The following is a 57,671-nucleotide window of genomic DNA, read 5'->3' as shown; positions in this document are numbered from 1 at the left end:
TGTTTATGATATTTGCCTGGCGTCACCAGGCGCATACACCTGCTAAGGGCCGCGTGTCCTGGACTTTCGCCTTCGGTGAAGCCTTCAAGGTGTTAGCGATGCTGGTTTTACTGGTGGTGGCGTTGGCGGTTTTAAAGGCGGTGTTTTTGCCGCTGATCGTTACGTGGGTTTTGGTGCTGGTGGTTCAGATACTGGCGCCGGCTGTAATTAACAACAAAGGGTAAAAGGCATCATGGCTTCAGAAAATATGACGCCGCAGGAATACATAGGACACCATCTGAATAACCTTCAGCTGGACCTGCGTACTTTCTCGCTGGTGGATCCGCAGAACCCCCCAGCCACCTTCTGGACGCTCAATATTGACTCCATGTTCTTCTCGGTGGTGCTGGGTCTGTTGTTTCTGGTGATGTTCCGTAGCGTTGCTAAAAAAGCGACCAGCGGCGTGCCAGGCAAGTTTCAGACCGCGATTGAGCTGATAGTCGGCTTTGTGCATGGCAGCGTCAAAGACATGTACCATGGCAAAAGCAAGCTGATTGCGCCGCTGGCCCTGACGATTTTCGTCTGGGTATTCCTTATGAACCTGATGGACTTACTGCCTATCGACCTGCTGCCGTATATCGCTGAGCATTGGCTGGGTCTGCCGGCAACGCGCGTGGTGCCGTCTGCTGACGTCAACATCACCCTGTCGATGGCGCTGGGCGTATTCATCCTTATTCTGTTCTACAGCATCAAAATGAAAGGCATCGGCGGCTTCGCAAAAGAGTTGACGCTGCAGCCGTTCAATCACTGGGCGTTCATTCCTGTCAACTTAATCCTTGAAGGGGTAAGTCTGCTGTCCAAACCGGTTTCTCTCGGTCTGCGACTGTTCGGCAACATGTATGCCGGTGAGCTGATTTTCATTCTGATTGCTGGTCTGTTGCCGTGGTGGTCACAGTGGATTCTGAATGTGCCGTGGGCCATTTTCCACATCCTGATTATTACGCTGCAAGCCTTCATTTTCATGGTTCTGACGATTGTCTATCTGTCGATGGCGTCCGAAGAGCATTAATTTACCAACACTACTACGTTTTAACTGAAACAAACTGGAGACTGTCATGGAAAACCTGAATATGGATCTGCTGTACATGGCTGCCGCTGTGATGATGGGTCTGGCGGCAATCGGTGCTGCGATCGGTATCGGCATCCTCGGGGGTAAATTCCTGGAAGGCGCGGCGCGTCAACCTGATCTGATTCCTCTGCTGCGTACTCAGTTCTTTATCGTTATGGGTCTGGTGGATGCTATCCCGATGATCGCTGTAGGTCTGGGTCTGTACGTGATGTTCGCTGTCGCGTAGTAAGCGTTGCTTGAATTAAGAGCAATATCAGAAGGTTAACTAGATAGAGGCATTGTGCTGTGAATCTTAACGCAACAATCCTCGGCCAGGCCATCGCGTTTATTCTCTTTGTCTGGTTTTGCATGAAGTACGTATGGCCGCCGTTAATGGCAGCCATCGAGAAACGTCAGAAAGAAATTGCTGACGGTCTCGCTTCTGCTGAACGAGCACATAAGGATCTTGACCTTGCAAAGGCCAGCGCGACCGACCAGCTGAAAAAAGCGAAAGCGGAAGCTCAGGTAATCATCGAGCAGGCAAACAAACGCCGCGCTCAGATCCTGGACGAAGCCAAAACTGAAGCAGAGCAGGAACGTACTAAAATCGTGGCGCAGGCGCAGGCGGAAATTGAAGCCGAGCGTAAACGCGCCCGTGAAGAGCTGCGTAAGCAAGTTGCTATCCTGGCTGTTGCTGGCGCCGAGAAGATCATCGAACGTTCCGTGGATGAAGCTGCTAACAGCGACATCGTGGATAAACTTGTCGCTGAACTGTAAGGAGGGAGGGGCTGATGTCTGAATTTGTTACGGTAGCTCGCCCCTACGCCAAAGCAGCTTTTGACTTTGCCGTTGAACACCAAAGTGTAGAGCGCTGGCAGGATATGCTGGCGTTTGCCGCCGAGGTAACCAAGAACGAACAAATGGCAGAGCTTCTCTCTGGCGCGCTGGCGCCGGAAACGCTCGCTGAGTCGTTTATCGCAGTCTGCGGTGAGCAGTTAGACGAAAACGGTCAGAACCTGATTCGGGTGATGGCTGAAAATAATCGTCTGAACGCGCTCCCGGATGTTCTGGAGCAGTTTATTCATCTGCGTGCCGCCAGTGAAGCTACCTCCGAGGTAGAAGTTACGTCGGCAACCGCATTGAGTGAAGAGCAGCTTTCGAAAATCAGCGCCGCGATGGAAAAACGTCTGTCACGCAAAGTGAAGCTGAATTGCAAAATCGATAAGTCTGTAATGGCAGGCGTTATCATCCGGGCGGGTGATATGGTCATTGATGGCAGCGTACGCGGCCGTCTTGAGCGCCTTGCAGACGTCTTGCAGTCTTAAGGGGACTGGAGCATGCAACTGAATTCCACCGAAATCAGCGAACTGATCAAGCAGCGCATTGCTCAGTTCAATGTGGTGAGCGAAGCTCACAACGAAGGTACTATTGTTTCTGTCAGTGACGGTGTTATCCGCATTCACGGCCTGGCCGATTGTATGCAGGGTGAAATGATCTCCCTGCCGGGTAACCGTTACGCTATCGCACTGAACCTGGAGCGCGACTCCGTGGGTGCGGTAGTCATGGGTCCATACGCTGACCTTGCCGAAGGCATGAAGGTTAAATGTACGGGTCGTATCCTGGAAGTTCCGGTTGGCCGCGGCCTGCTGGGACGTGTGGTAAACACCCTGGGTGCGCCAATCGACGGTAAAGGTCCGGTTGATAATGACGGCTTCTCTGCCGTTGAAGCGATTGCGCCGGGCGTTATCGATCGTCAGTCTGTCGATCAGCCGGTGCAGACCGGCTATAAAGCCGTTGACTCCATGATCCCAATCGGTCGTGGTCAGCGTGAACTGATCATCGGTGACCGTCAGACCGGTAAAACCGCGCTGGCTATCGACGCCATCATCAACCAGCGCGACTCCGGCATCAAATGTATCTATGTCGCTATCGGCCAGAAAGCGTCCACCATCTCTAACGTGGTGCGTAAACTGGAAGAGCACGGCGCGCTGGCTAACACCATTGTTGTGGTGGCGACCGCGTCCGAATCCGCTGCGCTGCAATATCTGGCGCCGTATGCCGGTTGCGCAATGGGCGAATACTTCCGTGACCGCGGCGAAGATGCGCTGATCATTTACGATGACCTGTCTAAACAGGCTGTTGCTTACCGTCAGATCTCCCTGCTGCTCCGTCGTCCGCCAGGACGTGAAGCATTCCCGGGCGACGTATTCTACCTCCACTCTCGTCTGCTGGAGCGTGCTGCGCGTGTTAACGCCGACTACGTCGAAGCCTTCACTAAAGGTGAAGTGAAAGGGAAAACCGGTTCACTGACCGCGCTGCCGATTATCGAAACGCAGGCAGGCGACGTTTCCGCGTTCGTTCCGACCAACGTAATTTCCATTACCGATGGTCAGATCTTCCTGGAATCTAACCTGTTTAACGCCGGTATCCGTCCTGCGGTTAACCCGGGTATCTCGGTATCCCGTGTAGGTGGCGCAGCCCAGACCAAGATCATGAAAAAACTGTCCGGTGGTATTCGTACCGCGCTGGCGCAGTATCGTGAACTGGCGGCGTTCTCTCAGTTTGCATCCGACCTTGACGATGCCACCCGTAAACAGCTTGACCACGGTCAGAAAGTGACCGAACTGCTGAAACAGAAACAGTATGCGCCGATGTCCGTCGCGCAGCAGTCTCTGGTTCTGTTCGCAGCAGAACGTGGTTATCTGGCGGATGTCGAACTGGCGAAAATCGGTAGCTTCGAAGCCGCACTGCTGGCTTACGTCGACCGTGATCACGCTCCGCTGATGCAAGAGATCAACCAGTCCGGTGGCTATAACGACGAAATCGAAGGCAAGCTGAAAGGCATCCTCGATTCCTTCAAAGCAACCCAGTCCTGGTAACGTCTGGCGGCTTGCCTTAGGGCAGGCCGTAAGGCATTGAGGAGAAGCTCATGGCCGGCGCAAAAGAGATACGTAGTAAGATCGCAAGCGTCCAGAACACGCAAAAGATCACTAAAGCGATGGAGATGGTCGCCGCTTCCAAAATGCGTAAATCGCAGGATCGCATGGCGGCCAGCCGTCCTTATGCAGAGACCATGCGCAAAGTGATTGGTCACCTTGCGAACGGTAATCTGGAATATAAGCACCCCTACCTGGAAGAGCGCGACGTTAAACGCGTGGGCTACCTGGTAGTGTCGACCGACCGTGGTTTGTGCGGTGGCTTGAACATTAACCTGTTCAAAAAGCTGCTGGCGGATATGAAGGCATGGTCCGATAAAGGCGTTCAGTGCGAACTCGCAATGATCGGCTCTAAGGGCGTGTCATTCTTTAATTCCGTAGGCGGCAACGTTGTCGCTCAGGTGACAGGTATGGGGGATAACCCTTCTCTGTCCGAACTGATCGGTCCGGTTAAAGTGATGTTGCAGGCCTACGACGAAGGCCGTCTGGACAAGCTTTACATTGTCAGCAACAAATTTATTAACACCATGTCTCAGGTGCCGACGATCACTCAACTGCTGCCGCTGCCGGCGTCAGAAGATGATGATCTGAAGCGTAAAGCCTGGGATTACCTATATGAACCAGACCCGAAAGCGCTGCTGGATACTCTCCTGCGTCGTTATGTGGAGTCTCAGGTTTATCAGGGCGTGGTAGAAAACCTGGCCAGCGAGCAGGCCGCACGAATGGTGGCGATGAAAGCCGCAACCGATAATGGCGGCAGCCTGATTAAAGAGCTGCAGTTGGTATACAACAAAGCTCGTCAGGCCAGCATTACTCAGGAACTCACCGAGATCGTCTCGGGGGCCGCCGCGGTTTAACCAGGTTATTTCGTAGAGGATTTAAGATGGCTACTGGAAAGATTGTCCAGGTAATCGGCGCCGTGGTCGACGTCGAGTTCCCTCAGGATGCCGTACCACGCGTGTACGATGCCCTTGAGGTGCAGAATGGTAATGAGAAGCTGGTGCTGGAAGTTCAGCAGCAGCTTGGCGGCGGTATTGTGCGTACCATCGCGATGGGGTCTTCTGACGGTCTGCGTCGCGGTCTGGATGTAAAAGATCTCGAACACCCGATCGAAGTCCCGGTAGGTAAAGCCACGCTGGGTCGTATCATGAACGTCCTGGGCGAACCGGTCGACATGAAAGGCGAGATCGGCGAAGAAGAGCGTTGGGCGATTCACCGCGCAGCGCCTTCCTACGAAGAGTTGTCAAACTCTCAGGAACTGCTGGAAACCGGTATCAAAGTTATCGACCTGATGTGTCCGTTCGCGAAGGGCGGTAAAGTCGGTCTGTTCGGTGGTGCGGGTGTGGGTAAAACCGTAAACATGATGGAGCTTATCCGTAACATCGCGATCGAGCACTCCGGTTACTCTGTGTTTGCGGGCGTAGGTGAACGTACTCGTGAGGGTAACGACTTCTACCACGAAATGACCGACTCCAACGTTATCGATAAAGTATCCCTGGTGTATGGCCAGATGAACGAGCCGCCGGGAAACCGTCTGCGCGTTGCATTGACCGGTCTGACCATGGCGGAGAAATTCCGTGACGAAGGTCGTGACGTACTGCTGTTCGTCGATAACATCTATCGTTACACCCTGGCCGGTACGGAAGTATCCGCACTGCTGGGCCGTATGCCTTCCGCAGTAGGTTACCAGCCGACTCTGGCGGAAGAGATGGGCGTTCTGCAGGAACGTATCACCTCCACCAAAACCGGTTCTATCACCTCCGTACAGGCGGTATACGTACCGGCGGATGACTTGACTGACCCGTCTCCAGCCACCACCTTTGCGCACTTAGATGCAACCGTGGTACTGAGCCGTCAGATCGCATCCCTGGGTATCTACCCGGCCGTTGACCCGCTGGACTCCACCAGCCGTCAGCTGGATCCGCTGGTTGTTGGTCAGGAACACTACGACACCGCGCGTGGCGTTCAGTCCATCCTGCAGCGTTATCAGGAACTGAAAGACATCATCGCCATCCTCGGTATGGATGAACTGTCTGAAGAAGATAAACTGGTGGTAGCTCGCGCGCGTAAAATTCAGCGCTTCCTGTCCCAGCCGTTCTTCGTGGCGGAAGTATTTACCGGTTCTCCGGGCAAATACGTCTCCCTGAAAGACACCATCCGTGGCTTTAAAGGCATCATGGAAGGCGAATACGATCACCTGCCGGAGCAGGCGTTCTACATGGTCGGTTCCATCGACGAAGCCGTGGAAAAAGCCAAAAAACTTTAACGCCTTAATCGGAGGGTGATATGGCAATGACTTACCACCTGGATGTCGTCAGCGCGGAGCAACAAATGTTCTCCGGTCTGGTCGAGAAAATCCAGGTTACGGGTAGCGAAGGCGAACTGGGGATTTACCCGGGGCACGCGCCGCTACTCACCGCCATTAAGCCTGGTATGATTCGCATCGTTAAGCAGCACGGTCATGAAGAGTTTATCTATCTGTCCGGCGGCATTCTGGAAGTGCAGCCTGGCAGCGTGACCGTTCTGGCGGATACCGCGATTCGCGGTCAGGATCTCGACGAAGCGCGAGCCCTGGAAGCGAAGCGTAAAGCCGAAGAGCACATTAAGAGCTCGCACGGTGACGTGGATTACGCTCAGGCGTCTGCGGAACTGGCCAAAGCGATCGCTAAACTGCGCGTTATCGAGTTGACCAAAAAAGCGATGTAACACCGGCTTGAAAGCATAAAACCAGTCTGATTGCGGACTGGTTTTTTTTTATCCTCTCAATTTTTATTCGATAAACTAGCAACGACAAAAACAAGCGGCTGAAGGCGACGCGTTTTCAGCGACAGCGCTGTTTTCATTAAATCCTTCTTTCTGTCATTGGCATCTGCACATTGTGCGAAGAAGGGAGGAATGGATGCGTTTTTATTGCATAAAATGAGGGATTATTACTATGTCATTTCAGCCATCCTTTGCGGGTCCACAACCCGACTCAAGGATTGATCGTACTACCTTTATTCGTCGTGCTTATCTTCATCTCGCCGTCGCCATCGTCGGTTTTATCGTATTGAGCGCGGCGTGGAGTTTTATAGGGGTCGGGGAGTATGCGCTTGATGTGCTGCTGGCTGGTGGAAGATATAGCTGGTTGGTTGTTCTCGGCGCTTTTATGCTGGTGGGAATGCTGGCGACCCGTCTGGCGGATAATGCGGGGAATAATCAAACGCAACTTATCGGGCTGGGGATTTATGTGTTGGCAGAATCCCTGATTTTTGCCCCCCTGTTAACGGTGGCGGCGTATATTAACCCGTCGAGTATTGGCGCGGCGGCAATAACGACTCTGTTGCTGGTCGGCGGCCTGACGTTTACCGCTTTTTCTATAAAAAAAGACTTTTCTTTTCTGCGCTCGTTTCTGACTATGGCTGGGTTCATTGCTTTTGGCGCGATTATTGCCAGCGTCATCTGCGGCTTCTCGCTGGGCGTCTGGTTTTCTGCGCTGATGGTACTGCTGTGCGCCGGGTTTATACTTTACGATACTTCTAACATTATTCACCATTACCCTACCGATCGCCCTGCTGGCGCGGCATTACATCTGTTTGCTTCTATCGCGACCATGTTCTGGTATATTTTGCGGATTTTTATGTCGCGTAATTAAGTAAAAAATACGCGCAACGGAAAACCAGCGGCCTCTGTCGCTGGTTTTTGCTTTTCTGACTCCCCTGCGCTTTATTACGTTATCTTCTTTATTTATGGAGTAAAAAAACAGCAAAAACATCGGACTACGTTGCCAATACGCGGGTGTTTTTACTTTTCAGGAGACAAGAGGCGCGGTAATGAACGAAAATGATTCATTAGCAGGCGGGGATTTTATCCCGGTGAGCGTTTTATCCTTCTTCCATTTTACGATGAAAAAAATGTAGTATTTTCAACGTGAAACAGTATAAATTCGTTCTCAAATTACAGTCAGGACGCGTATGTTAAATAGTGCTATGAGCGTAGTGATCCTTGCCGCAGGTAAAGGCACGCGCATGTATTCCGATATTCCTAAAGTGCTGCACACGCTGGCGGGTAAACCCATGGTGCAGCATGTCATTGATGCAGCTACTAAATTAGGGGCCGCACAGGTTCATCTGGTCTATGGCCACGGTGGCGAGTTGTTAAAACAGACCCTGAAAGATGACAAGCTGAACTGGGTGCTTCAGGCGGAACAGTTGGGTACAGGTCACGCAATGCAGCAGGCCGCGCCCTTCTTTAGTGACGATGAAGATATTTTAATGCTTTACGGCGACGTGCCGCTGATTTCGGTTGAAACCTTACAGCGCCTGCGCGATGCCAAACCGCAGGGTGGTATTGGGTTATTAACCGTGAAGCTGGACGATCCGAGCGGCTATGGCCGTATTACGCGTGAAAACGGTAAAGTGACCGGCATCGTTGAACATAAAGACGCCACTGATGAACAGCGTCAGATTCAGGAAATTAACACCGGTATTCTGATCGCCAACGGCGCGGACATGAAACGTTGGTTGTCTAAGCTGACTAACAATAATGCGCAGGGTGAATATTACATCACTGATATCATTGCGCTGGCTTATCAGGAAGGACGAGAAATCGCCGCGGTGCATCCGGCTCGCATCAGCGAAACGGACGGCGTGAATAACCGTCTACAGCTTTCTCGTCTGGAGCGTATTTACCAGGCCGAACAGGCGGAGAAACTGCTGTTATCCGGTGTTATGTTGCGCGATCCGGCACGTTTTGATCTTCGCGGCACCCTTCATTGTGGAATGGATGTGGAAATTGACGCTAACGTTATCATCGAAGGTTATGTAACGCTCGGTCACCGCGTGAAGATCGGCGCGGGCTGCATTATTAAAAACAGCGTTATTGGCGATGACTGCGAAATTAGCCCATACAGCGTGGTGGAAGATGCGCATCTGGAAGCGGCCTGCACCATCGGTCCGTTTGCTCGCCTGCGTCCCGGCGCGGAGCTGTTAGCGGGCGCTCACGTCGGCAATTTCGTTGAAATGAAAAAAGCGCGTCTCGGTAAAGGTTCTAAAGCCGGCCATCTGACCTACCTGGGCGATGCGGAAATTGGCGACAACGTGAATATCGGCGCGGGGACCATCACCTGTAACTATGATGGCGCGAACAAATTCAAAACGGTTATTGGCGACGATGTGTTTGTCGGCTCCGATACCCAACTGGTGGCGCCGGTTACTGTTGGTAAAGGGGCCACCATCGCCGCAGGGACTACCGTCACCCGTAACGTAGCTGACAATGAACTGGTATTAAGCCGCGTGCCGCAGGTGCATAAGCAAGGCTGGCAGCGTCCGGTGAAGAAAAAGTGATTTTGTAAGCCGGATAAGCGTCAGCGCCATCCGGCAGACCGGAGATGAGAGGATAAAATAATCCTCCGCTCCATGAGCAGTACTTATAAAAATAACCCCACTCTCTACAAGGCTCGGGGCGCCCGCAACGACGGGCATACAGGTCAGCGACAACGCATGGCGTAATGCCATAATCAGGAAATAAAACTATGTGTGGAATTGTTGGCGCTATCGCGCAGCGTGATGTAGCTGAAATCCTTCTCGAAGGTTTACGTCGTCTGGAATACCGCGGATATGACTCTGCCGGTCTGGCCGTGGTGGATGCAGAAGGTCATATGACCCGCCTGCGTCGCCTCGGTAAAGTCCAGATGCTGGCTCAGGCAGCGGAAGAACATCCTCTGCATGGCGGCACTGGTATTGCTCACACTCGCTGGGCGACGCACGGTGAACCTTCAGAAGCTAACGCGCATCCGCATGTTTCTGAACACATTGTGGTGGTGCATAACGGCATCATCGAAAACCATGAACCGCTGCGTGAAGCGTTAAAAGCGCGTGGCTATACCTTCGTTTCTGAAACCGACACCGAAGTGATTGCACACCTGGTAAACTGGGAACTGAAACAGGGCGGTACTCTGCGTGAGGCTGTTCTGCGTGCTATCCCGCAACTGCGTGGTGCGTACGGTACAGTGATCATGGATACCCGTCACCCGGATACCCTACTGGCGGCACGTTCTGGTAGCCCGCTGGTGATTGGCCTGGGTATGGGCGAAAACTTTATCGCTTCTGACCAGCTGGCGCTGTTGCCAGTGACTCGTCGCTTTATCTTCCTTGAAGAGGGCGATATCGCTGAAATCACTCGCCGTTCGGTAAATATCTTCGATAACACCGGCGCGGAAGTAAAACGTCAGGATATCGAATCCAATCTGCAATATGACGCGGGCGATAAAGGTATTTACCGCCACTACATGCAGAAAGAGATCTACGAACAGCCGAACGCGATCAAAAACACCCTTACCGGGCGCATCAGCCACGGTCAGGTGGATTTAAGCGAGCTGGGACCGAACGCCGATGATCTGTTGTCGAAGGTTGAGCATATTCAGATCCTCGCCTGCGGTACGTCTTACAACTCCGGTATGGTTTCCCGTTACTGGTTTGAATCGCTGGCAGGTATTCCGTGCGACGTTGAAATCGCCTCTGAATTCCGTTATCGCAAATCTGCCGTGCGCCGTAACAGCCTGATGATCACCCTGTCACAGTCTGGCGAAACCGCAGATACCCTGGCTGGCCTGCGTCTGTCGAAAGAGCTGGGATATTTGGGCTCTCTGGCAATTTGTAACGTGCCGGGCTCTTCGCTGGTGCGTGAATCCGATCTGGCGCTGATGACCAACGCGGGTACGGAAATTGGCGTAGCATCTACCAAAGCCTTCACCACCCAGTTAACCGTGCTGTTGATGCTGGTGGCGAAACTGGCGCGTCTGAAAGGTCTGGATACGTCCATTGAGCATGATATCGTTCATGGCCTACAGGCGCTGCCGAGCCGTATTGAGCAGATGCTGTCGCAGGACAAACGTATCGAAGCCCTGGCGGAAGATTTCTCTGACAAACACCATGCGCTGTTCCTGGGGCGTGGCGATCAATATCCGATTGCACTCGAAGGCGCGCTGAAGCTGAAAGAGATCTCTTACATTCACGCGGAAGCCTATGCTGCAGGCGAGCTGAAACACGGGCCGTTGGCGCTGATTGACGCCGATATGCCGGTGATTGTGGTGGCGCCGAACAACGAACTGCTGGAGAAACTGAAATCCAACATCGAAGAAGTTCGCGCACGTGGCGGTCAGTTGTACGTCTTCGCCGATCAGGATGCGGGTTTCGTCAGCAACGACAACATGCACATCATCGAGATGCCGCATGTGGAAGAGGTCATTGCGCCTATCTTCTACACCGTTCCGCTGCAACTGCTGGCGTATCACGTGGCGCTGATTAAAGGCACCGACGTTGACCAGCCGCGTAACCTGGCGAAATCGGTGACGGTAGAGTAAGTACAAATGTTGCACTAGGCAGAAGGCCGTCGATAGACGGCCTTTTTTTGTGCGCCGTGACAGGCGCTGTTCTTTCTCTATGGTGGCTGAAGAGCGACTAAGAGGTGCTACGCCTGCCTGCGCTACGGGTACCCGGTCACATTCTCTTCTTTAAGGCCCTGGCTCAATCCAGGTGGATCGGAAATCAAACCATCCCAGGTTATTCAGGTGGATCCCCCTGGCCCGGTCGGGGCCTTTGAGTCGCATCCAGTGGTGAAAAAGCGGCTGTAGCCAGCCTGAACGGGTGGTTTCCCTGACCAGTTGTTCCGCGCTGATGGTTTCGGCATGCCACTGGGTTTCCCATTGGGCCAGCAGCGCATCATCCCCACCGCTGATGGCGTGGCGCAGTAAAGGGGAGCCCAGCAGCCATGTACCGACGTTCCACTCTTCGGGAATGGGGAAATTGACCGTCCCCAGCCAGAGATCCACATTGGCTTTGCCATTCGCCCAGTCATCATAATTCAGCTCCACGCCCTCAAGTAAAATGCCCTGCTGGCGCATGATCTCTTGCATGATATCCAGGAGCATCGGAAATTCAGGGTGCTGATCGTGATAGGCCAGACGCAGTTTTGCGTAGGGCGACGACGAGATAAAAGGTGAACAGGCCGGGCCCGCCTCAATAGTATGAAACCAGGAGGACAGCAGGCTGCCGCCCGGTACCCAGAAGGGGCGAATTGCCTCACTCAGATGCTGGAGTAAGGCGTAAGGGCTGAGAGTTTCCCGCAGCCAGCGGCGATGTTCGGCGGTATGCCAGTGCGGGGAGCGGCTGTCGCATAATAAAAAATAGCCTCCACGCTCAAGAAACATCTCGCGCAGGTTGTCAGAAGGTTTGCCTGATACCTGGCTAAGCCGTCCGGAAACGTAATCCTCATCGCTCAGGCTGGAACTGAGCCAGGCTGCCGTGTCGTTATCCGACAGCGATTCCGCCAGGTTGTCTGTCTCCGTTAAATTCGGCCAGATAAAGACCTCCACTTCATCCAGCAGCCCGCGCAAACCGAAATAGTGGTCAAAGGCCTTCATTTGCAGATGAAAGCCATTGTTTTCCACCACCTCATAAGGGCCAGTCCCCACAGGATGTGCCGGGAAATCAGCGCGTTGTGTATGGTCAGGCGGTAGGATCATGGCATCAATATGGCTGAGCAGCAGAGGCAGTCGGTTATCCGGGTGCGCCAGCGTAATTTCAAGGCTCAGCGGCCCGGTGGCCTGAATGGTCTGCAAGTGCGAGAACAACGGCAGCTTAGCGCTGCGGGTCAGTGAAGCGATAACCGCGTCGATCGTCAGCTCCTGACCATCATGCCAGAGGACGGCGGGGCGCAGATAAAAACGCCAGCGCAGTGGATCAATCTGCCGCCAGTGGTGGGCAAGATCGGCTTCGACTTCACCTTTTTCCTCATTTATGCGCGTCAGGCCGCTAAAAATCTGCCTGACCAGATGCTGCTCAGAGCGACGCAACGGTATGCCGGGGCACAGTGACGGCATTGTCCGGTAATAGGGGATGCACAGCCGCTGATAGTCTGCCCGCACGCTATAGCCCAGCTTTGAACGCAGCAGTTGCGCCACCTGGTGCTTATTTTTACCCAGCAGCTGAATGGCCTGATCAATATGACCAGACTCCAGTAACTGCTCCGCCTTTTCGCTTAACAGCTGTTCTGGTTTATAGCGCAGGTGAAGCCGGGCGCGATGCCCACGTCCGGCCTGTGATTGCCAGATGAGCCACTTTGCCTCCTGCATCTGAAGCAACAGATTACGCATATGTCGCCGGGTGCAGAACAACACATCCGCCAGCTCCTGTAGCGTCACGCTAACAGGCTTGTCGCCATAGTGCTGGAGTAGCTTTAAGTATTTTTGTTCAGTGTGCCGGGTTGTCATAAAAGGTGAAATTTCCCGAACGGGAATGAGCAATTTTTAATATCCCCTTTTTAGCCGATGATTTTCTCTATCGCAACTTCTATGAGGATTCATCATGACAAAGCGCATTAATAAAGATACTCAGGTCTGCATGTCCCTGGCGGCACGCCCAAGTAACTTCGGTACACGCTTTCACAACTATCTGTACGAAGCGCTGGATCTCAATTATCTCTACAAAGCCTTTTCGCCGACCGATCTTACGCAGGCCATTAGCGGCGTGCGTGGTCTGGGGATCCGCGGGTGCGCGATCTCTATGCCATTTAAGGAAGCCTGCATTCCGCTGGTGGATGAACTGGATGCTTCTGCTCAGGCCATTCACTCAGTTAATACCATTGTGAATACCAATGGCCATCTGAAGGCGTACAACACTGATTACATTGCAATAGCTCGCTTGCTGGCGAATTACAAGGTCTCTCCCGACCTGGTGTTTGCTTTGCGTGGCAGCGGTGGTATGGCAAAGGCGGTAGCCTGCGCGCTGAAGGATGCAGGGTTTACCCGTGGTTATATTGTTGCGATTGATGAAGCGTCAGGTAAACAACTGGCCGAACTCTATGGCTATGAATGGCGCCCGGATACCGACGGTATTGAAGCCGATTTGTTAATTAACGCCACGCCTATCGGAATGGCTGGCGGTAATGATGCCGACAAACTCTCTTATTCCGAACAGGAAGTGGATAAGGCGAGCGTTATCTTTGATGTGGTGGCGCTACCGCCCGTCACACCGCTGATCCGCTACGCCCGTGAACGCGGTAAAACCGTGATTACCGGTTCCGAAGTGTTTGCTATTCAGGCCGTGGAGCAATTTGTCCTTTATACCGGGATTCGCCCGGATGACGCGCTGTTCCAGAAAGCAGCGGCCTGGTCACGCCTGTAACATTTTTTCCCGCTTTTTCTTTAAATTAAAAGAACAGGGTACCCTACTATGACTAAAAAAATTGTTGCTGTGACGGCCTGTCCGACGGGCGTCGCCCATACCTTTATGGCGGCAGAAGCGTTGGAAATTGAAGCCCGCAAGCGTGGTGACTGGATCAAGGTTGAAACTCGCGGTTCCGTCGGGGCGAAGAACACGCTGACCGCGGAAGAGATAGCGCAAGCGGATGTGGTGATTATCGCGGCGGATATTGAGCTGGATCTGTCAGGCTTTGTTGGCAAAAGACTCTATCGCACCAGTACCGGCGCGGCGCTAAAAAAGAGTGCGCAGGAAATGGATAATGCTTTCAATAGCGCCGAGGTCTATCAGGGGAGTGCCGGGCGATCTTCTTCAGCTGGTAAAACAGAGCTACCTGGCGTTTATAAGCATTTAATGACCGGCGTATCCCATATGCTTCCTTTGGTGGTGGCGGGAGGGTTGTGTATCGCACTCTCTTTTGTCTTCGGTATCCAGGCCTTCAACGAGCCGGGCACGCTGGCGGCTGCGTTATTTCAAATTGGTGGTAAGGCGGCCTTTGCGCTGATGGTGCCGGTACTGGCTGGGTTTATTGCCTTCTCAATTGCCGATCGTCCGGGTCTGGCCCCGGGGCTTATTGGCGGGATGTTGGCCAGCCTGTGCGGTGCTGGTTTCCTGGGAGGGATTGTGGCCGGTTTTCTGGCCGGTTACAGCGTACGGTTTCTGGCGCAAAATATTAAGCTACCAGCGTCAATGGAAGCGCTTAAGCCTGTGCTGGTTCTGCCGCTACTGTCTACGCTGATTACCGGCCTAATCATGATTTACGTGGTGGGTGGCCCGGTGTCTGCGGTGATGGAAGGGCTGACGACGTTCCTGGGGAATATGACCTCTACGAATGCTATCTTGCTGGGAATGTTGCTGGGCGCAATGCAAGGTTTTGACCTTGGTGGGCCGGTGAATAAAGCTGCGTATACCTTCGGCGTCGGTTTACTGGCTTCTCATTCCTATATGCCGATGGCGGCCATTATGGCGGCAGGGATGGTACCGGCATTAGGGATGGGCGTCGCAACCTGGGCGGCCAGAGCGAAATTCACTGCTTCTGAGCATGAAGCGGGTAACGCATCCTTTATCCTGGGGCTGTGCTTTATCTCTGAAGGGGCGATTCCCTTCGCCGCGCGTGACCCGATGCGCGTCATCCCTTCTACGATGGTCGGTGGCGCAATCGCCGGGGGACTGTCCATGTATTTCGGTTGTACACTGATGGCGCCACACGGTGGTCTCTTTGTCCTGGCGATCCCGCATGCGGTAGAACATGTGATGCAGTACCTGCTCTCGATTGCCCTGGGCACGATTGTCTGCGGCCTGATGTACGCGCTGTTGAAACCGTCTGCGGTTGCGCAAACAGTTTAATTCATCTCCCCCTGCAGGCTGGTCTGGTGTCTCCCCGGGCCAGCTTTTTTATTTCCATTGTCATCAAACCGTCATAATCAAGACATATAACTGTCATCAATTTGTCCTATTTTGCTCATCGTAGCAACTCAAACAACGATTTACCGAAACCGTGCAGGAGACATTATGAAAGTTATGCGTACCACTGTCGCAACTGTTGTCGCCGCGACCTTATCGATGAGCGCGTTCTCTGCCTTTGCAGCAGCAAGCCTGACAGGTGCCGGTGCAACGTTTCCTGCGCCGGTGTATGCCAAATGGGCGGATACCTACCAGAAAGAAACCGGTAACAAAGTCAATTACCAGGGGATAGGCTCTTCCGGCGGCGTGAAACAAATCACCGCGAATACCGTTGATTTTGGCGCTTCCGATGCGCCGCTGTCTGACGAAAAACTGAATCAGGAAGGCCTGTTCCAGTTTCCGACGGTGATCGGCGGCGTGGTGCTGGCGGTGAATATTCCAGGCCTCAAATCCGGTGAACTGGTGCTGGATGGTAAAACGCTGGGTGACATCTACCTCGGTAAAATCAAGAAGTGGGATGATGAAGCCATCACCAAACTGAACCCAGGCGTGAAGCTGCCCTCACAGAATATCGCTGTGGTGCGTCGCGCTGACGGTTCCGGTACCTCCTTCGTGTTCACCAGTTACCTGGCGAAAGTCAACGACGAGTGGAAATCGAAAGTGGGCGCGGGTTCTACCGTGAACTGGCCAACCGGTCTGGGCGGTAAAGGTAACGACGGCATCGCAGCATTTGTACAGCGTCTGCCAGGCGCTATTGGCTACGTTGAATACGCTTACGCCAAGCAGAACAACCTGGCCTACACCAAATTGGTTTCTGCCGACGGCAAACCGGTAAGCCCGACGGAAGAGAGCTTCTCTAATGCGGCGAAAGGCGCAGACTGGAGCAAAACCTTCGCGCAGGATCTGACCAACCAGAAAGGTGACGATGTGTGGCCAATCACTTCCACCACGTTTATCCTGGTCCACAAAGCGCAGAAGAAACCTGAGCAGGGTGCTGAAGTGTTGAAGTTCTTCGACTGGGCCTACAAAAATGGCGCTAAGCAGGCGAATGATCTGGACTACGCCAGCCTGCCGGATAACGTTGTTGAGCAGGTTCGTGCTGCATGGAAGACCAGTATAAAAGACAGCAACGGTAAGGCGCTGTATTAATTAACGAATTGGCGGATGGCGCTACGCTTATCCGCCCTACGGTTTCGACCGCAGGCCCACGTTGTAGGCCGGATAAGCGTAGCGCCATCCGGCAGGGGCAACGTCGTAAAATGCGTTTAATGGAAAGAGTAATTTATGGCTGCAACCAAGCCTGCTTTTAACCCGCCGGGTAAAAAAGGCGACATGATTTTCAGCGCGCTGGTAAAACTGGCTGCGCTGATTGTGCTATTGATGTTGGGCGGTATTATCGTCTCATTGATCATCTCCTCCTGGCCAAGTATTCAGAAATTTGGTTTCTCATTTCTTTGGACTAAGGAATGGGACGCGCCAAACGATATCTACGGCGCTCTGGTGCCCATTTATGGCACGCTGGTGACCTCCTTTATCGCACTGCTGATCGCCGTTCCGGTCAGTTTCGGCATTGCCCTGTTTTTAACCGAGCTGGCGCCAGGCTGGCTAAAGCGTCCGCTCGGCATCGCCATTGAACTGCTGGCGGCAATTCCCAGTATCGTGTACGGCATGTGGGGGCTGTTTATCTTCGCGCCGCTGTTTGCGACGTACTTCCAGGAGCCGGTCGGCAATATTCTTTCCAACATTCCGTTTGTCGGCGCGCTGTTCTCCGGCCCGGCCTTTGGTATCGGCATTCTGGCGGCGGGCGTCATCCTCGCCATCATGATCATCCCCTACATTGCGGCGGTTATGCGCGACGTCTTCGAGCAAACACCGGTAATGATGAAAGAGTCCGCTTACGGTATCGGCTGTACTACCTGGGAAGTTATCTGGCGCATCGTGCTACCGTTCACCAAAAATGGCGTGATCGGCGGCATTATGCTGGGGCTGGGCCGTGCTCTGGGTGAAACGATGGCGGTCACTTTTATCATCGGCAACACTTACCAGCTCGACAGCGCGTCGCTGTATATGCCGGGCAACAGCATCACTTCCGCGCTGGCGAACGAATTCGCTGAGGCGGAATCGGGCCTGCACGTGGCAGCGTTGATGGAGCTGGGGCTGATCCTGTTTGTGATCACCTTTATCGTCCTGGCGGCGTCTAAGTTCATGATTATGCGTCTGGCGAAGAACGAGGGAGCACGTTAATGGCTACGCTTGATATGCAGAACACCGCGCAGCTCGCGGAATCCCGTCGCAAGATGCAGGCGCGTCGCCGCATGAAGAACCGTATCGCACTAACGCTCTCAATGGCGACGATGGCATTTGGCCTGTTCTGGCTGATCTGGATTTTGATGTCCACCATCACGCGCGGCATTGATGGTATGTCGCTGGCGCTGTTTACCGAAATGACGCCGCCGCCGAATACGGCGGGCGGCGGGCTGGCGAACGCCCTGGCGGGGAGTGGATTGTTGATTCTCTGGGCTACCGTATTGGGTACGCCGCTGGGGATTATGGCCGGGATCTATCTGGCGGAGTATGGCCGTAAATCCTGGCTGGCGGAAATCATTCGCTTTATTAACGACATTCTGCTTTCCGCGCCGTCAATTGTTGTGGGGCTGTTTGTTTACACCATCGTGGTGGCGCAGATGCAGCACTTCTCCGGCTGGGCAGGGGTGATTGCGCTGGCGCTGTTGCAGGTGCCGATCGTTATCCGTACCACTGAAAACATGCTCAAGCTGGTACCGGATAGCCTGCGTGAAGCCGCTTATGCGCTGGGTACGCCGAAGTGGAAGATGATCTCCGCGATTACGCTGAAAGCCTCTATCTCCGGGATTATGACCGGTATTCTGCTGGCTATTGCGCGTATCGCCGGGGAAACGGCGCCATTGTTGTTTACCGCGCTCTCGAACCAGTTCTGGAGCACCGACATGATGCAGCCGATCGCCAACCTGCCGGTGACCATCTTTAAATTCGCGATGAGCCCGTTTGCCGAATGGCAACAATTAGCCTGGGCGGGCGTGCTGATTATTACCCTGTGCGTACTGCTGCTGAATATTCTGGCGCGTGTTGTTTTCGCGAAGAAAAAACACGGTTAAAGACATTGTAGGCCTGATAAGCGTAGCGCCATCAGGCATTATTTTACGGCGTGGCGGATGCGGCGCTGGATGAGGAAAAGAGTGAAATGAGTATGGTTGAAACTGCCCCGAGTAAGATTCAGGTTCGTGATTTGAACTTCTACTACGGCAAATTCCATGCCCTGAAGAACATTAATCTGGATATCGCGAAGAATCAGGTAACGGCATTTATCGGGCCATCCGGCTGCGGTAAATCAACGCTACTGCGTACCTTCAATAAAATGTATTCGCTTTATCCGGAGCAGCGCGCGGAAGGTGAAATTCTGCTGGATGGCGACAATATTCTCACCAACACCCAGGATATCGCGCTTCTGCGCGCAAAAGTGGGGATGGTATTCCAGAAGCCGACGCCGTTCCCGATGTCCATCTATGACAATATCGCCTTTGGCGTGCGTCTGTTTGAGAAGCTGTCTCGTGCCGATATGGACGAGCGCGTGCAGTGGGCGTTGACCAAAGCCGCATTATGGAACGAAACCAAAGATAAATTGCACCAGAGCGGGTACTCTCTCTCCGGTGGTCAGCAGCAGCGCCTGTGCATTGCGCGCGGTATCGCCATTCGCCCGGAAGTGCTGCTGTTGGATGAGCCATGTTCAGCTCTGGACCCGATCTCTACCGGGCGTATTGAAGAGCTGATCACCGAGCTGAAACAGGATTACACCGTGGTGATCGTGACCCACAACATGCAGCAGGCGGCACGTTGCTCCGATCATACGGCGTTTATGTACCTGGGCGAGTTGATTGAGTTCAGCAACACGGACGATCTGTTCACCAAGCCCGCGAAGAAACAAACAGAAGACTATATCACCGGTCGTTACGGTTAATTCAGGAGTGCGTAATGGACAGTCTGAACCTTAATAAACATATTTCCGGCCAGTTCAACGCAGAACTGGAGAGCATTCGTACCCAGGTGATGACCATGGGCGGTATGGTGGAGCAGCAGCTTTCTGATGCCATTACCGCGATGCACAACCAGGATAGCGAGCTGGCGAAGCGCGTGGTAGAAGGCGATCATCAGGTTAATATGATGGAAGTCGCCATCGATGAAGCCTGCGTGCGTATTATCGCCAAGCGCCAGCCGACGGCGAGCGATCTGCGTCTGGTAATGGCGATTATCAAAACCATCGCCGAACTGGAGCGCATTGGCGACGTGGCGGATAAAATCTGCCGTACCGCGCTGGAGAAATTCTCCCAGCAGCATCAGCCGCTGTTGGTGAGTCTGGAGTCACTGGGCCGCCACACCGTGCAGATGCTGCACGACGTGCTGGATGCGTTCGCGCGCATGGATCTCGATGAAGCGGTGCGTATCTATCGTGAAGATAAGAAAGTTGACCAGGAATATGAAGGCATCGTGCGTCAGCTGATGACCTACATGATGGAAGACTCGCGCACCATTCCCAGCGTGCTGACCGCGTTATTCTGCGCTCGTTCTATCGAGCGTATCGGCGACCGCTGCCAGAATATCTGCGAATACATCTTCTACTTCGTGAAGGGGCAGGATTTCCGTCACGTCGGCGGCGATGAGCTGGATAAGCTGCTGGCGGGGAAAGATCCGAAAGAGTAAATCTCATTCTTTTGCCCGGTGGCGCTGCGCTTACCGGGCCTACAGGTACAGATGCTGTAGGCCGGATAAGCGTCAGCGCCATCCGGCATTTCAGTTAACGCGTAATCTCCCACCCGCGCGCTTTCCACAATCCCGGCAACTGCGCCAAATCGGTAAAAGTCGTCACGTTAGGGTGATCGATCGGCTTGTTATGCGGATCGGCGCAGAAATAAAACACTTCCATTCCCGCCGCAATTCCTGACTGCGCGCCTGCGCTGGAATCATCCACCAGAATACACTTCTCAACATTGACCTTCATGGCGTTCGCCGCATGGAGCATCAGCGCCGGATCGGGCTTCCAGCGTTGAATATCGTAACCGCTAAACAGCAAATCGGGAAAATAATGCAACATGCCCAGTTTACCCAGCGAATGCTGCATCTTACTGACCGGCCCGTTGGATACCACGCACATAGGCGTCTTAATGCTCTCCAGCAGGGTATTTGCGCCCGCGATCGCTTCCAGTTCGGTATCGAACAGGCGCGCCACTTCCGCGCGGTACACCGGCTCCAGCTCCGCCTTTGCCAGCGCAACGCCATGCTCTTTACTGATGGTATCGATAATTTCGTAGAGCTTTACGCCTTTAAAGCGTCTGAATACTTCCGTGAGCTCAAGCGTAATGCCGAACTGCCGGAACATAGTGACATAGGCGCGCGAGCAAATTACTTCACTGTCGACCAGCGTGCCGTCACAGTCAAAAAACACCGCTTCGATTTGGGACATGTCATTTCCATTTTAACAAGTTTAACGTTTACGTAATGCTGAATGAGGGGACGCAATCGTTGCCGTACTAACAAATTGAGTGAAAAAAATTACCACACAACTGCGCCAGGTGTCGCATTTTGGTATAGGATAACGGCGAATTTTCCCTCCTTTCTCCGGAAATTGATAATGAGTCAACAACACACCACCCAGGCTTCTGGTCAGGGTATGCTGGAACGCGTGTTTAAACTGCGCGAACATGGCACGACGGCACGAACCGAAGTGATCGCCGGTTTTACCACTTTCCTGACGATGGTTTATATCGTTTTTGTTAACCCGCAAATTCTGGGCGTAGCTGGCATGGACACCAGCGCCGTCTTTGTGACCACCTGTCTGATTGCGGCCTTTGGCAGTATTCTGATGGGCCTGTTCGCTAACTTGCCGGTGGCGCTGGCGCCCGCGATGGGGCTGAATGCGTTCTTTGCCTTCGTGGTTGTGCAGGCAATGGGACTGCCGTGGCAGGTAGGCATGGGCGCCATTTTCTGGGGCGCTGTTGGTCTTTTATTGCTGACTATCTTCCGCGTGCGTTACTGGATGATCGCCAACATTCCGGTCAGCCTGCGCGTGGGCATCACCAGCGGCATCGGCCTGTTTATCGGCATGATGGGGCTGAAAAACGCCGGCGTGATCGTCGCTAACCCGGAAACGCTGGTCAGCATCGGCAACCTGACCTCGCACAGCGTGCTGCTGGGGGTTCTCGGATTCTTTATTATTGCGATTCTCGCTTCGCGCAACATTCATGCGGCGGTGCTGGTGTCCATCATCGTCACGACGCTGCTTGGCTGGATGATGGGTGATGTACACTACAACGGCATTGTCTCCGCGCCACCAAGCGTCACCAGCGTGGTAGGGCATGTCGATTTGGCAGGCTCGTTCAATCTTGGCCTGGCGGGGGTTATTTTCTCCTTCATGCTGGTAAACCTGTTTGACTCCTCCGGTACGCTGATTGGCGTGACCGATAAAGCCGGCCTGGCGGATGAGAAAGGCAAATTCCCGCGCATGAAGCAGGCGCTGTTTGTTGATAGTATCTCTTCCGTCACTGGCGCATTTGTCGGAACGTCTTCTGTGACTGCTTATATTGAATCGTCTTCCGGCGTTTCGGTGGGCGGTCGCACCGGTTTGACGGCGGTGGTGGTCGGTATTTTGTTCCTGCTGGTTATCTTCCTGTCGCCGCTGGCGGGCATGGTGCCGCCTTACGCGGCGGCGGGCGCGTTGATTTACGTCGGCGTGCTGATGACCTCCAGCCTGGCGCGGGTAAACTGGCAGGATTTAACCGAATCGGTCCCGGCGTTTATTACGGCGGTAATGATGCCGTTTAGCTTCTCGATCACCGAAGGTATCGCGCTGGGCTTTATCTCTTACTGCGTGATGAAAATCGGTACCGGTCGCCTGCGCGACCTTAGCCCGTGCGTAGTGATTGTCGCGCTGTTATTCGTGCTGAAGATTGTGTTTATTGACGCACACTGATGAAATGAACCCTCGCCCCATCGGGGTGAGGGTTTTTAACGAACTTACGCTTTAACGCGCTGAATATACTCGCCAAATGCGGTCAACTGACCGGTCAAATGATCTAACGTTCCCTGATCCACCACTTCTCCAGTCTGCGGATCGACTTTATTCTGAATCACGCCGCCCATAAATTCCGGTTTATTCATCACCATCGCATCAAGGAACACCAGAATCTGGCGCAGATGATACTGGCAGCGCGCGCCGCCAATCGCCCCCATTGAGCTGGTCTGGATAAGAACGGGCTTACCCGCCAGCGGCTGCTCAGGCAGACGGGATAGCCAGTCGATGGCATTCTTCAGGCCGCCGGGAACGGAATAGTTATATTCCGGCGTCACAATGACGACGCCGTCGGCGTTGCGAATCTGCTCCGCCAGCGCCTCTACGCTGGCTGGAAATCCCTCTTCCTGCTGGATATCGGCGTCATACAGCGGAATATCCCCGATCGAAGGCAGCGGCGATACCGTCATTCCTGCCGGCGCGACTTTAGGCAGCGTACGCGCCACCATCCCGTTAAAGGAACCTTTGCGTAAACTTCCCAGCAATGTAACCACATTCAGCGTTTCAGACATACGTGCCCCTTTTTTCATTATGAACGATTAAGCGTATACGATTTGGCGGCGGGGAGTTGGGCGAATCGCATCAGACGGCCGGTTGGCTCATTGGCGCGCGTCTGGATATCGGGCAGGCTTTTCCAGCCCAGTTTGCCATCGAACTCCCACACTTTTAATTTTTCTATCGCTGGCGTAACGGTTACGGACCATACCAGCACATCTTCCGCATCGCACACGGCTTCAAGCTGCGTGACATGCGCGCACTTCAGGCGTCCGGCAACGGGTAAAAGTTGCAGCTCCCGCGGATCGTCATTCATGACATCGCCGGTGAGTTTTAACACGCTCTGGCGCAATGTAATGAGTTGCGCTCGCGCTTCGTTGGGATCGTTTTGATTGGCTACCCATAAGTTTTCATTACGGGAGAAAGGGTGGCGTTCGAGCGAATGCGGATGGTGAAAGCCGCGGGAGGTGCGCTGTAATTCCATATCCAGCCCGCACTCTCCTTCGGTGGTCAACGCCACGCCAACCATATTTCCGGCGTAGGAGATAGAAAAGCCTGGCAGATTTTTGTCACGAAACGCGGGTTTACCTTTCGCCTGAATAATGATTTCCGGCAGCTCGCTAATTCCGTACAGCATAAACATCAGTTCGGCAAGAAGGCCTCTGGAGGCAAGAAAACGCGTTCGTCGGTGAGCAGGCAGGTTTCTGGCTTCAATATGGCAAGACGAAGAGAGACGAATTGAAACCAACTGTCCCTCCGTAAGTATCCCTCTGGCAAAGTGAGTCGCCATTTTTCGCTCCGTGATTAATGGGCCGTGATAATGACGAGAGTAACATTAACGTAAATTATGGACAGGTTTTACGCGCTAAAAATTCAATTTCAGAAGGTTCTTTAATCAGACGGTGACATTTCTGGTAAGAGGAAGGTTAATTTATCAACGCAGGTGGTCAGATAAGGCGACGGCAGAGCGTGTTGATAGCCTGTCGTAGCCACACAATCTTGGGATTATGACTATTACGTTTGTGCCATAATAGGGTAAACGGCACCATCAGCTTTTCCCGCTGTTGCGCATCAAAAGGCAGGGGGCGCGCCACTAACGGTAGCTGGTGGAGCTGATTGTAGTGCTGGCAATAGCGCGGCGCGGTTGCTATCAGGGTGTGATCCGGCTGGGCGGCCATAAAGAGCGACTGCTCGAACCCCGGCAGGCTCAACGCAATATGGCGTTTGCGTCCCATTTCTTGCAGGACATCATCCAGCGCCCAGGTATCGCTTTGCTCCCAGCAAATACTGATATGCGGGTAGCGCAGAAAAGTGTCCAGATCCCACGCTTCGCGCAGCGCCGGATGATCTTCCCGCAGCCAGACCCACGGCAAATCGCTAAACAACACCTCAAAATCAATCGCGAGCGGCAACAGACTGAGCAATTCTCGCGAGCGGGGATGGCTTTCGCGTCCGGTAAATCCGATATCGACTTCCCCGCGCGTAATCGCCTCCAGCGAGTCATAATCCCAGTTGCGAACCTTAATGGTAGCCTGCGGATAGCGCTGATAAATCTGCTGCGACAGTGAATTAAACATAATCATCATCAGCGGCGACTCTGCCGCCAACTCAAATTTTAAACCGCGCGGCGTTTGATGATGCGGCTTATCAAGCAGTTGATTCCCCATCTGCATCCAGTCCGCCAGACTTTGCTCCATACTGACCATCAGCGGCGTCGGCGCCAGGCCCAGCGGCGTATTGACGAACAGCGGATCGTCAAACCATGCCCGGAGTTTCGCCAGCGATTTGCTGACCGCAGAGGGCGTTACGTTCATCCGTTTTGCAGCTTTAGTGACGCTGCGCTCCTGCATGAGTAACTGTAGGCATAACAGCAAATTAAGATCGAGACTGGTAAGGGATTTCTTCATGCTCGGCTACGGACCTGTTGGGCGCGACGGAGAAGATCAGCAGAATACTCACTATGCTACAACCAATCAGAATCCCGATCAGCATATTCATCGCGCTGATACCGAGTATTGCCGCCAGCCAAATCCACAGTGATGAACCGCAAACCTGAGCGATACCCAGCGTGGAACTGGCCACTCCGGCGCGCAGCGAAAATGGCCCCAGCGCCTGGCTCATCGCGACGCCAAAACCAACCGAGAATCCGGCGCAGATAAGCGTCAGGCCAAAGAGCGTGACGGTATTGGTATGAGCAAGGCTTAACGTCACGCCAGCCGTCAAAAACAGCCCCTGTGAGACGAGCATTAAGGTTCGCGGCTTAAATAACCCAAGCGCAAAAGGGGTAGAAAAAGAGACGACCATGCTGACGCCTGCGGTGAGCGCCATGGTAATGGCATAGTCGCCACGGCTAAATCCCATCACCTCCATCAGCAGCACTGGAGAGGCATTGACGAAGGTCAGGATCACCGACACGCTAAGGGTGGTGATCGCCAGTCGACTAACGAAAAAACGGTTAACCAGCGACTCGGCGGCGGGCGACGATCGTGATAAATCGCGTGGAGCCAGCCTTGCCGGGCGCGTCTCGCGCAGGATAAACAGTGATAACAGGCCCACAATAATGCCCATCGCGGACATCGTATAGAACAGACTTTGCCAGGGGAAACGCAGCATAATCAAATGCCCCATCACCGGGGCGAGTACCGGCACAATACAGGTAATCCCATTCAATAATGACAGCACTTTCGCCCGGCGATGCTCGTCGAGCGTGTCGCGCAGAATGGCGAACGCCACCACATAGCAGCCGCCTGCTCCTACCCCCTGAAGAAAACGCCCACTCAGAAATAGCGAGCCTTCCGACGCCCGTGAACAAAGCAGTGAGGCCATCATAAAGACGATCGCGCCGACGATCGCGACCGGCTTGCGGCCTGACTGGTCGGCTATCTTCCCGGCAAACAGCATGGCCGTCGCCATTCCGGCCAGGTAAACGGAGAAGGCGATATGCAACTGCGCCTCGCTGGCGTTCAGATCGGCGGCTATACGCGGTAAACCGACCAGATACATATCAATACCGGCAGGATAGAGTAAAACCAGGGCAAAACTACACAGTAGAAAACGTTTCATAGCGGCCTCACGAAAAGTGTGGCGCTAAGAATACGGGGCGACGTTGCGCGAGACGAGTTGCCATTTGGACAACAGTGATTTCCGCATGGGAAATCATTGCTGCCGGATGGCGGCATAAACGCCTTATCCGGCTTACGGGTTTTGTAGGCCCGGTAAGCATCGCGCCACCGGGCAACACAACGTTATTTGCCGATACAGAAGCTGGAGAAAATCCGTCCCAGCAGGTCGTCGGAGGTAAACTCGCCGGTAATCTCGCTTAAGCTTTGCTGCGCCAGGCGCAACTCTTCCGCCAGCAGTTCCCCCGCCCATGCGCCTAATAGCTGCGCTTTGCCCTGCTCAAGATGTTCAGCGGCTTCCGCCAGCGCCTGTAGGTGACGGCGGCGGGCCAGGAAGCCGCCTTCCATATTGGTATCAAACCCCATGCTCTGCTTGAGGTGGTTACGCAACACGTCGACGCCTTCGCCGGTACGCGCCGAGAGGCGAACCAGTGAGTGACCGTTTACTTCACTAATACCCAACGTTTCGCCGGTGATATCCGCCTTGTTACGTACCACGGTAATCGGTAGATTTTTGGGCAGACGGGCGATAAAGTCCGGCCAGATGTCGGCAGGGTCAACGGCGTCCGTCGTGGTGCCATCCACCATAAACAGCACGCGATCGGCCTGTTCAATCTCCTGCCAGGCGCGTTCGATGCCGATACGCTCAACTTCGTCGCTGGCGTCGCGTAGTCCGGCGGTATCGATGATATGCAGCGGCATCCCGTCGATGTGGATATGCTCGCGCAACACGTCGCGCGTGGTGCCGGCGATATCGGTGACAATGGCCGCTTCACGGCCTGCCAGCGCATTCAGCAGGCTGGATTTCCCGGCATTCGGGCGTCCGGCAATCACTACCTTCATCCCTTCGCGCAGCAGGCTGCCCTGGCGCGCTTCGGTGCGCACGGCGTCAAGATCGGCGATGACGCCATTGAGCTGCGCTTCGATTTTGCCGTCAGAGAGAAAGTCGATCTCCTCATCCGGAAAATCGATAGCCGCTTCGACGTAGATTCGCAGGTGAGTAAGTGCTTCCACAAGGTGGTTAACGCGGGCGGAAAATGCCCCCTGTAACGAGTTTAGCGCCGAACGCGCCGCCTGTTCGGAACTGGCATCGATCAGGTCGGCAATGGCTTCTGCCTGGGCTAAATCGAGCTTATCGTTGAGGAACGCTCGCTCGGAGAACTCGCCCGGTCGGGCAATGCGCACGCCTGGAAGCGTCAGGATACGTTTTAACAGCAGGTCCAGGATCACCGGACCGCCGTGCCCTTGTAGCTCCAGCACATCTTCACCGGTGAAGGAGTTTGGGCCGGGGAACCACAGCGCAATACCCTGATCCAGCGCGCTGCCGTCAACGTCTTTAAACGGCAGGTAGTCGGCATAGCGCGGCTTCGGCAGCTTGCCCAGCACCTCTTGCGCAACGTCACGCGCTTTCAGACCAGAGATACGCAGGATACCCACGCCACCGCGTCCCGGTGGGGTTGCCTGGGCGACGATAGTGTCGTTATGGCTCATGGTTAGTCTCAACTTTGTTGCAATAAAAAAGGCGGTCATATGACCGCCTTTTGATTGTAGGCCTGATAAGCGTTAGCGCCATCAGGCTGACCGGCGCGCCTTGCCGGATGGCGGCTTCGCCTTATCCGGCCTACACCGAATCAGGATTTTTTCTTCTCGCGGCTATGCAGGCCACGCTTCTCCAGACCACGGTAAATCAGCTGCTGCTGAATGATGGTGACCAGGTTGCTGACGATATAGTACAGCACCAGACCTGACGGGAACCACAGGAAGAACACCGTAAAGATGACCGGCATAAAGGTCATGATCTTCTGCTGCATCGGGTCGGTCACGGTGGTCGGCGACATCTTCTGAATGAAGAACATCGTTACGCCCATCAGGATCGGCAGAATGTAGTACGGGTCCTGTGCGGACAGGTCATGAATCCACAGCGCGAACGGCGCATGACGCAGTTCAATGGAACCCATCAGCATGTAGTACAACGCCAGGAAGATAGGCATCTGGATGATCAGCGGGAAGCAGCCGCCCAGTGGGTTAACCTTCTCCGCTTTGTACAGGGCCATCATCTCCTGGCTTTGGCGCTGTTTATCATCGCCAAGACGTTCGCGCATCGCCTGAATTTTCGGCTGCAGCATACGCATCTTCGCCATTGACGTGTACTGCGCTTTGGTCAGCGGGTACATGATACCGCGAACGATAAAGGTAATGATGATAATGGAGAAGCCCCAGTTGCCCACAAAGCTGTGGATCCACTTCAGCAACTTGAACAGCGGCTGAGAGATGAACCACAACCAGCCGTAGTCCACGGTCAAATCCAGGTGCGGTGCAACAGCCGCCATTTTATCCTGAATTTCCGGGCCGACCCACAGGGTGCTGGTCATCGCGCCAGTCTGGCCTGGCTGTACCAGTACCGGCTGCGCTTTATAGCCGATAGCGACAATGCCGTTACCCAGATTGGCGGTGTAGAAATTGTTGGTGCCGTCGTTACGCGGAATCCATGCGGTAGCGAAATACTGTTGCAACATTGCCACCCAACCGCCTTTGGAGCTGACGTTGAGGTTTTCGTTATCGGCAATGGTGTCGAATTTGTATTTCTCATACTTCTCATCCGGCGTGGAGTACGCTGCGCCGCGGAACGTATGCAGCGCAAAGTTGCTGCTGCCGGTGTCGCGATGAGGAGGCAGGTTGACGGATTGTTTTAACTGACCAAAGGTGGAGACTTCCAGCGGTTTTTCGCCGGTGTTCTGCACGCTATAGTTCACGTTAACCGCATAATCGCCACGCTTAAAGACAAACGTTTTGGTAAACGTGTTGCCTGCGGCGTCAGTATAAGTCATCGGAACCTGCAGTTCGTTCTGACCGTCGGCCAGTACAAACGCCTCTTTCTCGACGTTGTACAGCGGACGCGGGCCGTTCGCCGGGTTATCCGGGCCGTCGCGGCCTGTCAGGCCGCTTTGCGCCTGATAGATAAACTGCGGGGTGGTTTCCAGCAGCTGGAACGGTTCGTTGGAACCCAGTTCTTTCGGGTAAGCCGGGAGCAAGGCCTGCTCGACATCACCACCACGGGTGTTGATAGTCAAATCAAGCACATCGGTTTTCACCGTAATCATTTTCCCCTGGCCACTGGCTGGTACGCCCTGGTCGGCGGCGCTACCCGCTGCGGTGGTCGTTGTCTGCGTGGTCTGTTGAGTCTGAGGTTGCGGATTTTTATCCTGCTCCCAGGCTTGCCAGATCATGAAAGACACGAACAGCAAAGCGATGACTAAAAGATTGCGTTGCGAATCCATCGTTAGTGTTCTCTGGTATCAAATGGTCCGGGCGGGACGGGATCGTCACCACCAGGGTGTAAAGGGTGGCATTTTAATACGCGTTTCACCGTCAACCAACTGCCTTTTATCACTCCAAACCTGCGCAATGCCTCAATTCCGTAGCTTGAGCACGTTGGCGTGAAACGACAATGCGGCCCAAGCAGCGGACTGATCAGGCGTTGATAGACCCGAATAAGGGCTATCAGGACCCGCGAGCCAGGCGACAGTGGCGGCGCCATAATTTTTCCAACGCTTCCGAGAGAGCACGGTTATCGAGGTCGGCAACCCCTTTTTTCGCCACCACCACGAAATCCATTGCAGGAAGTTCATGCTGGCGCAGACGGAAGCTTTCACGCGTCAGACGTTTAATCCGGTTGCGTTCATGCGCACGTCGAACATTTTTCTTGGCGACGGTAAGACCGATACGGGGATGCCCCAGCGAATTCAGGCGGCCGAGGATGGTGATTTGCGGCGTGCCAGCCCGTTGAGGTTGCTGGAAGACGAATGTGAAATGAGCGGGAGTTAACAAACGTAACTCCCTGGGAAATGCGAGCTTAACCACTCAGGGGTTAGCTTTATTACTTGGAAACGGTCAGACGAGCGCGGCCTTTAGCACGACGACGTGCCAGAACCTGACGACCATTTTTAGTAGCCATACGAGCACGGAAGCCGTGAGAACGGTTGCGCTTCAGTACAGACGGTTGAAAAGTGCGTTTCATGGCGATTTCTACCTAAACTTGAATAAATTCACTGACTTTTGCGTATACCCGAACAAACTTTGAACGACTTACGCCACAGTGTGGGTGATTAAAGAGGCCGGATTGTAATAATTGTACACTCCGGAGTCAATTCTCTTTCCTTATTTTCCCGCGATTTTCCACGCCTTTTTGTGCGGAAAATAAGCAGCGTTGACGCCATATGACGGGCATTGCGCGACGGGTGGAGAATTATACGGACTGCCAGGTAAAGCGCAAGGATCGCCCTGGATCTTTATGCGATCTTTTAGGCGTCTGCTCACCTTTACCTATTAATTTTTTCAATATGCGCGCGAAAGCGTACAGGAGTTCCCCAGGATCGATTACACTTATCCTTTCCTGGAAAGTCCTGTGGATAAATAGGGAAGAATCTGTGAGAAACAGAAGATCTCTTGCTCAGTTTAGGCTATGATCCGCGGTCCTGATCGTTTCAAACGATCCTGGTCAGGCATGAACACGAAATTTTTCAGACTGCGTGAAGTCGCGATCGTTTGAAAGATCCGTGAAAACCGCAGACAGCGGTTCGTGCGTCACCCTTCATGCAGGGTCTTATCGACGTGCGCCAACAATCATTAATGTATCAGCCTTTGTCATTTATCGACTTTTGTTCGAGTGGAGTCCGCCGTGTCACTTTCGCTTTGGCAGCAGTGTCTTGCCCGATTGCAGGATGAGTTACCAGCCACAGAATTCAGTATGTGGATACGCCCGTTGCAGGCGGAACTGAGCGATAACACGCTGGCTTTGTATGCGCCAAACCGTTTTGTGCTCGATTGGGTAAGAGATAAGTACCTCAACAATATCAATGGATTACTCAACGCATTCTGCGGCGCGGATGCCCCACAACTGCGTTTTGAAGTGGGAACAAAGCCCGTTACGCAAACGCTAAAAACGCCTGTGCATAACGTTGTCGCGCCTGCGCAGACAACAACGGCGCAGCCGCAGCGCGTAGCGCCTGCGGCCCGTTCGGGCTGGGATAACGTACCAGCGCCGGCGGAGCCGACCTACCGCTCCAACGTCAATGTTAAACATACATTTGATAACTTCGTCGAAGGTAAATCCAACCAACTGGCGCGCGCGGCGGCACGTCAGGTGGCGGATAATCCTGGCGGCGCCTATAACCCGTTATTCCTCTATGGCGGCACCGGTCTGGGTAAAACTCACCTGCTACATGCGGTAGGTAACGGCATTATGGCGCGCAAACCCAACGCGAAAGTCGTGTATATGCACTCCGAGCGCTTTGTGCAGGACATGGTAAAAGCCCTGCAAAATAACGCCATCGAAGAGTTTAAACGCTACTACCGCTCCGTTGACGCATTGCTGATCGACGATATTCAATTCTTCGCCAATAAAGAACGATCCCAGGAAGAGTTTTTCCATACCTTTAACGCTCTGCTGGAAGGCAATCAGCAGATCATTTTGACGTCGGATCGCTATCCGAAAGAGATCAACGGCGTTGAGGATCGTCTCAAGTCCCGCTTTGGTTGGGGGCTGACAGTGGCGATCGAACCACCAGAGCTGGAAACCCGCGTGGCGATCCTGATGAAAAAAGCGGACGAAAATGATATTCGTCTGCCAGGCGAAGTCGCGTTCTTTATCGCCAAACGTCTACGCTCTAACGTGCGTGAACTGGAAGGCGCGCTGAACCGGGTGATCGCCAATGCCAACTTTACCGGCCGGGCGATTACTATCGACTTTGTGCGCGAAGCGCTGCGCGATTTACTGGCGTTGCAGGAAAAACTGGTCACCATCGACAATATTCAGAAGACGGTGGCCGAGTATTACAAAATCAAAATTGCGGATCTGCTTTCTAAGCGTCGATCTCGCTCGGTAGCACGTCCGCGCCAGATGGCTATGGCGCTGGCAAAAGAGCTCACCAACCACAGTCTGCCGGAAATCGGCGATGCGTTTGGCGGGCGCGACCACACTACCGTACTTCATGCCTGTCGTAAAATTGAGCAACTGCGTGAAGAAAGCCACGATATCAAAGAAGATTTTTCGAATTTAATCAGAACATTGTCGTCGTGATCCTATGAAATTTACCGTTGAACGTGAACATTTATTAAAACCGCTTCAGCAGGTCAGCGGCCCGCTGGGCGGTCGTCCTACGCTGCCGATTCTCGGTAACCTGCTCCTCCAGGTAGCGGACGGTACGCTTTCTCTGACCGGCACCGATCTTGAAATGGAGATGGTCGCGCGCGTTACGCTTTCTCAGCCGCATGAGCCAGGCGCCACTACCGTGCCGGCGCGGAAATTCTTTGATATCTGCCGCGGCCTGCCGGAGGGCGCGGAGATTGCCGTTCAGTTGGAAGGCGATCGGATGCTGGTGCGTTCTGGCCGTAGCCGCTTCTCGCTGTCTACGCTGCCTGCCGCCGATTTCCCGAATCTTGACGACTGGCAAAGCGAAGTTGAATTTACGCTGCCGCAGGCCACGATGAAGCGCCTGATTGAAGCGACCCAGTTTTCGATGGCCCATCAGGATGTGCGCTACTACTTAAACGGTATGCTGTTTGAAACGGAAGGTAGCGAACTGCGCACTGTCGCGACCGACGGCCACCGTCTGGCGGTGTGCTCAATGCCGCTGGAAGCGTCTTTACCCAGCCACTCGGTGATTGTGCCGCGTAAAGGCGTGATTGAACTGATGCGTATGCTCGACGGCGGCGAAAACCCGCTGCGCGTGCAGATTGGCAGTAATAATATCCGCGCGCACGTCGGCGACTTTATCTTTACCTCGAAGCTGGTGGATGGTCGCTTCCCGGATTACCGTCGCGTTCTGCCGAAGAATCCGGATAAACATCTGGAAGCGGGCTGCGATATCCTCAAGCAGGCGTTTGCCCGCGCAGCAATCCTCTCGAATGAGAAATTCCGCGGCGTGCGTCTGTACGTCAGTGAGAATCAGCTCAAAATCACCGCCAATAACCCGGAACAGGAAGAAGCGGAAGAGATTCTGGACGTGAGCTACGGCGGGACGGAGATGGAAATCGGCTTTAACGTCAGTTACGTGCTGGACGTGCTCAATGCGCTGAAGTGCGAAACCGTGCGCATTATGCTGACGGATTCCGTATCCAGCGTACAGATTGAGGATGCGGCGTCACAGAGTGCTGCCTACGTTGTTATGCCAATGAGGCTGTAGAATCTGAAAAGGGGCTGGTTTACTTGCCATTTCGCCTCCCGGCAGTGCTCGAAATGCTCACGTACTTCGTGTACGCTCCGCTTTCTGCGCGCTGGCGGTAGACGAACTGGCTGCGACACACACGCCCCTGGACGAATGTACTAATATATGTCACTGACGCGCCTTTTAATCAAAGACTTCCGCAACATAGAAAATGCGGATCTCGCTTTATCCCCCGGCTTTAACTTCCTGGTTGGCGCCAACGGCAGCGGCAAAACCAGCGTGCTGGAAGCTATCTATACGCTTGGCCACGGTCGGGCGTTTCGCAGTTTGCAGCCTGGCCGCGTGATTCGTCATGAGCAGGAAGCGTTTGTTCTTCACGGGCGATTACAGGGCGAAGAGCGTGAGACGTCGATTGGCTTAACCAAAGATAAGCAGGGCGACAGCAAGGTCCGTATCGACGGTACCGACGGTCACAAGATCGCGGAGCTGGCGCATTTAATGCCGATGCAGTTGATTACGCCGGAGGGGTTTACTTTACTCAACGGCGGCCCCAAATACAGAAGAGCGTTCCTTGACTGGGGATGCTTTCACAACGAAGTCGGATTCTTCACCGCCTGGAGCAACCTGAAACGATTACTGAAACAGCGTAATGCTGCGCTGCGCCAGGTGAGTCGTTATGAGCAATTGCGCCCGTGGGATAAAGAGCTGATTCCGCTGGCGGAACAAATTAGTACCTGGCGGGCGGAGTACAGTAGCGCTATCGCACAGGACATGGCGGATACCTGTCAGCAGTTTTTACCTGAATTTTCCCTGACGTTCTCTTTCCAGCGCGGCTGGGAGAAAGAGACAGACTATGCGGACGTGCTGGAGCGAAGCTTTGAGCGTGACCGTATGTTGACCTACACCGCGCACGGGCCGCATAAAGCGGACTTTCGCATTCGCGCCGACGGCGCGCCGGTGGAAGATACCCTGTCGCGCGGGCAGCTAAAGTTATTGATGTGCGCCTTACGTCTGGCGCAGGGCGAGTTCCTCACCCGCGAAAGCGGGCGGCGCTGCCTGTACCTGATAGATGATTTTGCCTCTGAACTTGACGATGCGCGTCGCGGACTGCTGGCCAGCCGCTTAAAAGCCACGCAATCGCAGGTCTTTGTCAGCGCAATTAGCGCTGAACACGTTATAGACATGTCGGATGAAAATTCGAAGATGTTTACCGTGGAAAAGGGTAAAATAACGGATTAACCCAAGATTAAATGAGCGAGAAACGTTGATGTCGAATTCTTATGACTCCTCCAGTATCAAAGTCCTGAAAGGGCTGGATGCGGTGCGTAAGCGCCCGGGTATGTATATCGGCGACACGGATGACGGCACCGGTCTGCACCACATGGTATTCGAGGTGGTAGATAACGCTATCGACGAAGCGCTCGCAGGTCACTGTAAAGATATCGTCGTGACTATTCACGCCGATAACTCCGTGTCCGTAACGGATGATGGCCGTGGCATTCCGACCGGGATTCACCCGGAAGAAGGCGTCTCGGCGGCGGAAGTGATCATGACCGTTCTGCACGCGGGCGGTAAATTTGACGATAACTCCTATAAAGTCTCCGGCGGTCTGCACGGCGTGGGCGTCTCGGTAGTCAACGCTCTGTCGCAAAAACTGGAACTGGTTATCCAGCGAGATGGCAAAATTCACCGTCAGATCTACGAGCACGGCGTGCCGCAGGCACCCCTGGCCGTCACTGGCGATACCGATAAAACCGGCACGATGGTACGTTTCTGGCCGAGCCACGAAACCTTCACCAACGTCACTGAATTTGAATATGAGATCCTGGCGAAACGCCTGCGTGAACTGTCATTCCTGAACTCAGGCGTCTCCATCCGCCTGCGCGACAAGCGCGATGGCAAAGAAGATCATTTCCACTACGAAGGCGGCATCAAGGCGTTTGTTGAATATCTGAACAAGAATAAAACGCCGATCCACCCGAATATCTTCTATTTCTCCACCGAAAAAGACGGTATCGGCGTGGAAGTAGCGCTGCAGTGGAACGATGGTTTCCAGGAAAACATCTACTGCTTTACCAACAACATTCCGCAGCGCGACGGCGGTACTCACCTTGCAGGCTTCCGTGCGGCGATGACCCGTACGCTGAACGCCTACATGGACAAAGAAGGCTACAGCAAAAAAGCCAAAGTCAGCGCCACCGGCGACGATGCCCGTGAAGGTCTGATTGCGGTGGTTTCCGTAAAAGTACCGGATCCGAAATTCTCCTCACAGACCAAAGATAAGCTGGTCTCTTCCGAGGTGAAATCGGCGGTAGAACAGCAGATGAACGAACTGCTGAGCGAATACCTGCTGGAAAACCCATCTGACGCGAAAATCGTCGTCGGCAAAATTATCGACGCCGCGCGTGCGCGTGAAGCGGCGCGTCGCGCCCGTGAAATGACCCGTCGTAAAGGCGCGCTCGATTTAGCCGGTCTGCCGGGCAAACTGGCGGACTGTCAGGAACGCGACCCGGCGCTGTCCGAACTGTACCTGGTGGAAGGGGACTCCGCGGGCGGCTCTGCGAAGCAGGGGCGTAACCGCAAGAACCAGGCGATTCTGCCGCTGAAAGGTAAAATCCTTAACGTCGAGAAAGCGCGCTTCGACAAGATGCTTTCCTCCCAGGAAGTGGCGACGCTGATCACCGCGCTGGGCTGCGGTATCGGTCGCGACGAGTACAACCCGGACAAGCTGCGCTATCACAGCATCATCATCATGACCGATGCGGACGTCGACGGCTCGCACATCCGTACGCTGCTGTTGACCTTCTTCTATCGTCAGATGCCGGAAATTGTCGAGCGTGGCCACGTCTACATTGCGCAGCCGCCGCTGTACAAAGTGAAGAAAGGCAAGCAGGAACAGTACATTAAAGACGACGAAGCGATGGATCAGTACCAGATTTCCATCGCGCTTGACGGTGCGACTCTGCACGCGAACGCTCATGCGCCGGCGCTATCCGGCGAAGCGTTAGAAAAACTGGTCTCTGAATATAACGCCACGCAGAAAATGATTGGTCGTATGGAGCGTCGCTTCCCGAAAGCGCTGCTCAAAGAGCTGGTGTATCAGCCAACTCTGACCGAAGCCGATCTTTCTGATGAGCAGACTGTAACGCGCTGGGTGAATGCGCTGATTACCGAGCTGAACGAGAAAGAGCAGCACGGCAGTCAGTGGAAGTTCGATGTTCATACTAATACGGAACAGAATCTGTTCGAGCCGATCGTTCGCGTGCGTACGCATGGCGTGGATACCGATTATCCGTTGGATCACGAGTTTGTGACCGGCGCGGAATATCGTCGTATCTGCACGCTGGGCGAGAAGCTGCGTGGTCTGATTGAAGAGGACGCGTTTATCGAACGCGGCGAGCGTCGCCAGCCGGTAACCAGCTTCGAGCAGGCGCTGGAGTGGCTGGTGAAAGAATCACGTCGCGGTCTGGCTATCCAGCGTTATAAAGGTCTGGGTGAAATGAACCCGGATCAGCTGTGGGAAACCACCATGGACCCGGAAAGCCGCCGTATGCTGCGCGTGACCGTCAAAGATGCGATTGCTGCCGACCAGCTGTTCACTACGCTGATGGGCGATGCCGTTGAACCGCGTCGCGCATTTATCGAAGAGAACGCCCTGAAAGCGGCGAATATCGATATTTAACCTGCCTTAATCCCCGGCCTACCGCTGGTTGGCCGGGGCATCATGATGTTCATCCATATATCTGAGTAGAAACTCTTTAAAGCGCTGAGTGGCGGGCGTTTGTGCGCGCCACGCATGGTAATACACGTTCATATTGCGCCGCAGCGGAGGTGTGAGCGAACAGGTCGCTAATTGGTAGCTTTTGGCGTAATGGCGGGAAAATGTTCCGGCGATCACCACGCCTTCACACTGCGCCGCCAGCGACATGGCGGTCGCCATATGTTCCACCGTCATTTTGGGCTTAATGCGCACGCCAGCGGTTGCGGAGATCATCGGAATGGATTCGTTGCCAACGGCGATCAGCTCTTCGCTTTGAATCTCTTCCCAGCGAACCGTTTTTTTATGCAGCCGATAGTCCGGATGGCAGTACAGGGCGATTTCCGTTGTGAACAGCGTTTGTTTGTCGATTTCCGGTTCCAGCGGCCGCTCCGGGCCGATACCAAAATCGGCTTCTCCCAACATAATGCTTTTTTGTAATTGCGACATGGGCTTATCAATAAGCTGTACGTGGGTATGCGGATGCTGCCGCTTAAAGGCATGGATGATTTGCGGCAGAAAAGCACAGGCGATCAGCGGCGCGCCAACAACCCGCACCAGGGATTTTTTGATCTCTTTCAGGTCGCGGGCATAATTTTCGGCCCGTTGAAACTCTTCAACAACCCGCATGGCGGCGGGTAAAAACTTTTCGCCGTCGGGCGATAGCTTCACCACGCGCGAAGTGCGGTCGAAAAGGGAAACCTCCATCTGGCTTTCCATTTCGTTGATTAAACCGCTAACAGCTCCCTGCGTGATGCACAGATATTTGCTGGCGGCGGTAAAACTACGCAAATCCGCGACGGCCAGAAACGCGCGAAATTGCCGGATAGTTAAATTCATTTGCCACCTGTGTTACCCCTTTACTGAGAGGATTTTATCTCAGGCTGGATAAGGTCGCGTTGATACGACTCGCAAATACAGGGTGTCTGCCTGCGGCGCAGGCAGACAGTTGGCTTATTTTACGGTGATGGTTGGTGATTTTTTCATGGTTTCTTCGGTCAGTTCCTGGCCGATGCCGGGAAGCTCCGGAACGTCGTACATGCCATTTTTCGGCAGGTAGTTGTACTTACAGGTTTGCGTATTCGGCTCCAGCAGCGCATACCGGTGCAGTTCGTGGATGACGAAGTTAGGGATTGCGGTTTCCATATGCAGCGCCACCGCCGTGGAAATCGGCCCGCCGCAAACGTGGATTTGCACCGTTTTGTCATAAACATGCGCCATATCGCAGATTTTCTTCACTTCGGTGATGCCGCCGCAGGTACAAATATCGGGCTGGATCACGCTCAGGCTGCCGTTTTCCAGGAAAGGACGGTATCCCCAGCGCCAGTATATACGTTCGCCAGCCGCCAGCGGAATATTGACCTTATCGGCAACCTGCTTCATCTGCGCGGGGTTCAACGGCATGACCGGCTCTTCGTAGTAGAAGATGCCCAGTTCTTCGATCATGCGGCCAAACTGAATCGCCGAGGTGGTATCCGTAAAGGCATGCATTTCGGCGATGATATCCACGTCCGGGCCGACTGCATCGCGAATGGCGGCCATACGGTCGTAGCCCAGACGCAGGATTTTATCAGTGAGAGGCCCGTTGAGGTTTTGCTGGTTCCAGTTGCCGTGGCGATCCATTGCGACGGTATCCACTTTTATCGCGTCATAGCCTTCGCTGACGGCGGTCAGTGCCGCCTGTGCATACTGCTCCGGCTCGGTCAGCATATCTTTATCGCTGCCGTCCCCCCAACCAAACTGTAGCTGACTGGCGTAGGTTCTTATTTTCTCGCGGCTTTTGCCGCCAAGCATTTTATACAGCGGCACGCCCCACGCTTTGCCTTTGATATCCCACAGCGCGATATCGATGCCGCTCATCGCCGCGGAAAAGATGCCGCCGCCGCCCTGCCCCCAGAAGGTTTTTTTGAGCATCTTTTCCCAGATAGCTTCGTTATTCATCGGGTCCATGCCGATGATAATGGCGGCTAAATCTTTTGCCATGCCGATGCCTGCGGAGGCGCCGACGCCGTAGGCCAACCCGACTTCGCCAAAACCGGAAATGCCCTCGTCGGTATTAATTTTTACCACCACAGGACGCCATTTGCTGGTGGCGGACGCAAAATCGTTCGCCACATCAATAATATCAACGCTGGTAATTTTCATCATTTACTCCTCGTAATTAATATTTTTTAATCGTTAAGATTAATGCCGATACCACGGCGATAGCGCTGATAAAAACCAGGCATAGTAAGCCGCCGGTATAAGTTCCAGTGATAGAAATAAATAAGCCGATAAATACGGGGGATAATGAAGAGAGTCCATTGGCGACGCCGTTCATTACGCCGCTGGCGGCGGAAATAGATTTTCCGGGTATCATTCCCTGTAATAACGTCCAGGCAACGGGTGTACCCATCGTACAGAAAGCAACAGCAAAGGAGAGGAGTACCGCTGACATATATTTATGTTCGGTTATGGTGCCGAAATAGATACTGACGCCAGCGAAAAACATTAATACCATTAATATGGGGGCGCTGCGTCCTATTTTATCGACGAAGACGCCTGCGGCCGCTTTGGCAAATATCGACAGGACAAAGGGAAGCGACGCCAGCCAGCCCATTTCCGCCCAACTGAACCCTCTGGCTGATTTTAGATAGGTCGGCAGCCAGGTAATCATCCCCCAGTACAGGCATTGCAGACACAGATACCACAGCACCAGCAACCAATAGCTGTAGTTGGTAATCACCGGTTTTACCCGCAACATAAAACTTTCGCTGCTGCCTGCGCTTTCCGTTTCCTGTCCAGCTTTGATATAAGCCAGTTCTTGTTCGCTGATACTTTTATGTTGTTCTGGTTTATCAGCAACATATCGCCAAAGTAGCCAAAGAGGGATTAACCCGAGAGCGGCGCATAAAAAGAAGTTGGAGCGCCAGCCGTGGGTGCCTATCCACCAGGTGAAAAAAGGCATCGCAATGGCGGGAGCGACTGACTGGCCGACGATCCACGCCGCGTTTGCTCTGCCGCGTTCCTGCTTCGGGAACCAGTTTTTAATAAATACGCTTTGCAGTGGATAATAAAATCCCTCTCCGATGCCCAGTAATATACGGCAAATAATAATTAGAGCGAATGATGTAGCGACTCCGCCAATCATTAAAGCGATAGTCCAGATCAGAATACAAAGCATCATTGCTTTTCTGGGGCCGAGATAATCACCAAGCGGTGATAATACAACGTTAGCGATACCATAAGCGGCCAGAAAGACGGTCATCATCATGCCGATTTGCAATGGCATACCTTCAATACCCATATAGGCTAAGAAGGGTTCATTCGCGGCTAATACCGAAACATTAACGCGATCGAGATAAGCAATAAATATTCCAATAAACAGACAGGCAACGATTAAAAATCTTTTCCTGGTTGGGGGGGCGGTAAGGGCCATCGACATTTGGCGATCTCCTTCTCATCGGATAAGGTTATTTTAAAATATAAGTTTTTGTTGATTTTTACTGATTAAGAACCAATCCCATTAGGCTCTAAGTGATGATGTCCAAAGTAGCAATACGCATTCTTTTAGAAAAACGGTATTTTCTGTTTGATTAATGAGGTTATCTAATACATCAGGAGGAGAGAATACGGCCTGAAAAGGGGAATCCCGTTTGTGAATCTTATCCCCCTTTCTCTCGGATTCTTTACTGTTTTTTGAGCGGAATCGCGTTAGCATGAGTCAGGACTCATTTAATGCGGGGATTTCATGGCTATCAAACTTATTGCTATCGACATGGATGGCACCCTTCTGCTGCCCGATCACACCATTTCTCCGGCGGTTAAAAACGCGATTGCCGCTGCGCGTGAAAAAGGGGTAAACGTGGTGCTGACCACAGGCCGTCCGTATGCGGGTGTGCACAGCTATCTGAAAGAACTTCATATGGAACAGCCCGGCGATTATTGCATTACCTATAACGGGGCGCTGGTGCAGAAAGCAGGGGACGGCAGTACGGTTGCGCAAACGGCGCTCAGCTATGATGACTACCGTTACCTGGAAAAACTATCCCGTGAGGTGGGTTCTCACTTCCACGCATTAGACCGAAATACGCTTTATACCGCTAACCGCGATATCAGCTACTACACGGTGCATGAGTCGTATGTGGCGACCATTCCGTTGGTATTTTGTGAAGCGGAGAAGATGGACCCGAACACCCAGTTCCTGAAAGTTATGATGATCGATGAGCCTGCCGTTCTCGACCGGGCGATTGCGCGTATACCGGCAGAGGTGAAGGAAAAGTACACCGTGCTGAAAAGTGCGCCGTACTTCCTTGAAATCCTCGATAAACGGGTTAATAAAGGCACCGGCGTAAAATCACTGGCCGAGGCGCTGGGTATTAAGCCAGAGGAGGTGATGGCGATTGGCGATCAGGAAAACGACATTGCGATGATCGAATACGCCGGCATGGGCGTGGCAATGGACAACGCCATTCCGTCGGTCAAAGAGGTGGCTAACTTTGTGACTAAATCGAACCTTGAAGATGGTGTTGCCTGGGCGATTGAAAAATTTGTGCTGAACCCCGATCACTCATCCGGCCATTTTCCCGCCCGATAAGGCATCGTCGCCATCGGGCAAATACGCGCTTAACGACCCGCACTTGCTGCGGGTTTTTTTATATCTTTCGTTTACGTCTTATAACGTCCCCATAACCAATTGTCGTTTTTGTGATCTAAATTGTAGTACAACATAATTGTGTTGTACTACATTGATGGCATGGTAACGACGGTTGATATCACGCTAGTACTACAAAATTGCGGCGTAATTCAGCTATCGCGGTAAAGTAAGAGAGTTCACATCGAGCACAAGGACTCTCTATGACTCTCAATAAAACCGATCGCATCGTTATCACGCTGGGCAAACAGATTGTCAGCGGTAAATACGTACCCGGTTCGGCGCTGCCAGCGGAAGCGGATCTGTGCGAGGAGTTTGAAACGTCTCGCAACATCATTCGCGAAGTGTTTCGTTCGCTTATGGCGAAGCGGCTAATTGAAATGAAGCGCTATCGCGGCGCGTTTATCGCACCGCGTAACCAGTGGAATTATCTCGATACCGACGTGCTGCAATGGGTGCTGGAAAACGACTACGACCCGAGGCTTATCAGCGCGATGAGCGAAATACGAAACCTGGTGGAGCCAGCAATAGCACGCTGGGCGGCGGAACGGGCAACATCAAGCGATCTGGCTGAAATTGAGTCGGCGCTAAACGACATGATTGCCAACAACCAGGACCGGGAAGCGTTTAACGAGGCGGATATTCGCTATCACGAAGCAGTGTTGCAGTCGGTGCATAACCCGGTACTGCAACAGTTAAATGTAGCGATCAGCTCGCTACAGCGAGCGGTATTTGAACGGACCTGGATGGGCGATGCGGCCAATATGCCGAAAACGCTCCAGGAACATAAGGCGCTATTCGATGCGATACGGCATCAGGATGGCGATGCGGCAGAGCAGGCGGCATTAACCATGATCGCCAGCTCGACACGAAGGTTAAAGGAAATCACATGACAGCTCGCTACATCGCAATTGACTGGGGATCGACCAATCTGCGCGCCTGGCTTTACCAGGGCGACAAATGCCTGGAGAGCAGGCAATCAGAAGCAGGCGTTACACGCCTGAACGGTAAATCTCCTGACGCGGTGTTAGCAGAAGTCACAACACACTGGCGCGACAGCGCCACCCCCGTGGTAATGGCGGGCATGATCGGCAGTAACGTAGGCTGGCAAAATGCGCCTTATCTGCCGGTTCCCGCCCTGTTCTCCGCTATTGGCGAACAGTTAACCGCCGTTGGCGACAACATCTGGATCATCCCCGGATTGTGTGTCTCACGCGAGGATAACCACAACGTGATGCGCGGCGAAGAGACGCAACTGCTTGGCGCCCGCGAACTTTCTCCTTCTTCTGTCTATGTCATGCCCGGCACGCATTGCAAATGGGTACAGACTGATACGCAACAAATTCATGATTTTCGTACTGTGATGACAGGCGAACTCCATCACTTGTTGCTGCGTCACTCGCTGGTCGGGGCTGGTTTGCCGGAACAGGAAGCTTCTGGCGACGCCTATGCCGCGGGGCTGGAGCGCGGTCTTAATTCTCCTGCCGTCCTGCCTTCTCTTTTTGAGGTTCGCGCCTCGCACGTGTTGGGACATCTTGCGCGTGAGCAGGTCAGCGACTTCCTCTCCGGCCTGTTGATTGGCGCGGAAGTCGCCAGCATGAGCGAATCCTTCGCGGCGCAACAGGCTATCACTCTCGTCGCTGGACCCGCGCTGATCTTACGTTACCAACAGGCGTTTCGTGCTATTGGGCGTGATGTTTCAACCGTGGATGGCGATATGGCATTTCAGGCTGGAATAAGGAGCATCGCTCATGCAGTGGCAAACTAATCTCCCTCTCATCGCTATCTTACGCGGTATTACGCCCGATGATGCCCTGGCGCACGTTGGCGCGGTGGTGGATGCGGGATTTGACGCTATAGAAATTCCGCTTAACTCCCCACAGTGGGAAAAAAGCATTTCTTTCGTGGTGAAGGCGTATGGCGGCAGGGCGCTTATTGGCGCTGGTACCGTACTGAAACCGGAACAGGTAGACCAGCTTGCCGGGATGGGCTGCAAGCTGATCGTCACGCCGAATATCCAACCGGAGGTGATCCGCCGGGCGGTGAGCTATGGCATGACCGTGTGTCCGGGCTGCGCCACGGCAACGGAAGCCTTTTCTGCGCTGGATGCAGGCGCACAGGCGTTAAAAATTTTCCCGTCGTCGGCGTTTGGTCCGGGCTACATCAGCGCGCTGAAAGCGGTACTTCCGCCGGATGTTCCGCTATTTGCCGTCGGCGGCGTGACGCCGGAAAACCTGGCGCAATGGATTAAAGCAGGCTGTGTGGGCGCGGGACTGGGTAGCGATCTCTATCGCGCCGGGCAATCCGTTGAACGCACCGCGCAGCAGGCTGCGGCATTTGTTAATGCGTATCGAGAGGCAGTGAAATGAAAATAACTCACATCACCACGTACCGTTTACCTCCACGTTGGATGTTCCTGAAAATCGAAACGGATGAAGGCGTGGTTGGCTGGGGAGAGCCGGTCATTGAAGGTCGGGCACGTACTGTAGAGGCGGCAGTACATGAGTTTGCCGACTACCTGATAGGGAAAGATCCGGCGCGTATCAACGACCTGTGGCAGGTAATGTACCGGGCCGGTTTTTATCGCGGCGGCCCGATTATGATGAGCGCCATCGCCGGTATTGACCAGGCATTGTGGGATATCAAAGGCAAGGTGTTGAATGCGCCGGTCTGGCAGCTCATGGGCGGCCTGGTGCGCGACAAAATCAAGGCCTATAGCTGGGTGGGTGGCGATCGTCCGGCAGACGTCATTGACGGTATTGAAAAATTGCGCGGTATTGGTTTTGACACCTTCAAGCTGAACGGCTGTGAAGAGATGGGCGTGATTGATAACTCCCGTGCGGTGGATGCGGCGGTCAATACCGTGGCGCAAATCCGCGAAGCTTTTGGCAGTGAAATTGAGTTTGGGCTCGATTTCCACGGTCGCGTTAGCGCGCCGATGGCGAAGGTGCTGATTAAAGAACTGGAACCCTATCGTCCGCTGTTTATTGAAGAGCCGGTGCTGGCGGAACAGGCGGAATATTATCCGCGCCTGGCGGCGCAAACGCATATTCCGATTGCTGCAGGCGAGCGTATGTTCTCGCGTTTTGAGTTTAAACGCGTGCTGGACGCGGGTGGGCTGGCGATTCTACAGCCGGATTTATCCCACGCGGGCGGCATTACCGAATGCTATAAAATCGCCGGAATGGCGGAAGCATATGATGTGGCGCTGGCGCCGCATTGCCCGCTGGGTCCAATCGCCCTGGCTGCCTGCCTGCATATCGATTTTGTTTCGCGCAACGCGGTATTCCAGGAGCAGAGCATGGGCATTCACTATAACAAGGGCGCGGAGCTGCTCGACTTTGTGAAAAACAAAGAAGACTTCAGCATGGACGGCGGCTTCTTTAAACCCTTAACCAAACCGGGTCTTGGCGTAGACATTGACGAGGCCAGGGTGATTGAACTTAGCAAAAGCGCGCCGGACTGGCGTAATCCGTTGTGGCGGCACGCTGACGGATCGGTAGCCGAGTGGTGATCGCCACGCTGTAGGCTCAACAAACGTCGCCCTCCGGGCAACCCAATTTAAATATAAAAACACACCCTCTGTAATTTACAGGGCATGGTGAGCGGCCTCGCTATGCCCAGAATCTGGAGACAGATGACGATGGATATTTCAGTTACAGCAGCACAGCCGGGGCGTCGCCGCTATCTGACGCTGGTGATGATCTTTATTACCGTGGTGATTTGCTACGTCGATCGCGCCAACCTTGCCGTGGCTTCCATGCATATTCAAAAAGAATTCGGCATTACCAAAGCGGAAATGGGCTATGTCTTCTCCGCTTTTGCCTGGCTCTATACGTTATGCCAGATCCCTGGCGGCTGGTTTCTCGACCGTATTGGGTCCCGGCTGACCTATTTTATCGCTATCTTCGGCTGGTCAGTCGCAACGCTATTGCAGGGGTTTGCGACGGGACTATTGTCGCTTATCGGCCTGCGCGCTATTACCGGGATTTTCGAGGCACCAGCCTTTCCGGCAAATAACCGGATGGTCACTAGCTGGTTTCCGGAGCATGAGCGCGCATCCGCAGTCGGGTTCTACACCTCCGGACAGTTCGTCGGACTGGCATTCCTTACGCCGCTGCTGATCTGGATTCAGGAAATGCTGAGCTGGCACTGGGTCTTTATCGTCACCGGCGGTATCGGGATTATCTGGTCATTGGTCTGGTTTAAGGTTTATCAACCGCCGCGTTTGACGAAAAGCCTTAGCCAGGCGGAGTTGGAGTATATTCGCGATGGCGGTGGTCTGGTGGATGGCGATGCGCCAGCGAAAAAAGAGGCCCGCCAGCCGCTGACGAAAGCCGACTGGAAACTGGTGTTCCATCGTAAGCTGGTGGGCGTCTACCTCGGTCAGTTCGCCGTAAACTCTACGCTATGGTTCTTTCTGACCTGGTTCCCTAATTATCTGACCCAGGAAAAAGGCATTACCGCGCTAAAAGCGGGCTTTATGACGACCGTACCGTTCCTGGCTGCCTTTTTTGGCGTACTGCTCTCCGGCTGGCTGGCGGATAAACTGGTGAAAAAAGGCTTCTCGCTGGGCGTGGCGCGCAAAACGCCGATTATTTGCGGTTTGCTCATCTCCACGTGCATTATGGGCGCTAACTACACTAACGATCCGTTGTGGATTATGGCATTGATGGCGATAGCTTTCTTCGGCAATGGATTTGCGTCCATTACCTGGTCGTTAATCTCTTCCCTTGCGCCGATGCGGTTGATTGGCCTTACCGGCGGTATGTTTAACTTTATCGGTGGGTTAGGCGGGATTAGCGTACCGTTAGTGATTGGTTATCTGGCGCAAAGCTACGGTTTTGCTCCGGCGCTGGTCTATATCTCCGTTGTGGCCCTGCTGGGCGCGCTGTCTTACATCCTGTTAGTGGGCGATGTGAAACGCGTCGGATAAGTTGGCCGTGGCGAGCCGGAAGCTATTATGGCGAAGGATGACCGGCTATCCATGCGTCGAGCGCCGTCACTCCCTGCGTCACGATAGTTTTAATATCTATATCGCTAAGCGGTTGCAATTCCAGCTCCCGACAGGCTTCGGTTGCCTGCGTCATCCCCAGGCTGGCGCAGCCGCTTTTTAATTTATGCGCCAGCCGCTTAATGTTAACGTCGTCATTCATGGCGCGCGCCGCCTCGATCTCCTCGACTAAAGGCAGCGCGCTGTCTTTGAATAACGCGACCCATTGCCGGAGTTTTTCCGGGCCGACAGACGCCATATCGCTGGCAAGCTGATGTTCATTCAGCATCGCCCGCGCGTTGTGAGATTTGCCCTGTAAATAGTGCGCTATCATACGGTAAAGCTCCTCGCGGGGAACGGGCTTTTGAATAATCCCGCAGAAAAGACCGGCGGTACGCTGACGAAGATTATCGTCTATCACATGCGCGCTAAAACCAATGCGTTTCATGGCGGGATACTGACTCATCAACTGCTGCGCCAGGGTTAAGCCGTCATAATCCGGCAAATCAAAATCCACCAGCGCGACATCAAAGGACTCGCCTTCGGCTAAACAGCGTAGCGCGTCATTCGCGCTTTCAGCTACTGAGACCTTCACCCCTTTGCCCGTGAGCATTTCAGCGGTAATACGCTGCGTCAGCATATTATCTTCAATCAGCAACAAGCGTAGTCCGTTAAGATTTATCGGTTCCCTGAACGCACTTTTACTTGCGGGTTTGGAGTGGCAAACCGGCAGTTGTAAACGAAAACAACTGCCAACATGAAGCGTACTGGTGACGGTTAGCGTCCCGCCCATCGCCTCTGCCAGGCTGGCGCTGATAGCCAGCCCCAGGCCCGTCCCGCCCCGGCGTCCTGTCGCCTGCACAAACGGTTTGAAAATAGCCGTCAGCTTCGCTTCAGGGATACCGCATCCGGTATCTTCAACCTCAATAAACCAGTTCTGATCGTCGCAAAACGTGCGCAGCACTATGCTGCCGCGATCGGTAAATTTCGCCGCATTACTTAAAAGATTAATCACAATTTGACGTATCCGGCGCGGATCGCCTTGTAGCGTGGAAGGGAGTTGCTCGCTAAAGTCGGTGATGAGCGCCACCTGCACGCGGCTGTGCATTAAATGCAGCGCGCTATTCAACAATTGTCGCGGTTCAAACGGTTCCTCGCTAATGGAAACGTTGGTGCCGCCTACTTCAATCGCTGAGTAATCAAGAATATCGTTAAGAATCGCCAGTAGCGATTCGCCTGAATCATTAATGGCCTGTAAGTCGTCGCGGTAGTTTGCCATGAGCGGTTTATCGGCCAGCAATTGTACCGTACCGAGAATGCCGTAAAGCGGCGTGCGAATTTCATGGCTCATGGCGGCAAGGAACGTCGATTTCGCCTCGTTGGCCTTTTCCGCTTCGGCGCGCGCCTGCCGGTGTTCCAGCACCAGCGCATGAAGCTCCGCCGTTTGCGAACGCACCTGTTCCGCCAAATCCTCACGATGGCGGTTCAATTTGCGCACGTTGGCGCGAAACGCTTCCATCAGACGGCTGATGGTATCCAGTTCGCTGACGCCAGCCGCCTCCGGAAACGGCGAGTCAATATCGCCCTCCAGTAGCCGCTGTAAGGCCTGCGTTTGTTGCGCCAGCGGGCGGGATACGGAACGGTAAACCACTCGCCAAAGAATAAAACTTAATGAGCACAGCGCCAGGATGCCTAAGATCACTAACCCTATTTGCCCACGCTGACTGGCGTGTGTAAGACGCGCTAACCCAGCCTCGTTTCGTTTTTCGATGGCGTTCACCAACTGCGACACTTCCGTACTGAAGCGGGTAAACTGAAAGAGGTTATTGGCCATAAGCGTTTGAAGCTGGTCGCGGATGGCGTTTTCCTTACGAAACAGGGTAACCAGTGTGGTGTACTGGTTTATTTTCTCCAGCGCGTCGGCGATTTGGGCGCGAACGGTAGGATCTTCTATACGCTGCTGGCGGCGGGATAAAATTTTAACCAACTGATTAAGTTTTTCATCGGTTTCCTCGGCATCGCTCAGCCCTTGCGCGTCTTTTAAGGTCACAATGAGCTGCTTAAACCGCAGGGCATTGACCCGCAACTCATTCATCTGATTCACATACTCAAGGTCGATATCAATCAATCGGTCAAGCGCGCGTTCAGCCTGGTCCCCTTTACCGCTTTCGATAAGATCGTAAATACCGGCCTGGGTGGCGCCCGCAGATGTCGCTGCATTATTGGCCTGGCCGTGAGCCTGGGCGGCAATGCTTTCCGCCGCCTCCGCAATCTGGCGGTTTAACTGCTGTTGCTGTGCGCGCAGCGTGAGAATTTCACCGACCAGCGTTCCCTGTTGCCCAAGCGTTTGCGCAATCTCTTTTTCTTGCCGGGCGATGGCCGAGGTATTAAATCCCTGCTCGCTTAATGCCTGCAAAAGATGGTTAATTTTAAGGCTTTGCGCTTTCAGCATCTTCCCCTGCGCCAGCCAAACGCCCTCACTGTCGGCATTGGTCAGATTTTGCGCGGAAAAGAGCTCGTAAGCGCTGGCTTCGCTTAACTGCCTGGCCATATTCATCGTGGGGAGCAGCGCTTGCGTATTGGTTTGCTCCACCTGACTAATGACGCGCAGGCTTATCCAGCCGATCACGGTGCTGAGCAGGGTGAGTGCCGCCATCAGGGCGAAGGCCAGCCATAATCTGCGGGTCAGTGAAGGCGTTGACATTTATGCGCCGCGGGTGAAATGGGTTGAGTTGCCGCCGGAAAAACCATTAGGATAAAACCTTATTGCTGGTGGGGCTATCATGCGCGCGCTTATTTCGTTCTTTTTTTTGATAATCATCGTCTCGAATGTAGAAACGGCGTCAGCCGAAACCGGACTGCTACACTGGACGCGCGCCGATCGGGCGATTCCCTGGCGGCAAACGTCAGTCAATGCGAGTAAACCCTGGAAACTGTGCGCATTATACCCCAGCCTGAAAGATTCTTACTGGTTGTCCGTCAACTACGGGATGCAAAAAGCGGCCAAATTGTATGGCGTTGATTTAAAAGTGCTGGAAGCGAATGGCTATCGGCAACTGGCGACGCAACAACAGCAAATGACGCAGTGCCGGGAGTGGGGCGCCGACGCTATTCTGCTTGGCAGCAGTACCATTCGTTTCCCGGAACTGGAACGGTATGCCGGTAATGTGCCGGTTATTGAAGTGGCGAACGTGATACGCGACGCCAGCGTGGCAACTCACGTCGGTCTGCCGTGGTTTCAGATGGGTTATCTGCCGGGACGTTTCCTGGTGCAGTGGAGCAAAGGAAAAACGCTTAACGTTTTACTCTTCCCGGGGCCGGAGGAAGCTGGCGGCAGTCAGGAGATGGTGGCGGGTTTTCGTCAGGCAATTAAAGGCAGCGCCATCAACATTGTGGATATCGCCTGGGGCGATAACGACATTGAAGTGCAGCGAAACTTACTCCAGGAAATGCTGGAGCGTCATCCGGACGCCAATGTGGTCGCCGGGTCGGCGATAGCGGCGGAGGCGGCGATGGGCGAAGGGCGAAATTTGACGACTCCGCTCACGATCGTCTCATTTTATCTGACGCATCAGGTTTATCGCGGTTTAAAACGCGGCCATATCCTGATGGCGCTCAGCGATCAGATGGCCTGGCAGGGAGAATTAGCGATAACGCAGTCGATTAAGGTCTTACAGGGGCAACCGGTGCCTGAAAATATCAGCCCGCCGGTGCTTATTTTGACGCATAACAACGCCGACAGCGCGCGCGTTCGTCGTTCGCTATCGCCTCCGGGATTTCGGCCCGTCTATTTGTATCAATACACCTCCGAGGCTAAAAAGTAGCCTTCGCCATGCTGTGTGACCAGCAGCTCCGGCGTAATTTTATGGCGTAAGCGGCGAACCAGGACATCAATCGTGCGGAGATCCGGAGTCTCTACGCGGCGGGCGGAAAGCATTCGCAGCAGACGTTCGCGATGCAGCACTTTGCCTGGGTTGGTCACAAAGGCCAGCAGCAGCTCGTACTCCGCGCGCGTAAGCTTAATGGCTTCACCGTTGTGCTCCAGCGTGTGATTCATCACGTTCAGGCAGTAGCCGGAAAACATATAGCAGTTTTCACTGGCATTTTGCGGCGTGGGGCGGGCCAGATCGATGCGCCACAAAAGATTTTTCACCCGTACTACCAGCTCGCGCAGTTCCAGCGGCTTGGTGACGTAGTCGTCCGCGCCCATCTCCAGTCCGACGATGCGGTCGATTTGGTCGCAACGCCCCGTCACCAGAATAATGCCCACCGTGGAGCGTTCGCGTAGCGCCCTGGTCAGCATCAACCCGTTTTCATCGGGGAGGTTGATATCCAGCAGGATCAGCGAAACGTGCTCATGCTCCATGATGTCACGCAGGCCCGCGCCGCTGTCGGTCACCGAAACGCGATACCCCTCCTGCTCAAAATAGGCCTGTAATCTGGCCTGAGTAACAGGTTCATCCTCAACAATAACAATGTGATGTGACATCCTGCGCGCGGTCTCTTTCTGTTCATATCTGTTCATATATTGCCGTATCCCGTTCATCCTGACCAGTGACGCTGTTCATATTTGCGGAATAAGATCTGCGCATTAAACCATATAATTACAGGGGCTATTATGCGAAAACTCTGGAGAGCGCTACTCAGGCCAAGCGCCCGTTGGTCGATACTGGCGCTGGTCATTGTCGGGATTGTGATCGGCGTTGCGCTGATCGTGTTACCTCACGTCGGTATCAAACTGACCAGTACGACAGAGTTTTGCGTCAGCTGCCATAGTATGCAGCCGGTGTATCAGGAATATAAACAGTCCGTACATTTCCAGAACGCTTCCGGCGTGCGCGCGGAATGCCACGATTGCCATATCCCCCCTGATATTCCCGGCATGGTGAAACGTAAGCTGGAAGCCAGCAACGATCTTTACCAGACATTTATCGCCCACTCGATTGATACCCCGGAAAAATTTGAAGCCAAACGCGCCGAGCTTGCCGAGCGTGAATGGGCGCGCATGAAAGAGAATAACTCCGCGACCTGTCGTTCCTGCCATAACTACGATGCGATGGATCACGCGAAACAGAACCCGGAAGCGGCGCGGCAAATGAAAATCGCCGCGAAAGAAAATCAGTCCTGCATCGACTGTCATAAAGGGATTGCCCACCAGCTACCGGATATGAGCAGCGGATTCCGCAAACAGTTTGATGAACTGCGCGCCAGCGCCAGTACGCATAATGACGGCGATACGCTCTATTCGCTGGATATCAAGCCGATTTACGCCGCTAAAGGCGATAAAGAACCGGCAGGTTCGCTGTTACCTGCTTCTGAAGTGAAAGTCCTTAAACGGGACGGTGACTGGCTGCAAGTGCAAATCGAAGGCTGGACGGAGACGGACGGTCGCCAGCGCGTGCTGACGCAGTTGCCCGGTAAACGTATTTTTGTCGCCTCGATTCGCGGCGATGTGCAACAGCATGTGAAAACGCTGGAAGAGACCACCGTCGCGGCGACCAATACTCAGTGGAGCAAATTACAGGCAACTGCGTGGATGCAAAAAGGCGACATGGTAAATGACATTAAACCGATTTGGGCCTATGCCGACTCCCTCTATAACGGCACCTGTAATCAGTGTCACGGCGCGCCGGACAAAGCGCACTTTGACGCTAACGGCTGGATCGGCACGCTCAACGGCATGATCGGTTTCACCAGTCTGGATAAGCGTGAAGAACGTACCTTGTTGAAATATCTCCAGATGAATGCGTCTGATACCACCAACACGCCGCACAGCGATAAGGGAGAACACAATGAAAAATAAGGACTCGTTACACGTCTCTCGTCGACGTTTTCTGGCGCAGCTTGGCGGCTTGACGGTGGCAGGAATGCTGGGGCCGTCACTACTGACGCCCCGTAGCGCCCGCGCGGCGGATGCCGTTGCACCAGGCGCCGCGACGAAAGAGGGGATCCTTACCGGCTCTCACTGGGGGGCGATTCGCGCCACGGTGGTTGACGGTCGATTTGTGGCGGCAAAACCGTTTGAACAGGATAAATACCCGTCCAAAATGATCGCCGGTCTGCCCGATCACGTCCACAACGCGGCGCGTATTTGCTATCCGATGGTGCGCGTCGACTGGATGCGCAAAGGTCATCAAAGCGACACCTCGCAGCGCGGCGATAATCGTTTTGTGCGCGTCTCCTGGGATGAAGCGCTGGATCTGTTCTATCAGGAACTGGAGCGGGTGCAAAAAACCTACGGGCCGAGCGCGTTACTGACGGCGAGCGGCTGGCAATCTACCGGCATGTTCCATAACGCCTCCGGGATGCTGGCGCGCGCGATTGCGCTACATGGCAATAGCGTCAGCACGGGAGGGGACTATTCGACCGGCGCGGCGCAGGTGATTCTGCCGCGCGTGGTGGGTTCAATGGAAGTGTACGAGCAGCAAACGTCATGGCCTCTGGTTTTACAGAACAGTAAAACGATTGTGCTATGGGGTTCTGATATGGTGAAAAACCAGCAGGCAAACTGGTGGTGCCCGGATCACGATGTCTATCAGTACTATGAACAATTAAAAGAGAAAGTTGCCAGCGGCGCTATCTCGGTCATCAGCATCGACCCGGTCGTCACCTCCACGCACGATTATCTGGGGCGCGATAAGGTCAAACATATCGCTATTAACCCGCAGACGGATGTCCCGTTACAACTGGCGCTGGCGCATACCCTGTACAGCGAGAAACTGTACGATAAAAATTTCCTCGATAACTACTGCGTCGGTTTTGACCAGTTCCTCCCCTATTTGCTGGGCGAAAAAGATGGACAGCCCAAAGATGCCGCCTGGGCGGAAAAACTGTGCGGTATTGACGCCGACACCATCCGCGCGTTGGCGCGGCAGATGGCGGGCGACAGAACGCAAATCATCGCTGGCTGGTGCGTACAACGTATGCAGCATGGCGAACAGTGGTCATGGATGGTCGTCGTGCTGGCGGCAATGCTGGGACAGATTGGTTTACCGGGCGGCGGCTTTGGTTTTGGCTGGCACTATAACGGCGCCGGGACGCCTGGTCGTAAAGGGATCATTTTAAGCGGCTTTTCCGGTTCGACGACCGTTCCGCCAGTACACGACAGCACGGATTACAAAGGCTACAGCAGCACCATTCCTATTGCGCGTTTTATGGATGCCATTCTTGAACCGGGCAAGATCATTAACTGGAACGGGAAATCGGTTAAATTACCGCCGCTGAAGATGTGCGTGTTCGCCGGGACCAACCCGTTCCACCGACACCAACAAATTAACCGCATAATTGAAGGCTGGCGCAAGCTGGAAACGGTCATCGCTATTGATAACCAGTGGACGTCGACCTGCCGCTTTGCGGATATCGTTTTGCCGGCTACCACCCAATTTGAGCGTAACGACCTCGATCAGTTCGGCAACCACTCTAACCGCGGCATTATCGCCATGAAACAGGTGGTGTCGCCGCAGTTTGAAGCGCGTAACGACTTTGATATTTTCCGCGATCTCTGCCGACGCTTTAACCGTGAAGCGGCATTCACGGAAGGTCTTGATGAAATGGGCTGGCTGAAACGCATCTGGCAGGAAGGGAGCCAGCAGGGAAAAGGTCGCGGTATCCACTTACCGACTTTCGAGGTGTTCTGGAATCAACAGGAGTACATCGAGTTTGATCATCCGCAGATGTTTGTGCGCCATCAGGCTTTCCGTGAAGATCCGGACCTGGAGCCGTTGGGCACGCCAAGCGGTTTGATCGAGATTTACTCCAAAACGATCGCCGACATGCAATACGACGATTGTCAGGGCCATCCCATGTGGTTCGAAAAAATCGAACGCTCGCATGGCGGGCCGGGATCGCAGCGCTGGCCGCTGCACTTACAGTCCGTCCACCCTGATTTCCGTCTGCATTCCCAACTGTGCGAGTCGGAAACGCTGCGTCAGCAATATGCCGTTGGCGGCAAGGAGCCGGTCTTTATTAACCCACAGGATGCCAGCGCGCGCGGGATCCGCAACGGTGACATCGTGCGGGTATTCAATGCACGCGGGCAGGTACTGGCGGGAGCGGTAGTTTCCGATCGCTATGCGCCGGGCGTGGCGCGAATTCATGAAGGCGCCTGGTACGATCCTGATAAAGGCGGCGATCTCAACGCGTTATGTAAGTACGGCAACCCTAACGTATTAACGCTGGATATCGGTACATCACAGCTCGCGCAGGCGACCAGCGCGCATACGACGCTGGTGGAAATTGAAAAATATACCGGCCCTATGGATAACGTCACGGCGTTTAACGGTCCGGTCGAGATGGTCGCGCAGTGTGAATATGTACCCGCATCGCAGGGGAATCCGCATGATTAAGCAGCCAGCGCTTGCTCAGGAACAGTACGCCTGCGTATATGCATGGCTGGCGTTACTCTTTTTCCGGGAAGTGGATGATGAAGGGTTAATACAATTACAGTCCGCGGAAATCGCGGACTGGCTGGCGCTGTTAAAGCGTCAGCCCGCGCTGGCGGCGTCGGTGGCGTTACTCGAACAAAAAATTGCCGCACTTAGCCTGCGCCAGGATGCGCAGCTGGAGCTGGCCGCAGATTTTTGCGGATTGTTCCTGATGACGGATAAAAAATCGGCGTTGCCCTACGCCTCGCAATACCCGCAGCAGGAACCCGGCATGATTAAACATTTATTGCTTGAAGCCGGGATGGAAGTCAACGACGATTTTAAAGAGCCGACCGACCACCTAGCGATTTATCTGGAATTACTCAGCCATTTACATTTTTCATTGGGTGAATCGTTCCAACAACGGAGAATGAATAAATTACGCCAGAAAACATTGTCGTCATTACTGGAATGGCTTCCGGAATTTACAAATAATTGCCTTAAGCATGATCCCTATGGCTTTTATGCTGCGTTAAGTCAATTATTGTTGGCTATCGTTCGTTTTGATGACGGAAAAGAGGATTTATCCATTGTTGCTGCTGAATAAACCCTGTGACGGACATCGCAAAATAAATCTTACGATAGTCGGGGGTTATCATATCTATAGGTTTAGCCAATTGTAATTATTGATACCAATCAATATCCATGATGGGTTTGTATTTAGTATTGACGGGCCTCATGAGTAAAAAAATAAAATTTAATTAATCATGCCGCAATACCCCATAAGGATAGTGATATGAAAAAAATTACCCTCTATGCGACAACGGTTATCACCGTTGGGCTGTTATGTTATTTAGGTTTGTCCGGGTATGTATGGTATTACGACAAACAGCGCAGTAAAAAAAGCGATGTGCAGGCCTCGGTTGTGGGTGAAAATAATAAAATACTGGGTTATTTCAGGGAGAAAGGATGTGATTATTGTCATACGCCTTCCGCTGAATTGCCTTTTTATTCCTCTTTTCCGGTGGCAAAGCAGCTAATGGATTACGATATCCAGCTCGGTTACAAGTCGTTTAACCTGGAGGCGGTACGGGCCGCCCTGATTGCGGATACGCCGGTGCCGCAAAGCGAACTGAATAAAATTGAATGGGTTATGCAACATCAGACTATGCCGCCAACCCGCTATGTCGCGCTGCACTGGGCGGGGGGCGTCAGCGATAAAGAGCGTACTGACATCCTGAACTGGATAGCCGATCAGCGTGAGCGCAACTATGCCAGCGCCGATACCGACCCCGCGCACCGGAATGAACCCGTTCAGCCTATTCCGCGCAATATTCCCGTCGATGCGAAAAAAGTCGACTTAGGTTTCCGGCTTTATCATGATGAACGTTTATCCGGCGACAGCACAATATCCTGTGCGCATTGTCACGCGTTAAATGCGGGCGGTGTCGATGGCAGAAAAACCTCAATTGGCGTTGGCGGCGCGGTAGGACCAATAAATGCGCCGACGGTATTCAACTCCGTATTTAATATCGAACAATTTTGGGATGGTCGTGCTGCAACCCTGCAGGAGCAAGCAGGCGGACCACCGTTAAATCCTATTGAAATGGCCTCTAAATCCTGGGATGAAATTATTAGCAAGCTTGATAAAGATCCTGTCCTGAAAAAAGATTTCCAGGCGGTTTATCCGCAAGGATTTACCGGGGAAAATATTACTGATGCGATCGCCGAATTTGAAAAAACGTTGATAACGCCGGACTCCGCCTTTGATAAATGGCTACGTGGAGATGAAAATGCGCTGACCGCGCAACAGAAACACGGTTATCAATTATTTAAAGAAAATAAATGTGCAACCTGTCACGGCGGTATCATTTTAGGCGGGCGCTCTTTTGAACCATTGGGATTAAAGCGAGACTTTAATTTTGGCGAAATTACCGCAGCGGATATTGGTCGTATGAACGTCACCAAAGAGGTTCGCGATAAATTACGGCAAAAAGTCCCGGGCTTACGCAACGTCGCGTTAACGGCACCTTATTTCCATCGGGGCGACGTACCGACGCTGGATGGCGCGGTAAAACTGATGCTGCGTTACCAGGTTGGCACCGATCTGCCGCAAAACGATATTGACGATATCGTCGCCTTCCTGGAAAGCCTGACCGGTGTTTATACGCCATATCAACCTGAATATGCGCAATGACAATGATGCTTGAAGCCAGAGATCTGTACTGCGAGCGGGACGAGAGGACGCTGTTTAGCGGGCTGTCGTTCACCGTGGACGCCGGGGAGTGGGTGCAGGTCACCGGCGGCAACGGCGCCGGAAAAACCACCCTGCTGCGCCTGCTGACCGGGCTGGCGCGCCCGGACGGCGGGGAGGTGTACTG

General features: G+C 53.7%; 52 protein-coding genes (1 of these 52 running past the window's edge). 36 read left to right on the top strand and 16 right to left on the bottom strand.

Annotated elements, in window-relative coordinates:
- The 12 genes from atpI to glmS all read left to right on the top strand — a co-directional run.
- Positions 1-224, top strand: partial view of a F0F1 ATP synthase subunit I gene (atpI, locus tag J4617_RS22205; protein ID WP_000116685.1) — the 3' portion only. It extends 157 nt beyond the left edge of the window; the window shows 224 of its 381 coding nt (coding positions 158-381); its start codon lies beyond the left edge, outside the window; it ends in the stop codon at positions 222-224.
- An 8-nt stretch (positions 225-232) separates the two neighbouring features.
- Positions 233-1,048, top strand: a complete 816-nt coding sequence (gene atpB, locus J4617_RS22200; RefSeq protein WP_000135632.1) for a F0F1 ATP synthase subunit A — start codon at positions 233-235, stop codon at positions 1,046-1,048.
- Between the two features lie 46 nt (positions 1,049-1,094).
- Positions 1,095-1,334 carry a F0F1 ATP synthase subunit C gene (gene atpE / locus J4617_RS22195; RefSeq protein ID WP_000429386.1) on the top strand — a complete coding sequence of 80 codons (240 nt, stop codon included), beginning with the start codon at positions 1,095-1,097 and terminating at the stop codon, positions 1,332-1,334.
- Positions 1,335-1,393: 59 nt separating this feature from the next.
- Positions 1,394-1,864 (top strand): F0F1 ATP synthase subunit B, encoded by a 471-nt coding sequence (gene atpF, locus J4617_RS22190; RefSeq protein ID WP_001052212.1) that lies wholly within the window; start codon positions 1,394-1,396, stop codon positions 1,862-1,864.
- A 14-nt stretch (positions 1,865-1,878) separates the two neighbouring features.
- Positions 1,879-2,412: a F0F1 ATP synthase subunit delta gene (gene atpH, locus J4617_RS22185; RefSeq protein WP_001288957.1), complete on the top strand. Its 534-nt coding sequence runs from the start codon at positions 1,879-1,881 to the stop codon at positions 2,410-2,412.
- A 12-nt stretch (positions 2,413-2,424) separates the two neighbouring features.
- Positions 2,425-3,966 carry a F0F1 ATP synthase subunit alpha gene (atpA, locus tag J4617_RS22180; protein ID WP_001176751.1) on the top strand — a complete coding sequence of 514 codons (1,542 nt, stop codon included), beginning with the start codon at positions 2,425-2,427 and terminating at the stop codon, positions 3,964-3,966.
- 50 nt (positions 3,967-4,016) lie between these two features.
- On the top strand, positions 4,017-4,880 hold the full coding sequence (atpG, locus tag J4617_RS22175) for a F0F1 ATP synthase subunit gamma (protein WP_000896506.1): 864 nt from the start codon (positions 4,017-4,019) through the stop codon (positions 4,878-4,880).
- A gap of 26 nt (positions 4,881-4,906) precedes the next feature.
- Positions 4,907-6,289, top strand: coding sequence for a F0F1 ATP synthase subunit beta (gene atpD, locus J4617_RS22170; RefSeq protein ID WP_000190499.1), 1,383 nt, complete (start codon positions 4,907-4,909; stop codon positions 6,287-6,289).
- Positions 6,290-6,309: 20 nt separating this feature from the next.
- A complete protein-coding gene (locus tag J4617_RS22165; RefSeq protein ID WP_001251971.1) occupies positions 6,310-6,729 on the top strand; it encodes a F0F1 ATP synthase subunit epsilon in 420 nt (139 codons plus the stop codon).
- A 229-nt stretch (positions 6,730-6,958) separates the two neighbouring features.
- Positions 6,959-7,657, top strand: a complete 699-nt coding sequence (locus J4617_RS22160; protein WP_000009904.1) for a Bax inhibitor-1 family protein — start codon at positions 6,959-6,961, stop codon at positions 7,655-7,657.
- A 319-nt stretch (positions 7,658-7,976) separates the two neighbouring features.
- Complete coding sequence (glmU, locus tag J4617_RS22155) at positions 7,977-9,347, top strand: bifunctional UDP-N-acetylglucosamine diphosphorylase/glucosamine-1-phosphate N-acetyltransferase GlmU (protein WP_000934854.1); 1,371 nt, start codon at positions 7,977-7,979, stop codon at positions 9,345-9,347.
- A gap of 188 nt (positions 9,348-9,535) precedes the next feature.
- Complete coding sequence (gene glmS, locus J4617_RS22150; RefSeq protein WP_000334056.1) at positions 9,536-11,365, top strand: glutamine--fructose-6-phosphate transaminase (isomerizing); 1,830 nt, start codon at positions 9,536-9,538, stop codon at positions 11,363-11,365.
- 150 nt (positions 11,366-11,515) lie between these two features.
- On the opposite strand, the gene J4617_RS22145 is transcribed toward glmS, so the two are convergent.
- The gene (locus J4617_RS22145) at positions 11,516-13,273 is read right to left on the bottom strand and encodes an SgrR family transcriptional regulator (protein WP_000213165.1); all 1,758 of its coding nucleotides are present in this window, start codon (positions 13,271-13,273) and stop codon (positions 11,516-11,518) included.
- A 94-nt stretch (positions 13,274-13,367) separates the two neighbouring features.
- Here J4617_RS22145 and J4617_RS22140 point away from each other — a divergent pair, with 94 nt between their 5' ends.
- The 7 genes from J4617_RS22140 (at position 13,368) to phoU (ending at position 20,399) form a co-directional block, all read left to right on the top strand.
- Positions 13,368-14,186, top strand: a complete 819-nt coding sequence (locus tag J4617_RS22140) for a shikimate 5-dehydrogenase (RefSeq protein WP_000166709.1) — start codon at positions 13,368-13,370, stop codon at positions 14,184-14,186.
- A gap of 48 nt (positions 14,187-14,234) precedes the next feature.
- Positions 14,235-15,608 carry a fructose-specific PTS transporter subunit EIIC gene (locus J4617_RS22135; protein ID WP_000162549.1) on the top strand — a complete coding sequence of 458 codons (1,374 nt, stop codon included), beginning with the start codon at positions 14,235-14,237 and terminating at the stop codon, positions 15,606-15,608.
- 165 nt (positions 15,609-15,773) lie between these two features.
- The gene (gene pstS, locus J4617_RS22130) at positions 15,774-16,814 is read left to right on the top strand and encodes a phosphate ABC transporter substrate-binding protein PstS (protein ID WP_000867130.1); all 1,041 of its coding nucleotides are present in this window, start codon (positions 15,774-15,776) and stop codon (positions 16,812-16,814) included.
- A gap of 135 nt (positions 16,815-16,949) precedes the next feature.
- On the top strand, positions 16,950-17,909 hold the full coding sequence (pstC, locus tag J4617_RS22125; RefSeq protein ID WP_000741630.1) for a phosphate ABC transporter permease PstC: 960 nt from the start codon (positions 16,950-16,952) through the stop codon (positions 17,907-17,909).
- Complete coding sequence (pstA, locus tag J4617_RS22120; RefSeq protein ID WP_000212197.1) at positions 17,909-18,799, top strand: phosphate ABC transporter permease PstA; 891 nt, start codon at positions 17,909-17,911, stop codon at positions 18,797-18,799. The genes pstC and pstA overlap by 1 nt, the downstream gene beginning before the upstream one ends.
- A gap of 86 nt (positions 18,800-18,885) precedes the next feature.
- Positions 18,886-19,659 carry a phosphate ABC transporter ATP-binding protein PstB gene (pstB, locus tag J4617_RS22115; RefSeq protein ID WP_000063118.1) on the top strand — a complete coding sequence of 258 codons (774 nt, stop codon included), beginning with the start codon at positions 18,886-18,888 and terminating at the stop codon, positions 19,657-19,659.
- Positions 19,660-19,673: 14 nt separating this feature from the next.
- The gene (phoU, locus tag J4617_RS22110) at positions 19,674-20,399 is read left to right on the top strand and encodes a phosphate signaling complex protein PhoU (RefSeq protein WP_000377800.1); all 726 of its coding nucleotides are present in this window, start codon (positions 19,674-19,676) and stop codon (positions 20,397-20,399) included.
- 94 nt (positions 20,400-20,493) lie between these two features.
- Here the strand turns inward: phoU and yieH are convergent, their stop codons facing one another.
- Positions 20,494-21,159 (bottom strand): 6-phosphogluconate phosphatase, encoded by a 666-nt coding sequence (gene yieH, locus J4617_RS22105; protein ID WP_000078082.1) that lies wholly within the window; start codon positions 21,157-21,159, stop codon positions 20,494-20,496.
- A 168-nt stretch (positions 21,160-21,327) separates the two neighbouring features.
- On the opposite strand from yieH, the gene adeP reads away from it, so the two are divergent.
- Positions 21,328-22,665: an adenine permease AdeP gene (gene adeP, locus J4617_RS22100; protein WP_001519317.1), complete on the top strand. Its 1,338-nt coding sequence runs from the start codon at positions 21,328-21,330 to the stop codon at positions 22,663-22,665.
- 44 nt (positions 22,666-22,709) lie between these two features.
- Here adeP and J4617_RS22095 read toward each other — a convergent pair whose 3' ends face one another.
- The 9 genes from J4617_RS22095 to rpmH all read right to left on the bottom strand — a co-directional run bounded on the left by J4617_RS22095 (position 22,710) and on the right by rpmH (position 30,396).
- Complete coding sequence (locus J4617_RS22095; protein ID WP_001575173.1) at positions 22,710-23,294, bottom strand: NADPH-dependent FMN reductase; 585 nt, start codon at positions 23,292-23,294, stop codon at positions 22,710-22,712.
- Complete coding sequence (locus J4617_RS22090) at positions 23,294-24,049, bottom strand: 4'-phosphopantetheinyl transferase superfamily protein (RefSeq protein WP_000190678.1); 756 nt, start codon at positions 24,047-24,049, stop codon at positions 23,294-23,296. Before J4617_RS22090 ends, J4617_RS22095 begins: the two co-directional genes overlap by 1 nt.
- 157 nt (positions 24,050-24,206) lie before the next feature.
- Positions 24,207-25,166, bottom strand: a complete 960-nt coding sequence (yidZ, locus tag J4617_RS22085; RefSeq protein ID WP_000749370.1) for an HTH-type transcriptional regulator YidZ — start codon at positions 25,164-25,166, stop codon at positions 24,207-24,209.
- Positions 25,135-26,322 (bottom strand): MFS transporter, encoded by a 1,188-nt coding sequence (locus J4617_RS22080; protein WP_017465850.1) that lies wholly within the window; start codon positions 26,320-26,322, stop codon positions 25,135-25,137. The genes yidZ and J4617_RS22080 overlap by 32 nt, the downstream gene beginning before the upstream one ends.
- Before the next feature lie 182 nt (positions 26,323-26,504).
- Positions 26,505-27,869 carry a tRNA uridine-5-carboxymethylaminomethyl(34) synthesis GTPase MnmE gene (gene mnmE, locus J4617_RS22075; protein ID WP_000019081.1) on the bottom strand — a complete coding sequence of 455 codons (1,365 nt, stop codon included), beginning with the start codon at positions 27,867-27,869 and terminating at the stop codon, positions 26,505-26,507.
- A 140-nt stretch (positions 27,870-28,009) separates the two neighbouring features.
- Complete coding sequence (gene yidC, locus J4617_RS22070) at positions 28,010-29,656, bottom strand: membrane protein insertase YidC (RefSeq protein ID WP_000378283.1); 1,647 nt, start codon at positions 29,654-29,656, stop codon at positions 28,010-28,012.
- Between the two features lie 2 nt (positions 29,657-29,658).
- Positions 29,659-29,916: a membrane protein insertion efficiency factor YidD gene (gene yidD, locus J4617_RS22065; RefSeq protein WP_001307474.1), complete on the bottom strand. Its 258-nt coding sequence runs from the start codon at positions 29,914-29,916 to the stop codon at positions 29,659-29,661.
- Positions 29,880-30,239, bottom strand: a complete 360-nt coding sequence (gene rnpA, locus J4617_RS22060; protein WP_000239725.1) for a ribonuclease P protein component — start codon at positions 30,237-30,239, stop codon at positions 29,880-29,882. The genes yidD and rnpA overlap by 37 nt, the downstream gene beginning before the upstream one ends.
- Before the next feature lie 16 nt (positions 30,240-30,255).
- Entirely contained in the window at positions 30,256-30,396 is a 141-nt protein-coding gene (gene rpmH / locus J4617_RS22055) for a 50S ribosomal protein L34 (protein ID WP_000831330.1), read from the bottom strand.
- A 660-nt stretch (positions 30,397-31,056) separates the two neighbouring features.
- Between rpmH and dnaA the strand changes: the two genes are divergently transcribed.
- The 4 genes from dnaA (at position 31,057) to gyrB (ending at position 37,226) form a co-directional block, all read left to right on the top strand.
- Positions 31,057-32,457 carry a chromosomal replication initiator protein DnaA gene (gene dnaA, locus J4617_RS22050; RefSeq protein ID WP_000059089.1) on the top strand — a complete coding sequence of 467 codons (1,401 nt, stop codon included), beginning with the start codon at positions 31,057-31,059 and terminating at the stop codon, positions 32,455-32,457.
- Between the two features lie 4 nt (positions 32,458-32,461).
- Positions 32,462-33,562: a DNA polymerase III subunit beta gene (gene dnaN / locus J4617_RS22045; RefSeq protein WP_000673474.1), complete on the top strand. Its 1,101-nt coding sequence runs from the start codon at positions 32,462-32,464 to the stop codon at positions 33,560-33,562.
- A 147-nt stretch (positions 33,563-33,709) separates the two neighbouring features.
- Positions 33,710-34,783, top strand: coding sequence for a DNA replication/repair protein RecF (recF, locus tag J4617_RS22040; protein ID WP_000060082.1), 1,074 nt, complete (start codon positions 33,710-33,712; stop codon positions 34,781-34,783).
- Positions 34,784-34,811: 28 nt separating this feature from the next.
- Positions 34,812-37,226: a DNA topoisomerase (ATP-hydrolyzing) subunit B gene (gyrB, locus tag J4617_RS22035; RefSeq protein ID WP_000072047.1), complete on the top strand. Its 2,415-nt coding sequence runs from the start codon at positions 34,812-34,814 to the stop codon at positions 37,224-37,226.
- An 18-nt stretch (positions 37,227-37,244) separates the two neighbouring features.
- On the opposite strand, the gene J4617_RS22030 is transcribed toward gyrB, so the two are convergent.
- The 3 genes from J4617_RS22030 to J4617_RS22020 form a co-directional block, all read right to left on the bottom strand.
- The gene (locus J4617_RS22030) at positions 37,245-38,141 is read right to left on the bottom strand and encodes a LysR family transcriptional regulator (RefSeq protein ID WP_017465851.1); all 897 of its coding nucleotides are present in this window, start codon (positions 38,139-38,141) and stop codon (positions 37,245-37,247) included.
- A 114-nt stretch (positions 38,142-38,255) separates the two neighbouring features.
- Positions 38,256-39,449 carry a mandelate racemase/muconate lactonizing enzyme family protein gene (locus J4617_RS22025; protein WP_023180834.1) on the bottom strand — a complete coding sequence of 398 codons (1,194 nt, stop codon included), beginning with the start codon at positions 39,447-39,449 and terminating at the stop codon, positions 38,256-38,258.
- A gap of 13 nt (positions 39,450-39,462) precedes the next feature.
- The gene (locus J4617_RS22020) at positions 39,463-40,725 is read right to left on the bottom strand and encodes an MFS transporter (RefSeq protein WP_000061259.1); all 1,263 of its coding nucleotides are present in this window, start codon (positions 40,723-40,725) and stop codon (positions 39,463-39,465) included.
- Positions 40,726-41,031: 306 nt separating this feature from the next.
- On the opposite strand from J4617_RS22020, the gene yidA reads away from it, so the two are divergent.
- The 6 genes from yidA (at position 41,032) to J4617_RS21990 (ending at position 46,870) form a co-directional block, all read left to right on the top strand.
- Complete coding sequence (gene yidA / locus J4617_RS22015) at positions 41,032-41,877, top strand: sugar-phosphatase (RefSeq protein ID WP_000985570.1); 846 nt, start codon at positions 41,032-41,034, stop codon at positions 41,875-41,877.
- A 260-nt stretch (positions 41,878-42,137) separates the two neighbouring features.
- Positions 42,138-42,827 (top strand): D-galactonate utilization transcriptional regulator DgoR, encoded by a 690-nt coding sequence (gene dgoR, locus J4617_RS22010; protein WP_000174317.1) that lies wholly within the window; start codon positions 42,138-42,140, stop codon positions 42,825-42,827.
- Positions 42,824-43,702, top strand: coding sequence for a 2-dehydro-3-deoxygalactonokinase (locus tag J4617_RS22005; protein ID WP_000127128.1), 879 nt, complete (start codon positions 42,824-42,826; stop codon positions 43,700-43,702). The genes dgoR and J4617_RS22005 overlap by 4 nt, the downstream gene beginning before the upstream one ends.
- Positions 43,686-44,303 carry a 2-dehydro-3-deoxy-6-phosphogalactonate aldolase gene (locus tag J4617_RS22000; RefSeq protein ID WP_001198739.1) on the top strand — a complete coding sequence of 206 codons (618 nt, stop codon included), beginning with the start codon at positions 43,686-43,688 and terminating at the stop codon, positions 44,301-44,303. Before J4617_RS22005 ends, J4617_RS22000 begins: the two co-directional genes overlap by 17 nt.
- Positions 44,300-45,448 carry a galactonate dehydratase gene (dgoD, locus tag J4617_RS21995; RefSeq protein ID WP_000704735.1) on the top strand — a complete coding sequence of 383 codons (1,149 nt, stop codon included), beginning with the start codon at positions 44,300-44,302 and terminating at the stop codon, positions 45,446-45,448. Before J4617_RS22000 ends, dgoD begins: the two co-directional genes overlap by 4 nt.
- A gap of 84 nt (positions 45,449-45,532) precedes the next feature.
- Complete coding sequence (locus tag J4617_RS21990) at positions 45,533-46,870, top strand: MFS transporter (protein ID WP_000253524.1); 1,338 nt, start codon at positions 45,533-45,535, stop codon at positions 46,868-46,870.
- Between the two features lie 25 nt (positions 46,871-46,895).
- Here J4617_RS21990 and torS read toward each other — a convergent pair whose 3' ends face one another.
- Positions 46,896-49,631 carry a TMAO reductase system sensor histidine kinase/response regulator TorS gene (gene torS, locus J4617_RS21985; RefSeq protein ID WP_065680804.1) on the bottom strand — a complete coding sequence of 912 codons (2,736 nt, stop codon included), beginning with the start codon at positions 49,629-49,631 and terminating at the stop codon, positions 46,896-46,898.
- 79 nt (positions 49,632-49,710) lie between these two features.
- Between torS and torT the strand changes: the two genes are divergently transcribed.
- Entirely contained in the window at positions 49,711-50,751 is a 1,041-nt protein-coding gene (torT, locus tag J4617_RS21980) for a TMAO reductase system periplasmic protein TorT (protein ID WP_001202049.1), read from the top strand.
- Here the strand turns inward: torT and torR are convergent.
- Entirely contained in the window at positions 50,724-51,416 is a 693-nt protein-coding gene (gene torR, locus J4617_RS21975; RefSeq protein WP_001562512.1) for a two-component system response regulator TorR, read from the bottom strand. The genes torT and torR overlap by 28 nt on opposite strands.
- Before the next feature lie 129 nt (positions 51,417-51,545).
- On the opposite strand from torR, the gene torC reads away from it, so the two are divergent.
- The 5 genes from torC to J4617_RS21950 form a co-directional block, all read left to right on the top strand.
- Positions 51,546-52,730, top strand: a complete 1,185-nt coding sequence (torC, locus tag J4617_RS21970) for a pentaheme c-type cytochrome TorC (protein WP_001230254.1) — start codon at positions 51,546-51,548, stop codon at positions 52,728-52,730.
- Entirely contained in the window at positions 52,720-55,272 is a 2,553-nt protein-coding gene (torA, locus tag J4617_RS21965; RefSeq protein ID WP_017465854.1) for a trimethylamine-N-oxide reductase TorA, read from the top strand. Before torC ends, torA begins: the two co-directional genes overlap by 11 nt.
- A complete protein-coding gene (torD, locus tag J4617_RS21960; protein ID WP_000595421.1) occupies positions 55,265-55,897 on the top strand; it encodes a molecular chaperone TorD in 633 nt (210 codons plus the stop codon). The genes torA and torD overlap by 8 nt, the downstream gene beginning before the upstream one ends.
- A gap of 189 nt (positions 55,898-56,086) precedes the next feature.
- Positions 56,087-57,487, top strand: a complete 1,401-nt coding sequence (locus J4617_RS21955; protein WP_000724476.1) for a cytochrome-c peroxidase — start codon at positions 56,087-56,089, stop codon at positions 57,485-57,487.
- Between the two features lie 5 nt (positions 57,488-57,492).
- Positions 57,493-57,671 (top strand): ATP-binding cassette domain-containing protein (locus J4617_RS21950; protein ID WP_131087330.1); only part of this gene is annotated, 179 nt, incomplete at its 3' end.

Origin of the sequence: Salmonella sp. 32010601201800023SM, assembly GCF_017572235.1 — a bacterium.
GTDB lineage: Bacteria > Pseudomonadota > Gammaproteobacteria > Enterobacterales > Enterobacteriaceae > Salmonella > Salmonella enterica.
Note: the sequence above shows the minus strand (reverse complement) of the source record. Positions and strands in the feature narration are given on the sequence as shown.

What these genes read in the sequence shown, in the direction of transcription:
- gyrB (WP_000072047.1), top strand. Translation starts at nt 34,812, where the DNA reads ATGTCGAATTCTTATGACTCCTCCAGTATCAAAGTCCTGAAAGGGCTG.
- dnaN (WP_000673474.1), top strand. Translation starts at nt 32,462, where the DNA reads ATGAAATTTACCGTTGAACGTGAACATTTATTAAAACCGCTTCAGCAG.
- J4617_RS22020 (WP_000061259.1), bottom strand. Translation starts at nt 40,725, where the DNA reads ATGTCGATGGCCCTTACCGCCCCCCCAACCAGGAAAAGATTTTTAATC.
- J4617_RS22025 (WP_023180834.1), bottom strand. Translation starts at nt 39,449, where the DNA reads ATGATGAAAATTACCAGCGTTGATATTATTGATGTGGCGAACGATTTT.
- pstS (WP_000867130.1), top strand. Translation starts at nt 15,774, where the DNA reads ATGAAAGTTATGCGTACCACTGTCGCAACTGTTGTCGCCGCGACCTTA.
- torD (WP_000595421.1), top strand. Translation starts at nt 55,265, where the DNA reads ATGATTAAGCAGCCAGCGCTTGCTCAGGAACAGTACGCCTGCGTATAT.
- torS (WP_065680804.1), bottom strand. Translation starts at nt 49,631, where the DNA reads ATGTCAACGCCTTCACTGACCCGCAGATTATGGCTGGCCTTCGCCCTG.
- atpB (WP_000135632.1), top strand. Translation starts at nt 233, where the DNA reads ATGGCTTCAGAAAATATGACGCCGCAGGAATACATAGGACACCATCTG.
- atpE (WP_000429386.1), top strand. Translation starts at nt 1,095, where the DNA reads ATGGAAAACCTGAATATGGATCTGCTGTACATGGCTGCCGCTGTGATG.
- J4617_RS22145 (WP_000213165.1), bottom strand. Translation starts at nt 13,273, where the DNA reads ATGACAACCCGGCACACTGAACAAAAATACTTAAAGCTACTCCAGCAC.
- yidC (WP_000378283.1), bottom strand. Translation starts at nt 29,656, where the DNA reads ATGGATTCGCAACGCAATCTTTTAGTCATCGCTTTGCTGTTCGTGTCT.
- yidA (WP_000985570.1), top strand. Translation starts at nt 41,032, where the DNA reads ATGGCTATCAAACTTATTGCTATCGACATGGATGGCACCCTTCTGCTG.
- J4617_RS22090 (WP_000190678.1), bottom strand. Translation starts at nt 24,049, where the DNA reads ATGGCGACTCACTTTGCCAGAGGGATACTTACGGAGGGACAGTTGGTT.
- phoU (WP_000377800.1), top strand. Translation starts at nt 19,674, where the DNA reads ATGGACAGTCTGAACCTTAATAAACATATTTCCGGCCAGTTCAACGCA.
- recF (WP_000060082.1), top strand. Translation starts at nt 33,710, where the DNA reads ATGTCACTGACGCGCCTTTTAATCAAAGACTTCCGCAACATAGAAAAT.
- J4617_RS22140 (WP_000166709.1), top strand. Translation starts at nt 13,368, where the DNA reads ATGACAAAGCGCATTAATAAAGATACTCAGGTCTGCATGTCCCTGGCG.
- atpD (WP_000190499.1), top strand. Translation starts at nt 4,907, where the DNA reads ATGGCTACTGGAAAGATTGTCCAGGTAATCGGCGCCGTGGTCGACGTC.
- J4617_RS22080 (WP_017465850.1), bottom strand. Translation starts at nt 26,322, where the DNA reads ATGAAACGTTTTCTACTGTGTAGTTTTGCCCTGGTTTTACTCTATCCT.
- J4617_RS22030 (WP_017465851.1), bottom strand. Translation starts at nt 38,141, where the DNA reads ATGAATTTAACTATCCGGCAATTTCGCGCGTTTCTGGCCGTCGCGGAT.
- mnmE (WP_000019081.1), bottom strand. Translation starts at nt 27,869, where the DNA reads ATGAGCCATAACGACACTATCGTCGCCCAGGCAACCCCACCGGGACGC.
- J4617_RS22005 (WP_000127128.1), top strand. Translation starts at nt 42,824, where the DNA reads ATGACAGCTCGCTACATCGCAATTGACTGGGGATCGACCAATCTGCGC.
- glmS (WP_000334056.1), top strand. Translation starts at nt 9,536, where the DNA reads ATGTGTGGAATTGTTGGCGCTATCGCGCAGCGTGATGTAGCTGAAATC.
- J4617_RS22160 (WP_000009904.1), top strand. Translation starts at nt 6,959, where the DNA reads ATGTCATTTCAGCCATCCTTTGCGGGTCCACAACCCGACTCAAGGATT.
- J4617_RS22165 (WP_001251971.1), top strand. Translation starts at nt 6,310, where the DNA reads ATGGCAATGACTTACCACCTGGATGTCGTCAGCGCGGAGCAACAAATG.
- rpmH (WP_000831330.1), bottom strand. Translation starts at nt 30,396, where the DNA reads ATGAAACGCACTTTTCAACCGTCTGTACTGAAGCGCAACCGTTCTCAC.
- pstA (WP_000212197.1), top strand. Translation starts at nt 17,909, where the DNA reads ATGGCTACGCTTGATATGCAGAACACCGCGCAGCTCGCGGAATCCCGT.
- atpH (WP_001288957.1), top strand. Translation starts at nt 1,879, where the DNA reads ATGTCTGAATTTGTTACGGTAGCTCGCCCCTACGCCAAAGCAGCTTTT.
- adeP (WP_001519317.1), top strand. Translation starts at nt 21,328, where the DNA reads ATGAGTCAACAACACACCACCCAGGCTTCTGGTCAGGGTATGCTGGAA.
- dgoD (WP_000704735.1), top strand. Translation starts at nt 44,300, where the DNA reads ATGAAAATAACTCACATCACCACGTACCGTTTACCTCCACGTTGGATG.
- J4617_RS22000 (WP_001198739.1), top strand. Translation starts at nt 43,686, where the DNA reads ATGCAGTGGCAAACTAATCTCCCTCTCATCGCTATCTTACGCGGTATT.
- yieH (WP_000078082.1), bottom strand. Translation starts at nt 21,159, where the DNA reads ATGTCCCAAATCGAAGCGGTGTTTTTTGACTGTGACGGCACGCTGGTC.
- torT (WP_001202049.1), top strand. Translation starts at nt 49,711, where the DNA reads ATGCGCGCGCTTATTTCGTTCTTTTTTTTGATAATCATCGTCTCGAAT.
- yidD (WP_001307474.1), bottom strand. Translation starts at nt 29,916, where the DNA reads ATGGCGCCGCCACTGTCGCCTGGCTCGCGGGTCCTGATAGCCCTTATT.
- pstC (WP_000741630.1), top strand. Translation starts at nt 16,950, where the DNA reads ATGGCTGCAACCAAGCCTGCTTTTAACCCGCCGGGTAAAAAAGGCGAC.
- atpA (WP_001176751.1), top strand. Translation starts at nt 2,425, where the DNA reads ATGCAACTGAATTCCACCGAAATCAGCGAACTGATCAAGCAGCGCATT.
- J4617_RS22095 (WP_001575173.1), bottom strand. Translation starts at nt 23,294, where the DNA reads ATGAAAAAAGGGGCACGTATGTCTGAAACGCTGAATGTGGTTACATTG.
- torA (WP_017465854.1), top strand. Translation starts at nt 52,720, where the DNA reads ATGAAAAATAAGGACTCGTTACACGTCTCTCGTCGACGTTTTCTGGCG.
- J4617_RS21990 (WP_000253524.1), top strand. Translation starts at nt 45,533, where the DNA reads ATGGTGAGCGGCCTCGCTATGCCCAGAATCTGGAGACAGATGACGATG.
- dgoR (WP_000174317.1), top strand. Translation starts at nt 42,138, where the DNA reads ATGACTCTCAATAAAACCGATCGCATCGTTATCACGCTGGGCAAACAG.
- J4617_RS22135 (WP_000162549.1), top strand. Translation starts at nt 14,235, where the DNA reads ATGACTAAAAAAATTGTTGCTGTGACGGCCTGTCCGACGGGCGTCGCC.
- J4617_RS21955 (WP_000724476.1), top strand. Translation starts at nt 56,087, where the DNA reads ATGAAAAAAATTACCCTCTATGCGACAACGGTTATCACCGTTGGGCTG.
- glmU (WP_000934854.1), top strand. Translation starts at nt 7,977, where the DNA reads ATGTTAAATAGTGCTATGAGCGTAGTGATCCTTGCCGCAGGTAAAGGC.
- yidZ (WP_000749370.1), bottom strand. Translation starts at nt 25,166, where the DNA reads ATGAAGAAATCCCTTACCAGTCTCGATCTTAATTTGCTGTTATGCCTA.
- torR (WP_001562512.1), bottom strand. Translation starts at nt 51,416, where the DNA reads ATGTCACATCACATTGTTATTGTTGAGGATGAACCTGTTACTCAGGCC.
- atpG (WP_000896506.1), top strand. Translation starts at nt 4,017, where the DNA reads ATGGCCGGCGCAAAAGAGATACGTAGTAAGATCGCAAGCGTCCAGAAC.
- pstB (WP_000063118.1), top strand. Translation starts at nt 18,886, where the DNA reads ATGAGTATGGTTGAAACTGCCCCGAGTAAGATTCAGGTTCGTGATTTG.
- torC (WP_001230254.1), top strand. Translation starts at nt 51,546, where the DNA reads ATGCGAAAACTCTGGAGAGCGCTACTCAGGCCAAGCGCCCGTTGGTCG.